The organism is Streptomyces botrytidirepellens, assembly GCF_003721215.1.
Lineage (GTDB): Bacteria > Actinomycetota > Actinomycetes > Streptomycetales > Streptomycetaceae > Streptomyces > Streptomyces himastatinicus.
Genome location: NZ_RIBZ01000167.1, coordinates 1 through 49,904, shown reverse-complemented (window position 1 = coordinate 49,904; position 49,904 = coordinate 1). Strand labels below are relative to the sequence as shown.

Below are 49,904 nucleotides of genomic sequence, written 5' to 3'. Positions count from 1 at the left end.
GGGCCCGCCCAGCGCCGCGCGGGCCCGTGCGACCAGTGCGGGCGCGCCGGCGGGCAGGGCCGCGTCGGCGCCGAGGCGGAGCGCTCGTTCCCGCTTGCCCTCCAGCGGGTCCGTGACGGCGATCCGGGCGGCGCCCGCGTGCCGGGCGGCGAGGAGGGTGAACAGGCCGATGGGGCCGGCGCCGAGGACAGCCACGCTGCGTCCGGTGAGGTCACCGGCCTTGGCCACGGCGTGCACCGGGGTGGCCAGCGGCTCGACGAGGGCGGCCTCGACGTCGGACATGCCCTCGGGGACACGGTGGACGCGGTCGGCGGGGATGGTGAACAGGTCCGTCATGGCACCGGGCGTCTGGCAGCCGAAGACCTTCAGTTCCCGGCAGATGTTGTAACGGCCGGAGCGGCACTGGGCGCACGTGCCGCAGTACAGGTTCGGTTCGACGATCACCCGGTCGCCTGGGGCGAAGGCCCCGGCTCCCTTTCCCGCCCGGGCCACGACGCCGACCGCCTCGTGGCCGGGACGGTAGGGCAGGTCGATGAACGGGTGGTGGCCGCCCGCGGCGTGGGTGTCGGAGCCGCAGATGCCGACGACCCTGGTGTGCACCAGGAGTTCGTGGTCCTCGGGAACGGGGGCGGGCACCCGCTCGATGGTGATGTCCTCGATCGACCGGACGAGCACGCGGCGGATCTGCTGGGTCATGGTGGCGGGGTTCCATTCGGCTCGGGTGGCCAGGTCGGCTCGGGCGGTCATTTCACGGCTCCCAGGGAGAGGCCGTGGACCAGCTTGTCCTGGGCGGCGATTCCCGCGATGAGAACGGGCAGCGACACCAGCGTGGCCGCCGCACACAGCCGGGCCAGGAACAGGCCCTCGTTGGTGATGAAGCCGACCAGGAACACGGGTGCGGTGGACGCCTTCGTGGCGGTGAGGTTCACGGCGAACATGAACTCGTTCCAGCTGAAGATGAAGCAGATCAGCGAGGTGGCGGCGAGCCCCGGCATGGCGACCGGCGCGACGATCCGCAGCAGTACGGTGGGCAGCCCGGCGCCGTCGACCTCGGCCGCTTCCAGGATCTCCTTGGGCACCTCGGCGAGGAACGACCGCATCATCCACACGGCGATCGGCAGGTTCATCCCGGTGTAGAGGACGACCAGTGTCCAGACGTTGTCCAGCATGCCGACGTCCTTGACGATCATGTACACCGGCAGCAGCGCCGCGATGAGCGGCAGGAACTTCGTGGACAGGAAGAAGAACATCACGTCGGTCCACTTCTCGACCGGCTTGATGGACAGCGCGTAGGCCGCGGGCACCGCCAGGACGAGGACCAGCAGGGTCGAGAAGACACTGGCCATGGCCGAGTTGAGGAGGTACGGGGTGATGTCCCGGCCCAGCAGCAGCGCGTACTGGTCCAGGGTGAGTGGCGCGAACAGGCTGGGCGGATTGGTCGCCGCGTCGGACTCCTGGTGGAACGACGTGAGCACCATCCAGGCCACCGGCGCGAAGAAGGCCAGGGTGGCCAGCCACGCGACGAAGGTCCACAGCGGCGACAGACGCGTGGGCTGACCCGGATCCTCCGGGCGCCCGCGGCGGCGGAGCTTCTGGATGATGGTGCCGGACGTTGCCGGGGCGGTGGTGACGTTCGTGGCCATCATCGGGACACCTCCTCACGGAACAGGGAGGCGACGACCCGCAGGGCGAACGTGGCGATGACGATCGAGCCGATCACCACGACGCCGCCGGCGGCCGCGGCCTGGCCGTACTCGAACTTGCGGAACATGGTCAGGTAGATCTCGTAGGGCAGGTTGGTGGTCTGGGAGCCGGGCCCGCCTTGCGTGATGGTGTAGACGGCGTCGAAGGTCTGCACCACGAAGATGGAGCCCAGCACGATGCCCAGCTCGATGTACTGCCGCAGGTGCGGCAGCGTGAGGTGGCGGAAGGTCTGGAGCGCGGAGGCCCCGTCGACCTCGGCGGCCTCCAGGACGTCACCGGACTGGGCCTGGAGACCGGCCAGCAGGATGAGCATCATGAACGGCGTCCACTGCCACACCAGCGCGATCACCAGAGCGGGCATGGGGTAGGACGACACCCAGTCGACCGCGGGGCCGTGCTCGGCGCCGAACAGCCGGGAGACGGCGTTCAGGACGCCGTTGAGGAGCCCGTAGTCGGGGTTGTAGAGGGCGTGCTTCCACAGCAGCGCGGCGGCGACCGGCATCACCAGGAACGGTGCGATGAGCAGGGTGCGGGCCAGGCCCCGGCCGAGGAAGCGGCGATCGAGCAGCAGGGCCAGGCCCAGCCCGAGGACCACACTGATGACGACCACGGAGGCGGTGAGGACGACGGTGTTGAGCACCGCGTGACGCAGCCGCTCGTCGGTGAAGACGAATTCGTAATTGGACAGGCCGGTGAAGTGGCGTTCGCCCGGCTCGAGGATGTTCCACTGGAACGTGGAGATCACGATCGTGGCCACGAAGGGCAACTGGGTCACGATGATCGTGAAGACGAGCGCCGGCAGCAGCGGGAAGCGCCGCCGCCACCTCCGGATGCCTGCGGCCCCGAGCGGGCGGCGGGCAGGTGGTCGCATGGTCTTCTTGGGGGCGTGGGTGAGCGTCGTCATGGGCTTTCCTCCGCCGTCGGCGGCCGGGGGTGGGGTGGCGAGGCCGGGGGAGTGGTTCACCTGTGCTTCTCGGCGACGTCCTCGGCGAGCTTCTGGCCGTCGTTCAGCGCGTTGTCCACGCTGGTCTTGCGGGCGATGGCGGCGGAGATCTCCTGCGTCACCTTGGTGCCGAGGTCCTGGAACTCGGGAACGGCGACGAACTGGATGCCCACCGTGGGCCGCGGCTGGACGCCGGGGTCGGACGGATCGGCCTGCTCGATGGACCGCAGCGTGATGTCGCCGAACGAGCCTGCCGCCTTCTTGTACTCGGGGATTTCATAGGTGCTGGCCCGCTTCCCCGCGGGCACCCTCGACCAGCCCAGCTTCTGGCCGACGAGCTTCTCGTACTTCTTGCTGGACGCCCAGAGCATGAACTTCGCGGCGAGATCGGCCTTCTTGGTGGTCTTCGGCATCGCCCACGCCCAGGACCACAGCCAGCCACTGGACTTGGTCCGCTCCACGGGCGCGTACGCGTAACCGATCTTGCCCGCGGCCTTGCTGGTGCTCGGGTCCTCCAGGGAACCGGCCGCGCTGGTGGCGTCGTACCACATGCCGACCTTGCCCTGGCTCATCGCGTTCAGGCACTCGGTGAACCCGGACTGCGCCGCGCCCGCCTCGCCGTGCTTGCGGACCAGATCGACGTAGAAATGGGTGGCCTTCTTGAAGCCCCCGCTGTTGACCTGTGCCTTCCAATCCTTGGTGAACCAGGTGCCGCCGAAGGTGTTGACCACGCTCGTCAGCGGCGCGCCGAGCTCGCCCCATCCGGGCAGGCCACGCAGGCAGATCCCCTTCATGCCCGGCTCCGCGCCGTCGACCTTGGCGGCGAGTTTGGCCACCTGCCGCCAGGTCGGGTGCTCGGGCATCTTCAGGCCCTTCGCGGCGAAGACGTCCTTGCGGTACATGAGGAAGGACGACTCGCCGTAGAACGGCAGGGCGTAGAGCTTGCCGTCCGAGCCGGACAGGGACTGCACCATCGGTTTCAGCAGGTCGGCCTTGTCGAAGCCGGTGTCCTTGTCGGCGTACGAGCCGAGCTCGTGCAACCAGCCGTTCTTCTCCCAGATGGGTACCTCGTAGGCCCCGATGGTGGCGACGTCGTACTGACCGGCCTGGGTGGCGATGTCCTGGGTGACCTTGTCGCGCAGTTCGTTCTCGGGGAGCACGGTGAAGTTGACCTTGATGCCGGTGTCCTTCGTGAACGTGTTCTTCGTGAGCTTCGCGACGTCCTCCATCTGCGGGTTGCCGACCATCAGCACGTTGATGCTCTTGCCTCCGCCCGAGGATCCGCCGGCTCCGGCTCCGGAACAGGAAGTGGCGAGAAGGGCGGTGGCTGCGGCGCCGGCGACGAGGGCGTATCTGGTCGATCGCATGACGGGGGACCTCTCGTGCGGGTGGGAGGGGAATCGGAGTAGGGGCTGCCCCGGGGTATCGGACGCGTCGTCGATGGCGGAATTATTAGCATGAGATCGCTCCGTTGTTAACACATCTTGCGAGAAGTTCTTTCCGGATCTATCGGTGATCCGCTACCTCGAGGCGACGTGGCGCTCGACGCGGCGCTCGTCACGCCGCCGAGGCCCAGGAGGGCGAATGCCGTTGCCCACCACATGCCGTGACCGGCGAACCAGGCTGCCGTTTCGGGCGTAGTCATGACAGGCTCTTCCAGCATTACCCCTACCGGGTATATTGGCGGGGTCGTTCACCGGGAGCAGGGATGGGAGCCATGACGACAGCCGAGTCCGGTCGGGACCGCGCCCGCGGTGGCGCCGTCCGCTGGGCGCGGGTCGCTGCTGTCGCACTGCTCGCCGCGCTCGCGGTGCTCCTCCACCACGAGACGAATACTGCTTTCCCGTCCTCGGTGCGTGCCACCGCCATGACCGGTATGGCGGGCATGGCCCATGCCTCCTCGGCGACGATGTCCACGGACGGGGGCGGGAGCGACGGTCCGACACGGGCTTCCGTTCCGGCCGCGCACAGTGACGGCGGTGGCGCCTGTTCCGGCATGGCCATGCAGCACTGCTCGAGTGCCGGCGTCGACGGCGTGACGTTCATGCCACCGAACGAGCCCTGGAGCGGCCGCGAGGGCCACGCGCACGCCACCCCGACGGGTCGCTTCGTTCCCGGCGCGGTGAGTCGGGCGCCGCCCGACCTTTCCGTTCTCTCTCGATTGCTCCTGTAGGCCGCGTCCACGGCAGCTCCGCGTCCGTGGACGCGATCAGCCGTGCCCGCGTGCGACCGAACAGAAGGCACATCGAGAAGAGGACACCACCATCGTGAACAGCATCAACCGACGCTCCGTCCTGCTGACCGGGCTCGGCATCGCGGGCGCGGGCGCGCTCGCCGCCTGCGGTGGCTCCGGCGGTGCAGCGGGCGGAGCCACCGCCCTGGTCAAGCCGTCCGACCCGGCCGTGGCCGCCGCCGAGAAGAAGCGCACCAGTACCGGCACGGTGCACAAGCTGACCCTGACCGCCGCGCCCGCCATGCTGGAGCTCGGCGGCGGCGTCATGGCCAAGAGCTGGGCCTTCGGCGGCCAGGCCCCCGGCAAGGAGGTTCGGGTGTCGGCCGGTGACACCGTGGCCGCCGAGCTCTCCAACCAACTGCCGAACAAGACGGCCACGTCCATCCACTGGCACGGCCTCGCGCTGCGCAACGACATGGACGGCGTTCCCCCGGCCACTCAGACTGCCGTTCGGGCCGGATCCAGCTTCACCTACCGCTTCATCGCCGAGACCCCCGGCACGTACTTCTTCCACCCACACGTCGGTGTCCAGCTCGACCGCGGGCTGCACGCGCCGCTGATCGTGGAGGACCCGAACGAGCCGCTGTCCTACGACGACGAATGGGTCGTCGTCCTGGACGACTGGGTCGACGGCGTCACCGGCACACCCGACGAGGTCTTCGCCGAACTGAAGCGGGGCATGGGTGGGATGGGCATGGGCGGCCACGACATGGGCGGCCATGACATGGGTGACATGGGCGGGATGGACATGAGCGGAGACAAGGGCGGGAAGAGCGCCTCACCGTCCGCGTCCGCGTCCGCCTCCGGTGACGGCATGTCGATGAAGTTCATGCTGATGGGCGCCGACAGCGATCTGCTCGGCGGGGACGCCGGCGACGTGAAGTACCCGTACCACCTGGTCAACGGCCGTGTCCCGGCCGACCCGGACGTTTACACCGGCAAGCCCGGCAAGCGGGTCCGCCTGCGGATCATCAACGCGGGCGGCGACACCGCCTACCGCGTCGCGCTCGGCGGCCACAAGATGACCATCACCCACACCGACGGCTTCCCCGTCGAGCACCGGCGGGCCGACGCCCTGCTGATCGGCATGGGCGAGCGCTACGACGTGCTGGTCACGCTCGCCGACGGCGTCTTCCCGCTCGTCGCACTCGCCGAGGGGAAGAACGCCGGCGGCATGGCCCTGGTCCGTACCGGCTCCGGCAGGGCCCCGAACGCCACCGCCCGCCCGAAGGAACTGAACGGCGCGATCGTGACTGCCTCCCGGCTTCGCGCGGCGGACAACGTCCGGCTGCCGTCGAAGAAGGTCGACCGGGTGCACCGCATCGACCTGACCGGCGGTATGACGAAGTACAACTGGGCCATCAACGGCAAGCCGTTCGACATGAGCGATCCGACGGCCGCCCCCCTCGTGATCGAGGAAGGGCAGCGGGTCCGGCTCGATTTCACGAACCGCACGGGCATGTGGCACCCGATGCACCTGCACGGCCACACGTACCAGCTCGGGAGCTCCGGACCCCGCAAGGACACCGCGATCGTGCTGCCGAAGAAGAAGCTGTCCGTGATCTTCGACGCCGACAACCCCGGCCGGTGGATGCTGCACTGCCACAACGCCTACCACGGGGAGGCCGGGATGATGGCGCTGGTGGCCTATCGGGCCTGATGGCTCCGGAACGCCAGTTGTGGATCGCACCTTCGATCGGTGCGGTGAACCGCCCCGGCGGGTAGCTCGCCCGCCGGGGCCACGGCCCCTGTGCGCGGGTGCGCGGGTGCGACTCCGTGGTGACTCAGTGGGCCATGATCGGTCCGGCGGAGGGGTCGGGCTTGCCCTTGGGCAACAGCGTCAGGCCGACCACGGCAGCCGTCGCCGCGATGGCCGCGCAGGCGAGGAACGCGCCGCCGAAGCCGTCGACCGACGCCGCCGTGCCACCCTCGAGGCTGGTGCCGGCGACGGCGGCGACCACCGCGATCCCCAGCGAAGCGCCCAGCTCATGACAGGTGTTCACCAGGCCGGAGCCCAGTCCGGCGTCGGCGTGCTCGACGCCGTGCATGGCGCTGGTGATGGCGCAGACGAAACCCGTGCCCAGTCCGAAGGCGAGCAGCAGGAAGCCGGGCAGTACCTGGGTCCATGCGTTGCCCTCCCGCTCCAGGTCGGTCAGCAGCAGCGCCCCGGCCACGGCGAGCGCCATGCCGGCGGCGGCCGTCACCCGCCAGCCCAGGCGCGCCACGGCCTGCGAAGCGAGGTGGGCGCCCAAGGTGGTGGCGATGGCGACCGGCAGGAACATCAGGCCCGTGCGCAGCGCACTGAACCGCAGGACGTGCTGGAGGTAGAACGAGCACAGGAAGAACGCCGAGATCAGCACGCCCGACGCGGCGAGCATCAGCAGGCTGCCGCCCACCATCGAGGGGCGTGCGAGGAAGGGCAGACGTACCAGGGGCGTTGCCGCGGATCGCTCCGCCAGCACGAAGAGCACGGCACCGACCACCGCGCCCAGCAGCGGGAGCCAGGCGGACGGGTCGCCGAAGCCGTGGTCGCGGGCCTGTACCAGCCCGTAGATGAGCAGGGCAGGGGTCGCCGTCATGGTCAGTGCGCCCGGTAGGTCGACCCCGGACGGTGCCTCGCCGTGGCCGTGTCCGTGCCCGTGAACGGCGACCGTCCGCTCCTTGAGCAGCGCGGGGACCGCCAGCAGCACCACGAGACCGATCGGCACGTTGACGAAGAAGATCCATTCCCAGCCGGGCCCGGACGCCAGCACCCCGCCGATCAGCACGCCGAAGGCCGCGCCGGTGCCGCCGATCGCCGCCCACACGCCCAGTGCGCGATTGCGCTCAGGGCCCTGGAACACGGTCATGACCAGGGCCATGGCCGCCGGCGACATGACGGCGGCGGCCACGCCCTGAACGGCGCGGGCGCCGATCAGCACGCCACCGCTTTCGGCCAGTCCGGAGACGAGTGAGGCGGTCGTGAAGAGCGCCAGGCCGACCAGGAACATCCGTCGTCGGCCGACGAGGTCGCCGATCCGCCCGCCGAGCAGCAGCAGGCTGCCGAAGAACAGCGTGTACGCGGTGACCACCCACGTCAACGAGCTCGGGTCGAGGGAGAGTTCGGCGCCGATCGTGGGGAGCGCGACGTTCACGACGGTCACGTCGACGATGAGCATGAACTGCGCCATGCACAGCAGCGCCAGGATCAGCCAGCGGCGCGGGTCCGGTGGGCCGTCCGCCGCCTCGCCGTGGTGGCCGTGCCCGTGGCCGTGCCCGTGGGTGCCGTGGCTTGTGGCCTCCGGCCGACTCTGCTGCGTGGTCGTCGCGTCGTGGTGTCCCGCCCCGACCGCATCGCCTTGGGTGTGACTCTCCGGGTTCACCGCAGACTCCTTAACTTGAACAATGCTGTCAGGGTTAACTTAGGGCAAGTCCAAGCGAATCTGAACACCATTGTTCAAGTTATTTGCCGGTGTGGACGACCCCTGGCCGACCCGGTGGCCGCAGGGCACGGCCCTGGCCAGGCGGCCGGGCGGGTCACCGACTGCGTGGTGCGGCGTGAAGGATGTGACATACGCTCCCACCATGTCCAGGTCGCAGAACCAAGTACGCCGAACCACCGGACCGGAACGGGGCGAACCGCGCCGACGCGCCGACGCGGAACGCAGCATCGCGGCCATCATCGCCGCCGCCATCGACTGTTTCCGCCAGGACCCGAACGTGAGCCTGACCGCGGTGGCGAAGGCGGCCGGAGTCAGCCGGGTCACGCTGTACGCGCACTTCCCGTCCCGTGAAGCACTCCTGGACGCCGTGCTGGAAGATTCCGTACAGCAGGCCGATACCGCGCTCGAGGCCCAGCGGCTGGACGAGGGCCCCGCGGACGAGGCGTTCTCGCGACTCGTCCGGTCCGGCTGGCACATCCTGGAGCGCCACGCCTTCCTGCTCCTGGCCTCCGAGGGTGTCATCGCCCCGGCTCGTCGCCGTAGCCACCACGAGAAGGTTCTCGCACGCGTGGAGCGGGTCCTGGTTCGCGGCCAGGAGGAAGGGGTCTTCCGCACCGACCTTCCGCTGACCTGGCTGGTGACCACGTTTTACAGCCTGCTGCACGCGGCGGCCGCCGAGGCCGACGCACGGCACCTCAAGACCAAGAGCGTCCCGGACATCCTCGACCGCACGCTGTCTTCCATCCTGCGGCCGGTCCCCACCAGCTGACGCTCCCGTGAGGGCATCTGGCCACGTTGGCCAGGGGAAAGAGCCGGTATCCCCGGGCAATACATCTTGACCCTGGGGTCAAGATACGTGTTATCGTCCGAAGGGTAAGTTGACCCATGGGTCAAAGCGACTCCACGTTCCACCCCGAGGCACTGACACCGCAGACCGCCGCGTAGCACTCCTCAGAAAGAGGTACGTCGAACATGGCATCAAGCCAGAGGAACGTCTCCGTGCACGCGGATGACACGCCTGACCGGGACGACTGGACTGAGGCGACCGAGGTGCGTCCCACATTCGTGACGCTCGCGTCGGGCGACACCGCGGGCGTGTGCACAGTGGACGGGGAGTGCTCCTGATGAGCGCGCCCGAGCGCCCCGAGGGCCGGCTCGTCGTCGATGTGTGGAGCGACATCATGTGCCCGTTCTGCTACATCGGCGACACGCTGCTCGCGCAGGCCCTGGAGAGGTTCCCCCACGGTTCCGACGTCGAGGTCCGCTACCACAGCTTCCAGCTGATGCCGCACCTGCCGACCGACCATGCCGTCGACCTCAACGAACTCCTGTCGAAGGAGCGCGGTTTCCCCAAGGCACAGGCCGAGGCGATGAACGCGCAGGTCGCCGCTCGCGCCGCGCAGATCGGGCTGGACTTCCGGCTCGACTCCGTGATCGCGACCAACACCCGCGCCGCCCACCGGCTGATCCACTTCGCCGAGAGCCAGGGCCGTCAGCACGACATGGTCCAGCGGCTCTTCCGCGCCTACTTCACCGACGGACTCAATGTCGGCGACCACGACGTCCTCGCCGGACTGGCCGCGGAGATCGGCCTCGACCGGAGTGCCGTCCACGAGGCGCTGGACAGCGGCGCGTTCGACGCCGACGTCGACGCCGATGTGCGGCAGGCCGGGCAACTCGGCATCGGCGGAGTCCCGTTCTTCGTCTTCGACGGTCAGTACGCCGTATCCGGTGCCCAGCCGGTCGAGGCGTTCCTGCGGGCACTCGACGTCGCCTGGAAGGGCAAATTCACCAAGAGCGCATGAGCAGCGGGCGTCCCTACCGCGCTGGTGTATCCGTTGCCCTTCGGTTGTTCGCCGACTGGGTGGCACGGGTGGGGGCTCGTTGTCGTGTCGTTCCTGCTGCGTGCGGCGAGCGTTGGTGAGTTGCCCGATGACGAGGACGGTCAGGCCGCATCCGGCGATGATCCACCAGGCTGGGCGTGCTGCGGCGGTGTAGGTGTCGGCGTACGCGGTGGGGTCGATGCGGGAGGCGAGGACGGCGCCGATCACGGCGACTCCGAGGACGCTGCCGGTCTGCCGGAAGGTGGAGGCGAGGGACGAGGCGACGCCGGCCTGGGAGACGGGCATGCCGGAGACGGCGGTGTTGGTGATGGGGGCGTTGACGAAGCCGAAGCCGCGTCCGAACAGTGCGCAGCCCAGGATCAGGGACCAGGTGTGGGTCTGCCCGTCGAAGGCGGCGAACAGGGTGCCGCTGGAGGTGATGGCGATGCCTGCCACGAGGAGAGGGCGTCGGGGTCCGTGCCGTGCGACGAGTCGGCCCGACACCATGCTCGCCCGGACCGGCAAAGCCTTCGCCGCGACCTCCGCGATCGAACTGACCGGCGCCACCGCCACCCTCGACCTCGCCCTCGTGTGGCACGTCGACGAAGCGACGCCTGCTGTGCGTGCGTTCCTGACCGCGGCCGCCGAGCAGCTCGCAAGGAACGAAGGGTGGATCTAGGGGGTGCCTCGCCGGGACCGTCGGCCGCAACACCTTCACGCGGTGCATAACACTTCCTCGGAAAGCGGCGCCGCCGCGGTGCCAGGAGACGAAGCCCGGCGCTGGAGGCGACTTTGGAGAGCCGTCCGCGTCGCAGAAGGGACCAGATCCCTTCGACGGGGTTGAGGTCGGGCGCGTGGCGGCGGCCAATACGAGGTCAACCTCGCTAATTGTTGGGATGGGACAATCTCTCGCTTTCGAATGGGTCGACTCCCGCCCTGATATCCCTTCTGAACACTGACATGATCTCCATGAGGCAAGTCAGGCACTATGTAGCATCTACACAATTCAAGGAGGCTCGCGTGACCCGTAACGGTCGTGTGCTGGTGACGGGCGTCGGTGCGATGACCCCGCTGGGAGCCGATGCGCCGTCCTCGTGGTCGGGGCTGCTGGACGGTAAGTCCGGGGTGCGTTTCCTGGAGGAGGAGTGGGCCGCGGACCTGCCCGTGCACGTTGCGGCCGGGCTCACGGTGGACCCTGCCTCCCTGCTTCCGAGGACCGAGGCCAGGAAGCTGGACCGCGGTGAGCAGGTCGCCATCCTCAGTGCGCGCGAAGCCTGGCAGGACGCCGATGCTCCGCAGGTCGAGCCGGAACGATTCGCCGTCGTCATTGGTACGGGGACCGGTGGCGTCCTCACCACGCTGGGGCAGGACGACGTCTTCGAACGCGCCGGGATTCGCCGGCTGTCGCCGTTCGCGGTCCCCATGCTGATGCCCAACGGGCCGGCTGCTCGGGTGAGCATGGACCTGGGTGCGAAGGGAGGCGCCAGGACTCCGGTGAGTGCCTGCGCGTCCGGGGCAGAGGCCCTCGCCCTGGGGCAGGATCTGATCCGCAGCGGGCGGGCGGACGTGGTCGTCGCAGGTGGGGTGGAGGCATGCCTGCACCCCTTCACCATCGCGGCATTCGCCCAGATGAAGGCCCTGTCGACGCAGTCCGTGGACCCGGAGACCGTGTCCCGCCCGTTCGACGTCAAGCGGTCCGGGTTCGTCATGGGCGAGGGCGCGGGGATGATGGTGCTCGAACGCGACGAGTTCGCCCGGGCCCGTGGAGCACATGCCTACGGCACGCTGGCCGGCAGTTCCGTGAGTTCGAGCGCGAACCACATCACGGCCTCCGACGCGGAAGGCCAGGCCTTCGCCATGGAGCTGGCGCTGCGCGACGCCGGCCTGGTCCCGGCGGACATTGGGGTCGTGCACGCCCACGCCACCTCCACGGAGTCCGGTGACCTGGCAGAGGCCGAGGCGATCGACCGAGTGATCGGCAGCCATGCCGCGGTGACGGCGACGAAGTCGATGACCGGTCACATGATGGGCGCGTCCGGAACGGTTGGCGCTATGGCCGCTCTGTTCGCGCTCAAGGACGGCACGGTGCCGGCCACGCGCAACCTCGACGACCTCGACCCGCGCGTGGGGCTGGACGTGGTGCGCGGTGAGCGGCGCACCGGTCAGTGGTCTGCTGCGCTGGCCAACTCGTTCGGGTTCGGCGGACACAACGTCAGTCTCATCTTCACCACGTGACGACCGGACTGCTCCGCGTCGTGCGTTGGACGGCTGCACGAGGTCGACTTCGTTGCGGTGGCATGACCTTTCCGGATTGACGGATTTCTGATGCGGTTCCGGCGCGCATGGGTAATCATCTGCTCACCTGACGTTCGATCACGGAGGCGTACATCCATGAGGCCGACGCGTGTCGCTCTGCTCGTCGTGGCCACCGCCCTGACACCAGCCCTCCTCTTCACCGCCCCGGCGTTTGCCGGCGGTTCGGCGGCGTCGGCCACCACCACTACTGTGGCGGCCGAGGACGATCGGGTCGCCAGCGCCCGTATCCTCCACGTAGCACGGCAGAACAATGACAAGCGGGTCATTGAGGAGGCCAACAAGCTCCTCGAGAGCGACTCTCCGGACGAGTTGCGCGCCTGGCTGGACACCGGCTATCGGCTGGCCCAGGCCGAGGACGACGCCGTCTACATCGTCCGCATGCTCACGAACCCGAACATCAGCGATGCCCTCCGCGCCGCTATCAACGCAACCCTCGACGACGGCTCCCCAGAGACCCTGCGCTACTTCCGTGAGGTGGGGCAGTACGAGGTGGACGGCTAGGCCCAGCGGCGGCGCTGCCGCCCGTCCCGTCCTGCGGTAATCGGGTCAATGACTCCGTGTTTGCTGCCTGCGCACCCGATGGCGATCAGCGAGGTCCGGCGGGGAGCAGAGTGCAGGCGGCGAGATCGACGCGCAGCGCCGGGGAGGATCCCGCCCGAAACGAAAGGGCTCACGAGAGTGGCGACCATGCCCGGCAACAACACCATCAAGAACCCGGTGCTGCCTGGATTCCACCCCGACCCCAGCATCTGCCAGGCAGGCGCGGACTACTACCTGGCGTGCTCCAGCTTCGAGTACTTCCCCGGCGTACCCATCTTCCACAGTCGTGATCTGGTGCACTGGACTCAGATCGGCAACGCCCTGGACCGGCCGAGCCAACTGCGACTACCTCCGGAAGCCACGTCCTCCGGCGGGATCTACGCACCCACCCTCCGCCACCACGACGGTCGGTTCTGGCTGATCACGACGAACGTGCACGACGGCGGCCACCTGCTGGTGACCGCCACCGACCCGGCCGGCCCCTGGTCCGACCCGGTCCGGCTGCCCGGCGTCCCCGGAATCGACCCGGACCTCGCCTGGGACGACGAGGGCAACTGCTGGTGCACCTATGCCGGAGTCGGCCAGGTCCGCATCGACCCCCGCACCGGGCAGTCCTTCGGCCCACCGCGTCGGCTGTGGTCCGGCACCCCCGGTGCCAAAGCCCCGGAGGCGCCGCACCTGTACCGCATCGACGACTACTGGTACCTGCTCATCGCAGAAGGTGGCACCGAGCGCTGCCACGGCGTCTCGATCGCCCGTGGACGCATGCCCACCGGCCCGTTCGAGCCGTGCCCGGACAACCCGGTCCTGACGCACCGCGGCACGGATCACCCCATCCAGAACACCGGCCACGCGGACCTCGTCCAGGGGCCCGACGGTTCGTGGTGGATGGTGTTGCTCGGGGTGCGTCCGGGCGGTGGCACTCCCGGCTGGCACGTACTCGGCCGCGAGACGTTCCTGGCGCCGGTGAGCTGGGTCGACGGTTGGCCGGTCGTCGGCGAACTGTCGCTCGACATGTCCGCTCCTCCGTGGCCGCTTCAGCCAGGGGCCGTCGTACCGGTGCGGGATGACTTCGACCTCGGTGAGCTGGTCCCGTGCTGGGTCTCGCCGCGTCAGCGGCCCGCGGAGAACTGCACCACGAAGGAGCGGGCCGGCTGGCTGACGCTCCACGCCCGTGGGAGATCCCTCGACGATCTCGATGTGATGTTCGTCGGTCGACGCCAGCAACATCTGTCCTGCCGGGTACGTGCCCTGATCGACCCGGCGGAAGGACGCGGTGGCCTGGCCGTCCGCCTGGACGAGCAGCATCACTACGACATCGAGATGGCATCCGGCGAGGCACGCGTACTCGCCCGCATCGGTCCGCTGCACACCGTGGTGGCGACCCAGCAGGTACCCGCCGGCCCCCTGACGCTGAGGATCGAGGTGGCCGCCGCAGGGGCCGTGAACGAGGCACGTACCGGCCCTGACACCGTCTCCCTCGGCTTCGAGGAACCGGACGGCACGTTCGTCGAGCTCACGACGCTCGACGGGCGGTACCTGTCGACCGAGGTGGCCGGCGGGTTCACCGGCCGGGTCATGGGAATGTACGCCTCGGCCGGCGTCGTGCACTTCGACTGGTTCGACTACGAACCGCTCGGGCGCTGAATGCCCGTCCGGCCCGGCGGGGCCGAGGTCCGGACTACTCCGGTGCCGCACCGGTGGTCCGGCGCGGCACCAGCGTGGGGGAGAGCTTGACCTGAACCGAGGGCCGGTGGCGGTCGGTGATCCGTTCCAGGAGGAGGCGGGCCGCGTTCGCGCCGATCTCGTGGCCCGCCTGGTCGACGCTCGTCAGTGAGATCGGGCCCAACGCAGCGAACGTCGTGTTGTCATATCCGGCCACCGATATGGCGCCGGGAACGGAGAGCCCGGCCTCGGCGACCGCCTCCAGCACACCCATGGCGACGATGTCCGCTCCGGCGAAAACGGCTGTGGGCCGGTGGCGGCGCCCGAGCAGCTCCTTGGCGCCCTGATACCCGCCCTGCTGGGTGTAGCTGGTGGAAACGACGTCGATCTCGTCCGTGAGGCCGAGGGACCGCATGGCGCGCCGATAACCGTCGGCGCGCTGGGCGTTGGGCATCTCCGCGATGCGCGTCGGGTCGGTTTCGTGGTGCTCGATGTGGGCGATTCGGCGGTGCCCGAGTCCGGCGAGGTGACTGACGATCAAGGACGCCCCCGCCACGTCGTCGTCCGTCACGGTGTCGTACACCGGGGAACGCCCATGACGGCCGATGACAACGGTCGGTACGACGGACGCGACGTGTTGCAGACGGGCGCTGGATGACACGGGCGCAACCAGGACGATGCCGTCCATGCCACGGTCGATCATGGCCTCGGTGACGCGCGCCTCCTCCTTCTCCCCGTTGCAGCCCGGCCCCAAGAAGACCTGGTAGTCGGTGCCCTGAAGGCGGCTGGTGATCCCGTCGAGGATCTCGGGGAAGAAGGGATTGCGGATGTCGGGCAGCATGACGCCGATGGTGTACGTCTGACCGCGCAGGCCCCTCGCCGCCGCGTACGGCCGGTAGCCCAGCTCGTCGATCGCCCGGCGGACTCTGGTGCGCATCTCGGGGCTGGCGCCGTAGGCGTTGCGGAGCACTTTCGAGACGGCGGTCGTGGATACCTGGGCGTGACGGGCGACGTCGACGATGGTGACGCGGCGAGGTGGTGCTGGCGGCTCCATCCCGCTCCCTCCGGCGGCGTGGGAAACGTTTCCGCGAAGTGTACGGAGAAGAGTACGGACGAATCCTGTCCCGCCGTCAGGTGCGTCGGGCGCCCCGGCGGCCCGAGGAAGGCGCGGCAGCACAACCACGCGCAGAGCAAGGCACCTTGACGTCACGAAGGAGGCTCTCTAAGGTCTGGCCACCACCTTTGGAAAACGTTACCCACGGCCTTGGCGGGATCACCCATTCCCGTGCCAGGCCGTCGAACGGCTCGCCTCATCCAAGCGACCCAACCCTGACCAGGCAGCAATTGAAACGTTCCAATAGCGGGGTCGGTCACAAGGCTCGACTCCTGACCGCTTGCCGAAAACCGAAGGGACGACGGCGTGAGCGACGAAGCACACATGTCGGATGGCGCGAACTCCGATACCCAGCAAGGCGGCCATCCCGAGAAGCACGTGACCGGAGTCGGCCGGCGTACCGTGCTCGTGGCGGGGGCGGCCGCGCTGCCCGTAGTGGCGGGCGGCGTGGGTGGGGGATCCACCGCGCAGGCGGCATCGACGCGTCGTACCGGCCGTACCGCGGTGTACGGGCTGACCGTGGAGCACCGCACGGATCCGCTCGGCGTGGACTCTGCCCGGCCGCGCTTCGGATGGCGCATGCGGTCCACCGCCCGCGGGCGGAGCCAAGGCTCCTACCGCGTCATCGTGGCGAGTTCACCGGACAAGCTGGCCGGTGGTCGTGCGGACGTCTGGGACAGCGGTCGCGTCCGTTCCTCCGAGTCGGTGGCCGTCCGCCATGCGGGCAGGGGGCTGATGGCCTCGACTCGCTACCACTGGACCGTCACTGTCTGGGACGCCGAAGGCCGTCTGGTCGGCAGCGCACCTCCGACCTCGTTCGAGACCGGTCTCATGAGCACCGACGGCGTCGCCGGATGGGACGGTGCCCAGTGGATCGGGATGAAGGGGAAGGCTCCCCATTCCCCTGGAGCGCCGATGCTGCGGAGAGAGACGCTCCTCGGAGCGGGAGGTTCAGGAAAGGGCCGGGCCCGGGTCCGTGAAGCGCGGCTGTATGTCTCCGCCCTCGGGGTGTACGACGCCTACGTCAACGGGCAGCACGTCACCGTCGCGCAGGACGGCGGCACCACGATCGAGCTGCTGCCCCCGGGCTGGACGAACTACGACGTACGTGTCAACTACATGACCTACGACGTCACGGGCCTCGTGGCGGACGAGCCGGTCGTGACCCTGGCGGCCGTCCTGGGCAATGGCTGGTACAACGGCCGTATCTCCGACGGCAGTACCTATTACGCCAAGGACGGCAACGCCCTGGCGCTCAAGGCCAAGCTGCTGATCCGGTACGCCGACGGGACATCGCAGTCCCTCGTCACCGGGCCGGACGACGGCTGGAAGGCGACCGACACCGGCCCGTACCGGGCCGACGACATCTACGACGGCCAGACCTACGACGCCCGCAAGGAGCTGGACGGCTGGACGACGGGCGGATTCGACGACACCACCTGGTCGGATGTGGAACGCATTGCGTTCGAGGCCGAGTACCCCAAGGCACGGCTGCTGGCCTATCCGGCCGAGACGGCACGCCTGATGCCACGGTGGGACCGTCGTCCGCAGTCCATCACGGTCGCCACCGGAGTGGCCGGACAGGACAGCAGCTCCAACGGCGAAGGGCGCATCGTCGTCGACCCCGACCGGACGGTGGCCGACCCGCGCGAAGCGGCCTCCGCTTCCGTCACGATCGGCGTCGGTGACACCGCCGTCTTCGACCTGGGCCAGAACATGGTGGGAGTGGCCCGATACGGTCTGCGCGGCCCGGCCGGAGCGCGGGTCGAGTTCGCGTTCGCCGAGATGCTCAACGACAGCAGCGCCGGTGCCGACGGGCCCGAGGGCTCGGTCTACCGGGCCAACCTGCGCACGGCCAAAGCCACCAGCACGTACATTCTCAAGGGCGATCCACGCGGGGAGACCCACCAGGACTCCCTGACCTTCTACGGTTTCCGGTACGTGTCCGTCACCGCGACCGACACCGTCACGATCACCGGCCTGACCGGCAAGGTGGCCACCTCCGCGGTCCGCGACATCGGCACCGTCACCACGAACGACCCGCAGGTCAACCAGCTGATCAGCAACATCCGCTGGGGGCAGCGCGGCAACTACCTGTGGGTGCCCACCGACTGCCCGCAACGTGACGAACGCCTGGGCTGGACCGGCGACACACAGGTGTTCGCCGCCACCGGCCTGTACAACGCGGACGCCGCCCCCTTCCTCAGCCACTTCCAGGGCACCGTCGTCGATTCCCAGACCGTCTACGGCGTGGACGAGGCTCAGTTCACGGGGGTCGCCCCCGGGGGCCGGTTCAACTTCCCCGACGGGGGCAGTGGGTGGGCGGACTGTGGTGTGATCCTCCCGTGGACCGTGTGGCAGATGACCGGCGACCCGGCCGTCGTCGAGCGCAGCTGGCCTGCGATGACCCGCTACCTGGACTGGATCCAGGAGCGGACCGGCGACACCTACGCAGGTCAGGGGTCGCTCACCGGGGACTGGCTGGCGCCGCAGAAGACCAGTGCCCAGCTCATGAGCGACGTTTACTACGGCTATGTCGCGCGGTTGATGGCACGGATGGCTCGCGCCATCAACCGGCCGGCCGAGGCCGCGACGTACGAGAGGCTCTTCGGCCGCATCAAGCGGGCCTTCATCGCCACATACCTCAAGGCCGAGGGCGGTCGGCTCACGGTGAAGTCCAGCCTCGGCGAGGCCTCCCCGATCGAACCGGGCGCGGACCCCGAGCAGAAGACCGAGGACAACAGCCAGACGGCACTGCTGTGGGTCCTCAAGCTCGGCTTCTACGACACGGAGTCCCAGCGCCGCACCCTCGTCGGGCTGTTGGCCGACAACATCGGCAACGACGCCGCCTACAAGGCGGCGCACCCGGACAGCAGCCGGGTCACGTACGCCGAGAACACGCTGTCCGTCGGCTTCCTCGGCGTCAACGTCCTCGCCCCCGTCCTCACCGATGAGGGCCGTTCGGACCTGGCGTACAAGCTGCTGCACCAGGACGCGCTGCCGTCCTGGCTGTTCTCGGTGAAGAACGGCGCCACCACCGTCTGGGAGCGCTGGAACTCGTACTCCGAGGACGCCGGCTTCGGCCCGGTCAGCATGAACTCCTTCAACCACTACGCGTACGGAGCGATCATGGAGTGGATGTACGCGTACATGGCCGGCATCGCACGCGACCCCGACAGCCCCGGCTTCAAACACTTCCTCCTACGGCCTCACCTCGATCCCACCGGCAGGATCACGCATGTGTCGGGCTCGCACGAGTCACCGTACGGCGAGATCAGCAGCGAGTGGAGGACCGGCGACGGAGGCAGGGCTCTGGTGTATGACGCGGTCGTGCCGGCCAACAGCGAGGCGACACTGCGCCTGCCGGCCATCTCCGCCACGTCCGTCCGTGAAGCGCGGACCCCGCTGGCACACGTGGAGGGAGTACGGTTTCTCGGTCACGCGGACGGCGTGGCGTCGTACCGGCTGCCGTCCGGTCGGTACCGCCTGACGAGTACGCTGCGCTGACGTCCGGCTCCCGTGCACCACCAGCGGGGACCGGTGCGGTGTTTTGGGCGGTTTTGGGGTACTCCCCATGTAGAGAGGGGTTCCTTGTGAGACGAGGCAACCGCCATGGAACAAGTGGTCACCGTGGGCCTCGACGGTTCGTCCGAGAGCCTGGCCGCCGCTCGCTGGGCTGCCGGCGAGGCGGAGCGGCGTGAACTGGAGTTGCGTCTGACGCATGCGTGGATCCTGCTGTCACCGCCCACTCCCGACAGTCCCGCGGCGGACGAGCAGAACTACTGGGCGCAGCGGATCGTGCACGAAGCGCACACAGAACTGTCCGGCCTCCATCCGCGACTGACCATCACGGAGGATTTGGTCGCGGACGACGCCGAGACGGCCCTGCTCGACGCGGCCGCGCGGTCGCGGATGCTGGTGCTCGGTTCCCGGGGGCTGGACCGGGTGGCGAGCTTCTTCCTGGGCGACATCGGATTGCAGGTCGTCGGCCGGGCGGAGCGGGCCGTGGTGCTGGTGCGCGGGGACCGGGCGGCGGAGGAACGCCAGCGGCATGTGGTCGTGGGCCTGAGCCTGCACGGTCCCCAGGACAACCTCCTCGAGTTCGCCTACGTCACCGCCTTCACCCGTGGTGTCCCGCTGCACGCCGTCCACGGAAGAAAGCCCGGCCAGGCGTACCCCGCCGCCCGCGGCGCGGAGGCCGACGTGGCCCGGGACCTCGCGGAGCAGGCGCGACAGGAACTCGACGAGGTGCTGCGGCCGTGGCGCGAGAAGTTTCCCCGGGTGAGGGTCATCGACGAAATCCGGCTGGAGAGCCCCGCCCAGGCTGTGGTACGGGCCGCGGCCGACAGTGATCTGCTGACGGTGGGACGGCGAAAACACCCACCCACCCTCGGCCCCCGCCTTGGCCCCGTCGTGCAGGCGGCCGTGCACCACGCCGCCTGTCCGGTCGCCGTGGTTCCTCATGAATGACGGTGGGGCAACCGCCCGTCCGCGGCGCCGCGCTGCGCCGTGTCGGCGACGCGCGAGCTGAGACGCCGGGTGGAACCGACGAGAGGAGGAGAGGTCCTGTGCCTGAGACTCCGCACATCGTGAGCGATGTGATGACGCGAACGGTCGTCGCGGTCGGACGGGACGCGCCGTTCAAGGAAATCGTGCAGACCCTGGGCCAGTGGCGTGTGAGCGCCATGCCGGTGCTGGAGGGCGAAGGGCGGGTGGTCGGAGTCGTCTCCGAGGCGGACCTACTGCCCAAGGAGGAGCTCCGGGACAGCGATCCGGATCGTTTCGAGCAGATGCGGCGTCTGCCCGACCTCGCGAAGGCGAGGGCGGTGACGGCGGAGGAGCTGATGAGCACCCCGGCGGTGACCGTGCACACCGACGCCACCCTGGCCGAGGCGGCACGGATCATGGCCGTCAGGCGGGTCAAGCGGCTGCCCGTGGTCGACGCCGAAGGGAAGTTGCAGGGCATCGTCAGCCGGGGCGATCTGCTGAAGGTCTTCCTCCGGCCGGACGAGGACATCGCGGAGGAGGTCCGCCGCACGGTGGTGTCCTGTCTCTTCCCCGGGCACGGACATGCCGTCCACGTGCGGGTGAACGAGGGCGTGGTCACCCTCAGCGGAGAGCTGCACGACACCGCTCTGATTCCGGTGGCCGCGCGCCTTGCCCGGACCGTGGAGGGTGTCGTGGATGTCGAATGCCACTTCAGGGCCCCTGGACACGCTGGGGCGGAGAGTCCGTCCTGAAAGCGCGGCTTTCGCGACCGCGCGAGCGGGCTACGGCGCGATGGCCGGCGTGGGTGCGGCTGTTGGCCTGGCCCGCCAGCAGGACCCGCGGCGCCCCCTGGCCCTGGAGCTGGTAGGCGATGCGGGTTCCGTCCGGTGTCATGGCGTACGTCATCGGTACCGGCCCGGCCCTCAGACACCTGCTGCCACCGCGGCGCCCAGTCCCAGCAGGACGACGCCGGTGGTCACGCTGATTCCCCGCAGGACGGTCGGCTGCGATACCAGGGCGCGCCCTCGGCCGACGGCCCAGGTGAGCAACATGTACCAGGAGGCGCTGACGAGCGCCCACAGGGCTCCCAGGGCGACGGTTGACAGGAACACCGGGCCTTTCGAGGTCACGAACTGGGGCAGCACGGAGACGGCGAACACGCCCGCCTTGGGGTTGCCGAGGTTGGTGATCAGGCCGGTGAGGTATCCGCCCGCGAAGCCGGTGCTGCGCCCGCCCTCGTGGGGCGGGCGGGTGGAGACGGTGGTGGTGAGCGCGGTCCGTAGCGTCTTCACCCCGAGGATCATCAGCACGATGCCGCCTGCGATCCGGAGCACCGCGTACGCGGTGGGGCTGGCCAGCAGGACGGCGGACAGCCCGGCCGCGGCGGCTGTGGACCACAGCAGGAAGCCGCTGGCATTGCCCGCGAGCGTGCCTCGGAGCGTACGTTGGCCGCCTTCCAGAACCTGCCGGATCATCAGGGCTTGACTCGCGCCTGGCAGCATCGCCAGCAGCAGGGTGGTGGCGATGAAAACGGGCACATGCGTGGGCATGGGAAAAGAACCCCTTCCGGGGATTGCGGCCGACGGGTGTACCACCAGGCTTCCTGTCTCGCGCCCCTAAGAGAAGTTAAAAGAGAAGGGTGCAGCGTTAGGATGAGTGAATGCTGGTGGATCCCGGACAGCTGCGGCTTCTCGCGTTGATCGAGCGCCACGGCTCCCTGACGGCGGCGGCTCACGCACTCCAACTCACGCCCGCGGCGGTCACCCAGCAGGTGGCCAAGGCCGAGCGCGACTGGCAGGTGCCCCTGGTCATCCGTGGTCCTCGCGGAGCAACGCTCACCGCGGCCGGTGCGCTGCTCGCCTCCCACGGTCGAACTGTGGAGGAGGCATCGGACAGGGCCGAGGCGGAACTGGCCGCACTGCTCGGCCACCTGTCGCTCCGTCTGCGGATCGGGACGTTCCAGGCGGCCGCCCTGCACCTGCTGCCGCCGGCCCTGACGACTCTGCGACACCGCCATCCGGACGCCGACGTCTCCGTCATTGACGTGGTGTCCGGACGCGGAGCGGACGAGATCAGCGCGGGGCGCCTGGACGTGGTCATCGTCGCGTCCTGGGGCACGCCGCTCGCGCCGCCCCCACACGTACGGGCCCACTCGCTCCTGTTGGACCCGATGGTCGTGGTTCTCCCTGATGACCATCCACTGGCCACCGGGCAGCCCGCGGACACCGAACTTCACCTGGAACAACTGCGCGACGAATCGTGGGTTTCCATCCTGGCCGGCCATGCCGCCCGCGAACAGTTCCACGACGCTGCCCGCGAGGCCGGCTTCACTCCCACCGTGCGGTTCGAGACCGAGTCCTACGACGTCGCCCAGGCCCTCGTCGGTACAGGCATCGCAGTGGCCCTGGTCTCGCGCCTGGCCCTGACCCATGCGCCTGGCACCACCCATCGCGAACTGGCCCACCCCAGGCCCTATCGCCACCTCTACGCCGTGACCAAAACCGACGCCAGCCTCACACCACTCGCAGACATGCTCATCGACCTGCTACGTGACGTCGCCCGCGACATCACCGCGACCTGGGAAGCTCCCCTGCAAGAAAAACAACGCTCATCGAACTCACCGCACGGAGCCTGAAAAGCCCCTGGTTCTGGATCGACACGCCTGGTCCGGAGCGGCCGGCCCCGCCGTAGCCGGAGCCCCGGGGTTGTCGAAGCGCAGGGTGTTGACGCGGGCAAGGGCGACGGCTGAGCCGTGAATCGGTCACCCAATGTACCCCGTGGGGGTTTTCTTCCCGTGTTGCTGAACGGTCGCCAGGCCCTCCACGTACTAAGGACGCTAGTAGTCGGCACGTGGCTGCGCCACGCCAACAGGACGTTGATTCGAGAGGGTGGCAGCGAGTGGCAATGGGAAATACGGCATTGAGTTCGGCCATAGCGCTGATTGCGGCGCTTGTGGCCGCCGTCAGCCTGGTCCGGCTGGCCACCGCCGGCGGTGGGACACGGTTCGCGGCATCCGGTGATCTGCTGATGGGGCTGTGCATGGCCTTCATGGCCCTTCCCGCGACGGCGGCTTGGTATGGGGCGCACGGCATCTGGTGGGCCTCTCTGTTCGCCGTCCTCGGCCTGGGGGGCATGGTGATGGCTGTCCACCACACGAGGACAGGCGGCTGGAAGCAGGGCCGCCAGTGGACGCATCTCATCATCGGCAGTGCCGGCATGGTGATCATGACCCTCGCCATGACGAGTACTCCTTCCGGCCCCGTGCTCGCCCTGGGTGGCTCCATGGCAGGCATGCCCGGCATGGAGAACACGCACGGCATGGAGGCGATGCCTGGGATGGAGGGAATGGAAGGAATGGAAGGAATGGAAGGGATGAGCATGCCGGGCATGACGGGTGCCTCAGCCGACGCCGCCTCCTCGGCGGAATCCTCTTCCCTGTGGCGGGGCGTTGTCATGGCGCTCGCCGTGTACTTCCTGCTGTCCATCGCCGCATCCGTGTGGACGCGAGTCCACGGCACCGAACGGTCGACACACGTGGCGGGCCGCGAAGCCGACTGGCATCGCTCCTGGGCCCGCTGGTTGCTGGCCATGCCGGACGCGATCGTCGTCTTCCTCGCCTCGCTGACCCTCTCCGTCTGGGACAAGGCTCGGCTCGCTCGCAAGACCGGCTCTGCCGCAGACGCTGAAGGCCGGCACCGGCCCCAGCGCCGACGCCGCCGTATCGGCGCCTCGCCGGATGCGGCGCTTGCCGCTCACCTCGGCATGGGAGCGACCATGTCGGCCATGCTGCTGATGATGGCCGTATAACGGGGCGCGCCGGCTTGGTCATGGACGCATGAGGCGCCCTTGGGGTGCGTTGGCGGGGTTGCGGATACTGGGCGTATGCGTATCGACTTTGATCCTGAGACCGTGGGCCGTAATCCCTTCTACAAGCTGCTGACCTCGGTCGTCGTGCCCCGGCCCATCGCTTGGGTGTCCACCATCAACCCGGACAGTCTCACAGCGAACCTGGCGCCTGCGAAGTTCTGAGGAGCGGTATCGAGGACCTGGACGTTAGTCCAGGTCAGAGGCGTGAGGCGACAGTTCCCGGCGATGGCCACTCCATATGCGCATCGATCCCGCGGGTGCGCAGCAGGCGAGCAGGTGCGGGTATACGGGCGAAGACTTGGGGGCCGGCGGCCCCTCCCGGGCCGCGTCCTGCCCGTCCAGGAGTAACCTCCGCGGACGCGAGGCCGGCCTCGGCCACCCAGGACGGGGGCTGGCCGAACCCAGTAGCCGCCGCGGTGGCGGACGGTGGGCCGACCACCGCCGGACCCAGACGAGGTGGGCTGGGACGGTGTCGGTGGACTCCACCGTCTGCCGGGCTCACCACCATGCAACCGGAGCCAGGAAAAAGGGGTGCCGGAGCCCGGCGCTGACCCGGTGCGGTCAGAGGCTGAAGATCCGTCGTGCGTTGCCGGACAGAAACAGCTCGGTGGCCTCCTCGTCCAAGCCCAATTCACCGAGATGTTCCAGCGCCTTCACAGGGGTGATCATCGGGTAGTTCGTGCCGAACAACACCTTGCTACGGCCCCGCCCGCGCAGGTAGTCGACCAGCTCGTGCGGGTAGCGGCGAGCGGTGTAGGCGCTGGTGTCGATGTAGACGTTGGCGTGCTTGTCGGCCACCGCGATCATCTCCGTGGTCCACGGGTAGCCGATGTGTCCGCACACGATGGTCAGCTCGGGGAAGTCGAGAGCGATCTGGTCGATGTAGGGGATGGGGCGACCGGTCTCGGACGGGCGCAGCGGGCCGGTGTGCCCGACCTGGGTGCAGAAGGGGATGCCGAGGTCGACGCAGGCGGCGTACAACGGGTAGTACAGCCGGTCGGTAGGCGGGAGCTGCCACAGCCAGGGCACGATCCGAAGGGCCACGAAGCCGAGTTCCTGTACGGCACGGCGCAATTCCCCCACGGCCTGGACTGGCCGGGTGATATCCGCACCGGCCACTCCGCGCAGCCGTCCCTCGGACTGTGCGACGAACCCAGCCACTTCGTCATTGCTGATCAGGGGCCCTTGGGGTCCGTACCAGGACGCCGACAGCCCGAGCTCGACATTGGCCGCGGCCATCGCGGCCACCGTGGCCTTGACCGGCAACGGCTCCTCCAGCAGCCCCCGCCCCGTCCACCGGCGCAACGACTCGAACATCTCGTGGTTGGAGTGACGGAGCGTGGGGTGCTGCATCCACGCATCGATGACCGGCACAGGCTCCCTGCCTCTCTCCTGGCGCTGCCGGTTGGACTGCACCGGAAGCAGCTAAGCGATCGCTCACCGCGACCCTAGCCACTACGAGTCGTCGACGGACACCCTCGAGTACCACTGCCTCGGCCATCGGGGAGAGAGGCTCCAGGGGCGCCGAGTTCTGTGCCGCTTGCTCACCCGCAGTCCTTCTCCAGCTCTTCGAGGATGCGGTTGGAGATCTGGGCGAGCATGGCGAGCTCTGCCGGGCTGAGCGGGTCGATGAACAGGCGGCGGACTGAAAAACTCGGCCGCGCGGTGCGCACGATCTTCGCCTGCGGCCACCTTGCCGGCCCCGCCCTGCGCCGCGAGATCCACAGCGGCCACCGAAGCCCTGGCCGGACCCGGCGCCCTACCGAACACCGCTACGACGCCGGGTCCGGCCGAGCAGCGTGTCTTCCCGGGGTCACGACAAGGCGAGTTCTCCGGTTCGGTCGACGAAGCGTCCGGAGCCGGAGCCGGGCTTTTCGGTGGCGAGGCCGACGATCGCGTCCGTACCTTCGGTGACGGTCTGGGGGCCGCTGTGGCCGTTGAGGTCGGTCGCCGTGTAGCCGGGATCGGCGGCGTTGATGCGGATATCCGTCAGCGCTTTGGCGTATTGGGTGGTCAGCATCGTGAGCGCCGCCTTCGAGGCGCTGTAGAGCGGTGCGATGGCGGAAGACTCGACCCGCGACGGGTCGTGGGTGATGGCGAGTGAGCCCATCCCGCTGCTGACATTGACGATGACCGGGTCTGATGACCTGCGCAGCAGCGGCAGGAACGCGGTGGTCGTCCGGACCACACCGGCGAGGTTGACGTCGAAGACACCGAGGGCGTCGGTACCGGTCAGGGTGCTGGGATCACCGGCGGGGCCGTGGATGCCGGCGTTGTTGATCAGAACGTCGATCGAGCCCTCGTGCCCGGCGACATCCGCGGCCGCGGCGGTGACGGACGCGTCGTCGGTCACGTCGATGGGGACGAACCGCGCGCCGAGGGTGGCGGCTGCCTCCGCGCCCTGTTCAGGGTTGCGGGCTCCGACCAGCACGGTGTGACCGAGTTCGATGAGGCGGCGGGCGGTCTCGCGGCCAAGCCCCTTGTTGGCTCCGGTGATGAAGATGATCGTCATGCCGTCATCGTTCGTCAACCGTGGCACCCCTGCCAGGGACGCCTCAACGGTAGGAGCAGCAGTACCACCCTCGACACCACCCTCGATGACCGAGGTGCAGGAAGATGGGCATCATGACGACGACACCCGGGGCCGGGCTAGGGGCGATGATCCGTACGTGGCGGAATCGGCTGCCCCCGTCGGCCGCGGCGCTGCCGGTGGGCCGGGCACGCCGCGCGGTCGGGCTGCGCCGCGAGGAGCTCGCCGACCTCGCCGGTGTGTCGGTCGACTATGTCGTGCGCCTGGAGCAAGGGCGGGCCACGACGCCCTCGGCGCCGGTGGTGGCGTCGTTGGCGCGCGCCCTACAGCTGTCCACCGCCGAGCGGGATCATCTGTACCGGCTGGCCCACCTCGTCCCGCCGGCGGACGGCGCGATCTCCGACCACATCCCACCCGGCGTTCACCGGGTGCTCACCCGGCTCGGGGACGCCGCGGTCGCCGTGTTCGCGGCGGACTGGCAGCTGATCTGGTGGAACCGCAGTTGGGCCGGGCTGCTGGGCGATGCCTCACCGGTGCCACCGCAACTGCGCAATTTCGCCCGCGAGAGGTTCCCGGTGGGGGGTGCAGGTCCTGTTCGCCTCGGGCTATGGCCCGTGACCGAACTGGACAGGGACGCCACTGACGCCGCCGTCGTGTCCGACCTGCGCCGCGCCACCGGCCGCTTCCCTCACGACACGCGCCTGGCAGAGCTGATCCGCGTATTGCGCGCGGGCAACCGGCGGTTCGCCGAACTGTGGGCGATCGGTACGGTGGCCGCTCACCGTGAGGACCATAAAACGATCGAGCACCCCTCGGTGGGGCCGGTCACAGTGGACTGCGATGTGCTGACCGACGGTGACTCCGAACTCAAGATTGTGATCATGACTGCCGTGCCCGGCAGCGCGGACGAGACCAAGGTGCAGCTCGCCGCGATCGCTGGTTCACCGGACACCACGAACAGCCCGCACACACGCCGGTAGGCGGGGTCAGACGGTCACAGTTGCCCCTTGGAGACGTCCCCGGAGGGCAACGGCGTCATGGTCACAACGGCCGGTGCATCCTCCAGGAGACCTTCGATCGCGCGGTTGAGCCGTGCGACCGGTTCTCCGGAGGCATGGGCGTCGAGGTGTTCTCGCGAAGCCCACTTCTCAATGAGGACCAACGACCCGTCCGCTGCGTCGTGCAACGCGTAGAGCAGGCACCCCTCCTCTGCGTGGACGTCGGGCAGGGCGGCTCGAAGAGCGGCTCGCGCCGTGTCCCGGGAACCGGGCAGAGGGGTGAAGACGGCGGTGACGACGACTGCTTGTTCCATGAGGGCTCCGAGGTCTCGTTCATGGCTGACGGAGGGCTTCGACGAGTCACCCGTCGTCCGGATCAACTCGCGAAGTGCTGGCACGCTCCTCGAACTCGGCGGCGACGCGCACGTGACGGGGCGTTGGGGGAAGCTTCTGCCGCATCCGCGCATGGATCAACTCCACGGAGTGGAGAGCGAGCATGTCGATCGGCTGGCGGACGGCGGTCAGGGGAGGCTGGATCAGTTCCGTCCACGGATTGTCGTCGAAGACCACGACCGACAGATCATCGGGGATGGACACCCGGGCCTGGGAGAGCATGCGCAGCGTCACCCGGACCTGAGCGGTATTGGCGACGATGACCCCGGTGGGCGGGTCGGCGAGTGAGAGCATCTGTGCCATCGCGGTGGCGCCGCGGTCGCCCCGGAAGGGGGCCGGACACACCAATCTGTCGTCGCGCGCCAAGCCGTATTCCTGCAAGGCCTGTTCGTACCCTCGCACTCGGTCGAGCCCGGTGGTGGTGTCCAGTGGTCCGGAGATGATGCCGATGCGCCGGTGCCCGCGCGCGAGCAGGTGCCTGGTCGCGGTGGCGGCGGATTCGATGTTCTCGATGCTCACCACGTCCATGTGCTGGAACTGGCTGATGGACCGGTCGACGAAGACCACGGGGATGTCGAGCGACGCGAGCTTCTCCCACCGTTCGATGTTGTGGCCGGTCGGTGTTCCGATCATGCCGCCCACGGAACGGTCCAGGAGGGTTTCGAGTGCTTGCGCTTCCAGATGAGGGTCTTCCTGCGTGGTCATGAGCAAGATCTGAAGCTCGCGCGATCGCGCTTCGGCGACGACCCGGTCGGCAAGCCGGGCGAAGAACGGGTTGGTCAGGTCTGCGAGCAGGAGACCGATGGTGTCGCTTTGGCCGTGGCTCAGCTGTTGCGCTGCCCTGCGGGGGCGGTAGTTGAGAGCTTCGATCGCCTCGAGGACCTGGGCACGCTTCGCAGGCGCGACCGGGCCCGTGTCGTTGAGGACGCGCGACACCACGGAGACGGACACACCCGCCTGGGCAGCGACATCTCGAATGGTGGCCGCCTTCTTCATGGTTCTCCTCTCTGAACGGCGACGAACAGTAAAGCACCGGTGCCGCCCTGCGTGCCGGGCGTGTGCGTGCTGCCGGTCGGCCTGTCATGGGCGGGCAACCGAGACCTCCGAGACCTCTGAACGCGACCGTTGACCCTCCTGAAACACGCGTGGTACAAAACTGGAACCGGTACCACATGCTACCAGTCACAGGGAGACTCCGGTGAACTTGCATGACTTGCTGCTGGCCCGCGAGCGCGACGGCAACCTGATCCGGGTCGGTGTCATCGGCGCCGGTCGTTTCGGCACGATGTTCCTCGCCCAGGTACGCGCCACGCCCGGCATCCACGTGGCAGCCATAGCGGACATCAATCTCGACCGGGCGCATCAAGCGCTCAAGCTGGTCGACTGGCCCGAGGGAGCCGCCTCGGACGATCTCGGCGACGCGCTGGCGCACGGGCGGACAGCGGTCCTGTCCGACGCCGGCCCCCTGTTCACAGAGGGCATCGACGTGATCGTGGAGGCCACGGGGAACCCCATCGTCGGTGTGTCCCACGCGATCAGGGCCATCGACACCGGCCAGCACATCGTCATGGTGACCGTCGAGGCGGACGCGCTGGTCGGGCCGGCGCTTGCCCGGCGAGCAGCGGCGCGGGGAGTTGTTTACTCGCTCGCCTACGGGGACCAGCCCGCGCTGGTCATGGAGCTTGTCGACTGGGCGAGGACGTCCGGCTTCCAGGTGGTGTGTGCCGGAAAGGGCGCCAAATACCTGGAGCACTACCACGAGATGAACCCCGACAACGTATGGGAGAACTGGGAGTTTTCCAAGGAACTCACCGACTCCGGTCAGCTCAATCCCTACATGCACACCTCGTTCCGTGACGGCACGAAAGCGGCCATCGAAATGGCTGCCGTCTCGAATGCCGCCGGCCTGATCCCGTCCGACGACGGTCTCACTTTCACGCCGGGTGATGTCGAGGAAATCGCAACCATTTGCCGGCCGAAGGGGGTGGGCGGCGTTCTGGCGCATGAGGGTTCGGTGGACGTCATGTCGAGCGTCACCCGCGATGGCGCCTGGATACCCCACAACACCCAGGAGGGTGTCTTCGTCGTCGTCAAGGCCACCAATGACTACGTCTCCGGCTGCTTCGGGGAATACCCCTGGCATCCGGACCCGACAAAGCAGTATGCCGCGCTGTACCGGCCCTACCATTACGTGGGCCTGGAGCTCGGCATCACCATAGCGAACGCCGCTCTCCGTGGCGTTGCCACCGGTGCACCCAAGGGTTTTTTCGGTGATGTGGTGGCGACAGCGAAGGAAGATCTTGCCGCGGGCGAAGTGCTTGACGGTGAAGGCGGCTATACCGTTTGGGGGAAGCTGATATCCGCCCGGGCGTCGGTCGCGCGAAGGGCGCTTCCCGTCGCATTGGCACACCACATCGAACTGCGACGGGACATCGCGAAGGGCTCGATCCTCACCTGGGACGACGTGGACCTCGACGGGGCGTTCCGCCAGGTGCTCGAACTCAGAACGGAAACGGAAGAGCTTCTGGTTCAGGAGATTCCGGGGGGACCTCGATTCGATTCGCTCCACATCGGAAAGGCAGACAGATGACGGTACAACGACGGAGGTGGGCGGCGGCGTTCGCCGTTCCGGCTGCCATAGTGCTGGTCTCCTGCTCCGCGACACCGGACGGTGGTGACTCCTCGTCCTCGTCCATCACGAAACTGGTTGACGCCACGGCGAAGAAGCCGGTGCGGGATGTGAAGTCCAGTCTCGGGGCGCCCAAGGTGAAAAAGGGGACGAAGCTCTGCTACGTGACCAGGACCCTGTCGAACGAGTTCTGGAGTTACGAGCGAAACGGTTTCGAGAAGGAAGCCAAGGAAATGGGGCTCGAGTACAAGACCTATGCCGTGAACGACGAATCGTCCATCACCGAGCAATTGGACAAAGCGCAGACAGCGATGAAACAGGAATGTGACGCGCTGCTTGCCTCGCCGATATCCGCCACCGGTCTGGACAGCGTCTACAAGGCCGCCCTCTCGTCGGGCAAGCCGGCGATCGTGCTCAACGACGCGAAGGGAACCGTGCCGGGTGTCGTCTACGTCGGCCCGGACGCCAAGGTCATCGGTCAGACCGCGGCCGACTACATCGCAAAAAAACTGCCGGACGGAGGCGCGGTGGCGATGATCGAGGGTGATCCCGGATCCTCCAACGCACTCAACCGCGGTGCCGGTTTCAAAAAGGGGCTGAAAGCCCACCCCAACCTGCGGCTGGTCGCTTCCCAGACCGCCAAATGGGACCAGAGAGCCGCACAGGACATCGCCACCGCGATGTTGACCGCGCATCCGAGCATCAAGGCCTTCTACGCCCAGAACGACGTGATGGCCCTGGGCGCGGCGGCCGCCATCAAGGAGAAGGGTCTTACGGGAAAGGTTCTCCTCCTGGGCACCGACGGCATCCCCCAGGGGAAGAAGGAGATCGCCGCCGGCAACATGACCGCCACGGTCAGCGAGCGGCCGGCGACCGAGGGAGCGACAGGCGTGGACACAGCGCTGTGGCTGCTGGCCGGGAGAAAGGTGCCGGGCTGGGTCGATGTCCCCGCTTTCATCATCGACAAGCAGAACGTCGACACGTACGCCTCCGGCATGCCGTAGGTCACATGAGCAAGGAACGACCAGGAGGTTCGACGACGATGGCAACCCATCTCCTCGAAGTCCACGATGTCGCCAAGTCCTTTCCGGGCGTCCGTGCCCTTGACCGTGTGACCTTCCACCTCAGCCGGGGAGAGGTCTGCTCGATCGCCGGGGAGAACGGCGCCGGCAAGAGCACACTTCTGGCTGTCCTCGGGGGAGCACTGACACCCGACAGCGGGTCCGTGGTCCTCGACGGCGTCGCGCGCCACGAGTACAGCCCGGGTGCCGCACTGGCCGACGGCGTGGTGATCGCCCACCAGGAGCCCGCGGTGGTGCCCCAGCTCACGGTCGCGCAGAACTTGATGCTCGGCCGTCCACGGGCACAGCGGACCCACATGACCGACATCGTCGGCCGGGCGCTCGACGACGTCCGCCTGATGGGCTTCCCCATGAGCCCGAAGAAACGGTTGTCCACGCTGAGCCCGGCGCAGCGGCACGCCCTGACGATCGCCCGTGCCTTCGCGTTCGACCCCAAGGTCGTCGCACTGGACGAGCCGACCACCAGCATGCTCGAGCACAACGTCGAACACGTGCTGACCCGGATCCGGGCCCTCGCGCGGGAACGGGGAGTGGGCATCCTCTACGTGTCGCACAAACTGCCCGAGGTCATGGCCGTCTCCGACTCGGTCCTGGTGCTGCGGGATGGCAAGGTGGCCTTCCGGAGCCCCATAACGGAGACGGACCAGGACGAGATCGTGCGGCGTATGGTCGGCCGCCAACTCCTCCAGTTCACCCGCAAGCACCCTGTCCCGGCGGACAGTCCGGTGATCTTCTCCGCAACCGACGTGACCCATCCGCACGGCGTCGGCCCGCTCTCCATGGACGTCAGGCGGGGCGAGGTACTGGGCATCGCGGGCCTCGTGGGCTCGGGACGAACCGAGTTCCTGCGGGCCGTCATCCGTGCGGATGCCGGCTGCTCCGGGACCGTTGCCCTCCAGGGCCGTCGCACGCACATCTCCAGCCCGCGGGACAGCCGGCGCGCGGGAATCGCGTTCATCCCGGAGGACCGCAAGGGGCAGGGGCTCGTGCTCGGGCTCCCCGCCTTCACCAACGTGGCCATGACGGCCACGCGAGAGCTGGGCGGCGGGGCCGGCCCCTTCACCAGCCGGAAGAAGCAACTGTCCGTCGCTCGTGACGCCGCTCGTGCGCTGGCTCTACGGCCGGACAATGTCCAGCTGAAGGCACGCCAGTTCTCGGGTGGCAACCAGCAGAAGCTCGTCATCGCCAAATGGATGTGGCGGGACTCGGCGGTGTATCTGTTCGACGAGCCCACCAAGGGCGTCGATGTCGGCGGGCGCTACGAGATCTACAAGTTCATCGACGAGCTGGCCGGTGCGGGCAAGGCGGTCGTGGTCGTTTCCTCGGACCTTCCGGAGCTCATCACCCTGTGCGACCGCGTCCTGGTGATGCGTGCCGGCCGGTTCAACTCCGTGCATACGGGAGCCGAGATCACAGAACACAGGCTCGTGGCGAGCGCCATGGGCCAAACGGAGGCGTTCCATGACTGAGCCGAACCACACGTCCACGTGGGGACGCGTCAAACTTCCGGCCGTCAGCGCGCAAGCGCTCGGGATCTACGCCGCCGCGGTGGCGATCTTCGTCCTCCTCGGCGCGCTGAACTCCGATTTCCTGGCCTTGAGCAACCTGCGCGACGTCGCGGTCTCCGCGTGCATCAACGCGATCATCGGCCTGGGCGTCACGTTCGTCATCATCACCGGAGGCATCGATCTCTCCGTTGGCTCCATCGCCAGCTTCGTCGGCATCGTCAGCGCCTACCTGATGGTCAACCACGGCGTCACGCCGCTCCTGGGACTCCTCATCGGCCTCGTGGTGGGCGGGGCCTGCGGACTGGTCAACGGCGTACTGGTCACAGCTCTGAAGCTCCCACCGTTCATCGCGACGCTGGGCACCATGAGTGTGTTCCAGGGGTGCGCCTACGTCGTGACGAACGGCAACCCCGTCTACAACGTCCCCTCGTCCTTCGTCTATCTGCTGAACAGCTACGTCGGCGGCGTCCCCATCGCGGTTGTCCTGGTGCTGATCCTGGGCATCGTGGCATGGCTCCTGCTGCGGCGGACGCTCTTCGGCGAGAACGTGATCGCCGTTGGCGGCAGCCAGGAAACCGCATGGCTGTCGGGCATCCATGTCAACCGGATCAAGCTCGGCGTCTACGGCCTGTCCGGCGCGCTGGCAGGCGTGGCCGGACTCGTTCTGGTCGCGCGCATCAACGCCGCACAACCCGAGGGCGGCAGCCCCTACCTGCTGACCGCGATCGCCGCGGCAGTGATCGGCGGGGCGAACCTGATGGGCGGCGAAGGCCGCATCGCGGGCACCCTCGTCGGCGCCCTGATCCTCGGTGCCCTCACCAACGGCCTGGTGCTGCTGAACGTGCCGAGCTTCTACGAACAGATCGTCACCGGTGCCGTGGTCCTCGTCGCCGTCGCCCTCGACCAGGGCGCCAAGGGATGGCCCGTGCTGCGCGGAAGGCGAACGGAACCTCCGGTCGACGCGAAGCCACAGAAGACGGCGGGCGAGACCGTGGGAGCGGACGCCCCATGACCTTCGAGCGCATCCTCGTGACGGGCGGATCCGGTCTCATCGGTCGCTCCACGGTGCGGGAACTGGTGGATTCGGGCGCGAGCGTCACCGTACTGGACCGGGACCGCGGGGACGGAGCCTTCGACGCCCGGGTGCACGTCATCGAGGGGGACGTGACCGACCCCGGGACGATTCGCCGAGCGGTGAGGGATCAGGACGCGGTGGTGCACCTCGCCGGAATTCCCGGCCCCCGCATCGCCGACGACGTGACGACGTATGCCGTCAACACCGTGGGCACGTACGCCGTGCTCTCCATCGCCGCGGAGTGCGGCGTCGACAAGGCGGTCTACGCGTCGAGCATCAACGCGACCGGACTTCCCCTCAACGACCGGCCGTTGCTTCCCGAGCGGTACCCCTTCAGCGAGTCGACGATCGAGGACTTCACCGACGCCTATTCGCTGTCCAAGAAGGCCAACGAGCACGCCGCCGCGCAGATCGGCAGCCGCACAGCCATGAACATCACCGGAATCCGCTTCCCACTCGTACGCGACATCACTCTCGACGGGGGGCGGCGGTTCGCCGAACACCTGGACCTGCTGATGAGAGACGATCCCCGGCGGGCCGCGTGCGAAGGCTGGACCTATCTGGACGTGGCCGACGCCGCCCGCGCGGTGGCCGCGGCGCTGGCGCGCGACACACCGGCAGCGCCGGGCATCCTCGTGACCGCCCCTCGTACCTATCTGCGTGACGACACCGAGCGCGCGCTCGCCCGTTACGCCCCCGGCGTGGAGAGAAGCCTTGTTCCCGGCCGGAACGTGCCGGTGGACCTGCGCCGCTGTCGCGACCTGCTCCGTTTCGAAGCGAGCACGTTGCTCGATGACGTGGCTCCCGAAGCCCTCATCACGATCGATGACTACGAGGACCTTCAGCAATGGTGATGACATCGCACGGACCCCGCCGCTCGGTGTCTCTTCTCGGCCTGGGACCCATGGGGGCGCCGATGGCGGCGAATCTCGTCCGCCGGCTGGAAACGCTCACCGTCTGGAACCGCACGCCGGCACGCGCCGCACAGGCGGTGGAACTGGGAGCCCGACAAGCCGCATCGCCCGCCGAAGCAGCCCGGGACGTGGTGCTCACCGTGCTGCCCGACCTCCCACAGGTCGAGGCGTTGCTCCCCGGTGCTGACGGCCTCCTGGAAGGATGGCGCGGCAACGGCGTCGGGGAACCGATCCTGGTCGTCCACGGAACCGTCTCGCCCGTCGCCGTGCGGACACTCGCCGAGGACCTGTGGAGAGAACACCGGATCCGGCTCGTCGACGCCCCCATGAGCGGGGGCGTCCCCGGGGCGGAACGCGGAACCCTGAGCCTGATGGTGGGAGGCCACCAGCAGACCGTCGAGTCGCTCGCGCCGGTATTCGCCGCTGTCGCAGAGACGGTGGTGTACATGGGGGCCGGCGGCTCGGGCCAGTTGGCCAAGGCGTGCAACCAAGTCGTGGTGGCGGGAACCATCGCGGCTCTGTGCGAGGCGCTCTGCCTGGCCGAGCACTACGGTCTGCCGCGAGCCGATCTGTTGGCCGCCCTCACCGGTGGCCTGGCCGCGTCCGAGGTGCTGAAGCAGAAGAGCGGCTCCTGGCTGCGCGGGGACTTCACCGGCGGCGGCAGCGCACGTAATCAGCTCAAGGACCTCATGTTCGCGCGCGAGGCCGAGGAGAGTGCCGGCGCGCCGTCCGAGGTGACCGAGTTGCTGCTCCGCCAGTTCAGCAGGATGGTGGCCGGGGGCGATGGCGACCTCGACCACTCGGGCCTCATACGAACCATCGCGAGCGCCCGGGCCGGGGAACCGTCATGAGCGGTGGCCCGCACCGGGAAGCGGAACAGCGACTGCCGGACTTCCCGGTCGTCGACGCCCACCACCACCTGTGCAACCTCTCCCAGCACTCCTACCCGTGGCTGGAACGACCAGTCGAGCAGGGCTTTCCTTACCATGGCGACGACAGGCCGATACGCCGGGACTACCTCGTGGCGGACTACCTGGACGACGTCGGTGGCATCGACCTGATCGGGTCAGTGCACATCGAGAACGGCGCGGCGGACCCCCGCCGCGAGACCGCGTGGCTTGCCGATGTGATGCGGGCCGCGCCGATCCCCTCCGCACTGGTGGCCAAGGTCGACCTGCTCGCCGACTCCGCCGCGGAAGACCTGGAGTGGCAGGCTGCCCAGCCGGGGGTGCGGGGGATCCGGCAGATCCTCAGCTGGCACCCCGACCCCGTGTACACCCACACGTCCCGCCCCGACATCATCGAAGACCCCTCGTGGCTGACCAACTTCAGCCGCCTGGCCGCACTCGGCCTCTCCTTCGACCTCCAGATCTACCCGCACCAGATGGAGCAGGCAGTCGTCCTCGCCCGCACCTTTCCGGATGTACGCATCATCCTCGATCACGCCGGGATGCCGATCAGCCGGACCGAACCGGGCCTTGACCACTGGCGGGAGCAGATGCGCCGCCTCGCACGGTGCGAGAACGTCGTCTGCAAGATCTCCGGCATCGGAACACAGGACCACGACTGGACCGTCGATTCCATCCGGCCCATCGTCCTGGGGGCGGTCGAGGCCTTCGGCCCCGACCGCACCATGTTCGCCAGCAACTTTCCGGTGGACCGCCTGTACTCGAGCTTCACCCGGCTCTACGCCGCCTTCAGCGAACTGACAGCGGCCTTCAGCGCCGAGGAGAGGGACCAGCTCTTCGCCAGTACGGCGACGGAGGTATACCGGCTGGGCCCTGTTACGGGGTTACCGCTTTGCCGCCGAAGGACACGACGAGGCGGCCATCCGCGGCGTAGGACCATGTGAGAGTGCCGGTGTACGAGGAGCACCGGGACCCGTTCGAGCCGGACCAGAACTGGTTCGAGCTGTCGGTGTCACCCACGGTCTTGTCCTTCGACCCGCTGCCGCTGCGGCACGAGGTGTTGTTACGGAACACCGAAGTCCCCGCATCCCAGGAGTAGTTGCGCTGGGTGTTGTCGACGCTGACGTTGCCGGACACCGACATCGTGCCGGGGTTGCTGTTGTACGTGAAGCCGTGCTTGCCGTTGCGGTATGCGATGCTGCGCCGGACGACGTGGTTGACCGCGATGTCGTCGCCGCCGAGCTTGTAGCCGTTGCGGTCACCGTTGGAGTTCACGGTGCCGTCGCTGAGGGTGCCGTTGCCGTAGGAGAGGGAGTCCTCGATGGTCACCGGGCCGATGGGTCCCGTATCGGTCTTGGTGTAGAGGTCCCAGCCGTCGTCGATGTTGTGGTGGGACACGGCGTAGCGGAAGACGTTTCCGCTGCCGACGGTGAGCTTCGCGGCGAAGCCGTCGGCGTCCTCGCCGTCGGAGTCGGCGTTGTCGTGCGACTCCGCGCTCAGGACGAGGTTGTTCGACGGCCACTGGTCCTTGGGGGTGCTGGAGGCGATCCGTGAGAGTTGCAGCCCCGTGTCACGGTTGAAGCGCGTCACTGTGTGTTCAACGATGTTGTTGCTGCCGCCGACGAAGATTCCGTTGTCCCCCGCATGTTCGACGACGATGCCATTGACGTGCCAGAACGCCCCGTTGACGGCAAGCCCGCGGTTCGCCGGGTCCTCGCTCATCGCCGAGAAGTCCAGCACCGGGGTCTCGCCCGGGTAGGCGGACAACGTGGTGCGGGCACTCGATGTGCCGTTGTTGCCCGGAGCGATGGTGACCGTCCGCGAGAAGCGGTAGGTCCCGCCACGCACGTAGATCGTCCCTCCGGGGGTGATGCGGGTGATCGCCGAAGCGAGCGTCGTCGGGTCCGACTGTGTCCCGGTCGCGCTCTCGCTGCCGTTCGGCGCCACGTACAGCGGGGAGCTCGACACTGTCGCGGTGGCGACGGGCGGTGCCCCGAACGCGCCGACCACCAAGGCTGCGAATGCCAGTAATGACAGGGGGGATCTCGGTCTCATGGGGGTCCTCGTCCTTCTCCGTGGTCGCCTGCGTGACAGGGATGCGAGTGCCGCTCTCAGCACGAGAGATGGAAAGCGCTTGCTACGCTAAGAGGACGCCATGGACGCGTCAATAGCCCCCTTTCCTGGCCGCGCTCGTCGAAGAACGTCCCTCGACTGGTACACCCTCATCTGCGGCACGGACCCCGAGCAGATCAGGATTCTCGGCGCACGGGCCACATCCTGATGGGGCGGCCACGTCACCCGCGCCGTGCCTCGGGAAAGCCGACCGTTGTCGCATCCGAGCCGTCCGGCGCCGAGGCGACGACCATCGCGTCCTCCCCGGCCGCCGCAAGTCGGCCCGGCCGGATGTCGAACGCACAAGCTTCCCCCGCGACCAGCGTGCCGCACCGGACCGGCTCGCCGCCTCCCCGGGACGGACGTGCCGTCAGGAACCCGTCGCGGAACGGCACGAATACCCCGACCAGCCGCCCGCCCTCCAGCCGGGGGAGCCGTGACCAGAAGCCCCAGGAGGTCGCCGCCTCGACCGGGCCTGCGCCGGCGCCCACACCGATCTCCATGCTCAGCCGCGTCGACTGCCCGGGAGCAAGCTCCCGAAGGGGGCCCAACGCCTCGCACTCCACGACCCGGTCCAGAGGATGCAAGCCCCCCAGGTGCTCCAGGGGCGCGTGCAGCGGATGCTCCAGCCACACTTCGGCCCGCGAGTCAGCATCGGGGTAACGGGCGGCAGGGGAGACCTCGAACCGCTGGGTCAGCGTGCCCTGCGGAGCGACGTGGGCCAGCCACCCGGCAGCGTCAGGGAAGCCGACCTTGCCGACCACGTCCTGGTGTGGGACGTGCAGCACGCCAGGGCCGGTGCGGTACACCTGCGGGCGGCCTGTGCCCGCGATCAGGCCGACTGTCTCCGGACGTCCGGAACCGGCGGTTCCCACGTAGACGCCCCCCGTGGGGTAGGAGCCCGGGGCCGTGCCGGCCAGCTGGGTCACATTCCACACCGCCCACCGGCGGGGCCGGTCCGACTCGTTGGTCAGGGTGTTCTCCAGCGTGAAGGCCGTCCGCCCCGCGGTGACCGTGACGCTGCGCTCGATGCGCAGACCCGTCCGTGGCTCGACGCCACTGGTCATGACCGCCTGGGCGGTTCGCCCCTGGACCGTGAGCCGCAGCCCGTACGGCCCCGAGTCCAGGACCGGGTCCGGCGGGCCCGCCCACTGCCCGGGACCGTCCCAGCCCTGTGGTGCGGGCCAGGTCTTGTCGCCGCCCCAGTTCAGCCAGGCCGACATCGGACCGTCCTGCGGGACCGGCCGGACGCCGGGGCGCGGGCGCAGGCGGCCGTCCAGCAACCGCGCGTTGCGGTACAGGAATTCCCGGCCGTGCAGCGTCAACGACAGGAGCCGGCCGCCGAGCGCGGGCACGGCGGTGAGCTGTACCGCCCCCGCGTCGAGGCGGACCAGTTCGTAGGGGCCGACCGGGGTGCGGACCACCTCTACCCCGTCTCCGCGCAGCGCCTGGTCGTTCGTCCGCTCAGTCATCGAGATCCGGCACCAGGACGACCTTGCCGCGGCCGGCCCCGGCCGCGAGCCGGAACGCCGTGTCCGCATCGGAGAGGGCGAACCGGTCGCTGACCACGCTCTCCGGTCGCATCCCCCAACGCACCAGGCTGCGGGCCAGCTCCGACATGGCGGGCAGGGAGGTCACCCAGGACGCGTAGATCGTCACCTGCTTGTGCAGCAACGGATCCGACACCTCCGTCTCCAGCGTGCCGCCTTCTCCTACCAGCGACAGCCGGCCCCACTCGGCGATGTGCTCGATGGCTGTGGAACGCCCCCGGCGGCTCCCCGAGCAGTCGATCGCGGTACTCGTGCCCCGGCCGCCCGTCAGCTCCGCGACGACCGGACCGGTCTCCTCGGGCGGCACGGTGGCGTCGAACACTCCGAGCCCGTCGGCCCACGCACGTCGTTCCTCGGACAGTTCCACCCCGATGACGCGCCGGGCGCCGCGGCCGCGGCCGATCATGCCGGCGGCCAGCCCGACCGGCCCCAGGCCCACGACCAGCAGGTCGTCGTCGCCGCTGACGTCTATCCGGCGGATCCCCTCGTAGGCGGTGCCGAAGCCGCAGGCGATCAGCGCGCCGTCGACGAAGCTCAGCTCATCGGGCAGCGGGATCAGCGTCGACTCGTCGGCGACGAGGTAGTCGGCGGCGGCGCCGTCGCGCTGCCAGCCGTAGGCGGCCCGCTCCGGGGAGGCGCAGTTGATGAAGTAGCCGCGGCGGCAGGCGTCGCACCGGCCGCAGCCGGCGATGTGGTACACCACCACCCGGTCGCCGACACCGAACGCGCGCACTCCGGGTCCGGCGGCCACCACGGTGCCCGACGGTTCATGACTGGCGATCACACCGCGGTAGGCGGGACCTTCGATACCTCGGTGCGTCTTGTGCTCCCGGTAGATGTAGCCGATGTCGCTGCCGCAGATACCGGCCGCGCCGACCCGTAGCAGGACCTGACCGGGGCCGGGCTCCGGCACCGCGACGGAGCGCACCGAGGCGGTGCTGTCCCCGGGGAGGTAGACGCCGCGCATCGTGGCGGGCAGAGAGGAGGAGGCGGTGGTACTCATGACGGTCCCTGGAGGTGTGTCGGGGAAGTACGGGAGAACGGAGGGGGGTTCACGACACCCGCGTGGCGTTCCCTCGCCTGCCGATGATCACGTTGGCGAGGACGGCGGCGACGATGATCACGCCGCGTACGACGTTCTGGAGAAAGGGGTTGACACCCAGCAGCACCAGGCCGTTGGCGATCACGCTGATGAAGATGACGCCGAGCATCGTCCCGATCAGGCTCCCGCGCCCGCCGGCCAGGGCCGTGCCGCCGATGACCACTGCGGCGATCACGTCGAACTCCAGCCCGGCGGCGGCGCCGCCGTTGCCCGACCCCAGCCGGGCGGCCAGAAGGATGCCGGTCAGCGCGGCCAGCACGCCGGTCGTGGCGAACAGCATGACCCGGATGCGCCGGATCGGGATGCCGGCCAGCTGAGCCGCCGCGGCGTTGCCGCCGGTGGCGTAAACGGAACGACCGTAGGCGGTGCGGCGGGCTATGTACCAGAAGACGAAGAAGAGCACGATGAAGACGACTGCCGGAGTGGGCACTCCCAGGAACTTGCCACCGAGGCTGTCGACGAAGGAGGAGGCGGGCAGCGGGACGGGCAGCGCGTCCGTCGCATACAGGGCGAGGCCGCCGAGCGCGCTCCACAACCCGAGCGTGGCGATGAAGGAGGGGACCGCGAACCGGGCCCGCAGCCACCCGGCGAACGCCCCCCACACGATGCCCGCCACCAGGGTGAGCACCAGGGCTCCGGCGATACCCAGATCCCAGTCCGACGCTCCCTTGGCAAAGATGACCGAGGCGAAGGCCACCGCCGGGCCGATGCTGATGTCGATCTCTCCGGCGATGATCACCAGGGTCACTCCGAGCGCGGGAATGCCCACGCTCGCGGCATCGCGGAGAATACCCAGCTGGTTTTCGGTGTCGAGGAACCCTCCGGCGCCGGCGCTCAACGCGATGTACAGCACGACGATGGCGGCGAGCAGCCCCAGCTCGTTGAGATGGAGCAGGTGCCGGGAGGTCGCGGCGCTTTTGGCGGAGGACCCACCGGGCTTGTGAGTCAGGATCGTCGAAGAAGACATGGGTGCCTCACACTTCCACCGCCATGGTGGCGGCCATGATGTTGTCCAGGGTGATGTCGGGGGCGGTGAACTCGCGGTGTATCCGGCCCTGCTGAAGCGTCACGACCCGGTCGCACACCAGGGGCAGCTCCTCCAGCTCGCCGGAGACGAAGACCACGGCTGCCCCGTTGCCGGCCAGTTCGCGGACCAACCGATAGATCTGCTGCTTCGCCTCGACGTCGACGCCGCGGGTCGGCTCGTCGAGCAGGAGGATGCGGCTGCGGGCATGCAGCCACCGTCCGATGACGGCTTTCTGCTGGTTTCCGCCGCTGAGGTTGACGATCGGTGTGGAGAGCCGGGGTGTCTTCACCGACAGCCGCTCCACCAGGTCATATCCGGCGCGCTCGGCCAGGGCGGGTGAGATGCTGCCGCGCCGGCTGACGCCGCCGAACCACGACATCGTCATGTTCTCGCCCACGCCCAGCATCGGGACGATACCCGCGCCCTTGCGGTCCTCCGGGGTCATGCCCAGGCCGAGTTTCTTCATCGCCGCTGCCGTGGGCCGGGCGACTCGGACCCCGTCCACCTCGATCACCCGCTCCGCCCGGGGCTCGAATCCGGCGATGGCGCGCAGCAGCTCGCTGCGCCCGGAGCCGAGGAGGCCGCCGATGCCGAGCACTTCGCCGGCGTAGAGGTCGACGTCGACCCCGTGCAGCTTCGGCGGCAGTGTCAGCCCGCGCACGGACAGCAGCGGGGTGCGGGTCCGTTCCACCGTCCGGGGTTCCAGCGCCGCGGCCTCCTGGACGGTGGTGCCCAGCATCAGGGCGACGATCTGTGCGGTCGTCGCGTCGTGCACGTCGACGGTGTCGATGACCTGTCCGTCGCGCACAACGGTGACACTCCCGGCGACCTGGCGGATCTCGTCCAGCCGGTGGCTGACGTAGATGACTGCTACACCCGAGTCGGCGATCCTGCGCACGGCCGACAGCACCGTGTGCGCCTCCTCGGCCGCCAGCGCACTGGTGGGTTCGTCCAGGATGAGCAGCCGGGGGCGGCGGCGCACCGCCCGGGCGATCTCGAGCAGTTGTTGCTCCGCCAGCGGCAGCGTGCCCACCAGCGCGTCGGGATCGACGGGGACCTCCAACTCGCCGAGCACCTCGGCAGCCTCGCGTCGCATGCGCGGATAGTCGATCCCGGCAGCGCCGCGCCTGGGCCATGCGTTGAGGAAGAGGTTCTCGGCCACGGTCATCTCGGGCACCAGGCTGAGTTCCTGGTACACCGTGGCCACGCCGAGTTCGGCTGCGCGGCGTACTCCGCCGTCGCCCAGTGGCTCTCCGCCGATGACCACCTCACCCGCGTCGGGCGTCTCGACGCCGGACAGCAGGCGGATGAGCGTGGACTTGCCCGCGCCGTTACGGCCGAGCAGGGCCCGGACCTCGCCCCTGTGGATGGTGAAGTCGACGGAGTCGAGGGCGCGGACGCCGGGGTATTGCTTGCACAACCCGGTCGCCGTCGCCACCGGGGGGCCGGCCGGGCGGCCCGGCGCGGGGTCAGCTGATGTCATGGAGTCTCCACGGGTGCGGTGGGGAAGGCGGATTCGGCCCTGGTCCCGGCGCGCTGCCGACCACGGCCTCCGTGCCGGTTACGGCAGGCCGTCGGGGTGCGTGGCGAGCCACTTCCGTGCCTGGTGGGGGGTGGAGTACAGCTCGACCGGCGCCGCGACGATCTGGGAGCCGAGTTTGTCGCCGCTGATCACCTGTGCCGTCGTGCGGGCGGCCAGCTTGCCCACGACCCGCCCGGAGATGTCGACGTCGGCCTTCAGGATCCGGTTGTCGATCAGTTCGCGGGCCAGATCGGTGGTCATGTCGCTGCCGAAGACCACGGTCTTTCCGATGAGGCCGTGCTGGCGGACGGCTTTGACGGCCCCCATCGTCGCGCCGCCGGACTCGCCGTAGAAGGCGTCGAGGCCGTGGTGCGCGGTCAGCACCCGCTCGGCGACCTGGACCGCGGAGTCGATGGTCGTGCCCTGCTGGTTGGCGACGATGCGGGCCTTGGGGAGCCGGGCGAACAGCGCCTTCTCGAAGCCGGCCCGGCGCTGGCGGCAGACCTCGACCGTTTCGCAGTTGATGACGCCGATCCGCGGGGCGGTGATGTGGCGAGAGACGAAGTACTCCGCGGCCTTCGCCCCGGCCAGCTCCCCGAACTTGACCGGGTCGCCCAGGATCCAAGCGCTGACGTACTTGCGGGTTGCCTCATCGGTGAGGCAGGTGTTGTAGCAGATCACCTTGACGCCGCTGTTGCGGGCGAGCCTGACCGCGGGGATCGATGCGGTGGTGGAAACCGGTGACATGACCAGCGCCTTCACACCCGCCGAGCTCACCGTGTCGACGAACCTGCTCTCCTTCGAGGCATCGCCCTGGGCGTTGATTTCGAGTATCTGCACGTCCTCGCCCAGCTTCCGCGAGGAGTCCAGCATGCCTTTGCGTACGCCGGCGTAATAACCCTGGGCATCCATGTAGACCAGCCCCACACGCCCGCCCTCACCCACGCGGCCCCCGCATCCGGTCGCGGCGAGCCCTGTCAGTGCCAGGGCGAGGACCCCGATGACGGCGTTGCGCACACGATGTCTGGACAACCTCATAGCAACACTCCAGAGCGAAGAGTAAGCACCGCAAAGAGTGCAGATCGGGACACTGCGGTGCGTGCTCCGAGTATGAGCAGCGGTTTTCAGTCACGTCAAGATTAAATAATAATTAATGCCCAGAGCTGGCTTGTCGAGCAGCTCGGCACGGGTCCGCGCGGCCGCCGCCCGGGAGGGGAAGCAGCCGCGGTCGACGGCCCGGCGACGGCACGTCAGGGCTGGTAGGGCCAGGAGCTGGCGTTGTTCCGCTCGACGTGCACCTCGGTGGAACTCAGGGGCTGGGGGAGACCGCAGAACGCCGTTAGGCTGCGCCGCAGCGGCCAGCGGATACTGGGCCGTATGCGTATCGACTTCGATCCTGAGACCGTGGGCCGCAATCCCTTCTACAAGCTGCTGACCTCGGTCATCGTGCCCCGGCCGATCGCCTGGGTGTCCACCATCAACCCGGACACCCGGACGGCGAATCTGGCGCCGCACTCCTTCTTCACCGTGTCCTGCGTGTCCCCGCCCGTCGTGCAGTTCACCTCCGTCGGGCGGAAGGACTCGCTGCGGAATGTGGAGGAGACCGGGGAGTTCGTGGTGAACCTGGCGCCGGAGCGGATGTTCGAGACGATCAATGGGACGGCTACGGACTTTCCGCGCGGGGTGAGCGAGTTCGAGGCGGTGGGGGTGGCGCGGGAGGACAGTGTGCGGGTGAGGCCGCCGCGGGTGGCGGAGTCGCCGGTGGCGTTGGAGTGCGAGTTGCACAGCACCGTGCTGTTGGGGGACTCGACCGTGGTGTTCGGGCGGGTGGTGCATGCCGCGGTCGATGACGGGGTCATGGTCGACGGGCATCCGGAGGTGGGCAGACTGCGGCCGCTGGCGCGGCTGGGGAAGAACGAGTGGGGGACGGTCGGCGAGGTGCTGGAGATCGAGCGGGTCCGGTACGCGGACTGGCCGGGGGAGCGGGGAGGCGGGGAAGAGGTAGTGCGGTGATCGACGTGGTGGCGTTCGACGTCGGGTCCACGCTGGTGCGGGAGGACCGCTACTGGGCCGCGTGGGCCGACTGGCTCGGCGTGCCCGCGCATACGCTGTCCGCCCTGGTGGGGGCCGTGGTCGCGCAGGGGCGGGATGACGGGGAGGCGATCCGGCTGGCCAAGCCGGGGGTCGATGTCGCCGCGGAGCGGCGGGCATGGGACGCGGCGGGGCGCGGGGAGTGGCTGGGGGAGCGTGATCTGTATCCGGACGCGCGGCCCGCGCTCGGGGAGCTGCGTGCGCTGGGGGTACGGATCGTGGTGGCCGGGAACCAGCCGGTGCGCACGGGAGAGCTGCTGCGTGCGCTGGAGCTGCCGGTGGATGCCGTCGCGACGTCCGAGGAGTGGGGGGTGGCCAAGCCCGATCCGGGGTTCTTCGAGCGGGTCGTCGCACTGGGCGGGGCCGCGCCGCACCGGACGCTGTACGTGGGCGACCATCCGGCGTTCGACATCCGGGCGGCGCGGGCCGCCGGGCTGCGGGCCGCGCACATCCGCCGGGGGCCCTGGGGGCATCTGTGGGCCGCCGGGGACGACGTGGCGCGGGCGGACTGGCGGATCGCCGGGTTGGGGGAGCTGGTCGAGCTGGTGCGGGGAGGATGAGCCGCAGCTCAGGGGAGAGGTCGTACGGAGTGTGATGCTTTCACGCCCCGTGTGATCAGAGTGCTTGCATATATCTATCGCACACCCTCCCGCCGCGCGCCGCGTGGCGGTTGACTCGTCGCATACCGCTCAGGGGGCGCCAGACCTGAGCGAAGGGGCCGCCGGACCTCCTCCCTCCTCGGCCGGCGGCCCATCCCTCCCACGTCATGCTGTGAAGGTCAGCCCGCCGACTCGGCCGCGTGCGCGCTCAGCACGTCGAAGGCGACCAGGGCGAAGAGTGCCAGGCCCAGCAGGACCCGGTAGATCACGAACGGCATGAAGCTCTTGCTGGAGATGAACTTCATGAACCAGGCGATGACGGCATAGCCGACGACGAAGGCGATGACGGTCGCGAAGAGCGTCGGGCCCCACGCGGTGTGGCCCTGGGACGCGTCCTTGAGCTCGAAGATCCCGGAGGCCAGTACGGCCGGGACGGCGAGGAGGAAGGAGTAGCGGGCCGCGGCCTCGCGGGTGTAGCCCATGAGCAGACCACCGCTGATGGTCGCGCCGGACCGGGAGACACCGGGAACGAGCGCCATCGCCTGGCATATACCGAAGATCAGTCCGTCCCGGACGCTCAGCTCCTGGAGCGACTTGCGCTGCTTGGCGACGCGGTGCTTGCCGCCCGTCTCGTCGCGTGCGGCCCGCCGGTCCGCGTAGCCGAGGACGACGCCCATCACGACGAGGGTGGTGGCGATGAGCCGCAGATCGCGGAACGGGCCCTCGATCGCGTCCTGAAGTGTGAGGCCGAGCACACCGATCGGGATCGAGCCGACGATCACCAGCCAGCCCATCTGGGCATCGTGGTCGCCGCGCCACTCCTTGTCGAACAGGGAGCGGAACCAGGCGCTCACGATCCGGGCTATGTCCTTGCGGAAGTAGATGAGCACCGCCAGCTCGGTGCCTATCTGGGTAATGGCCGTGAAGGCGGGACCAGGGTCGTTCCAGCCCGCGAAGGCGGCGGTGAGGCGCAGATGGGCGCTGGAGGAGATCGGAAGAAACTCGGTCAGCCCCTGGACCAGCCCGAGGATGAATGATTCAAACCACGACATTGCGTCTACGCTATCCAAAGGCTGATCATGCGCTGCTCCGGGGCATGCCGGAACAGGCGGGGCGGCCGAGGGGAAGGCCGATGGCCGGGGACCGGCAACCGGTTGTGGTGGCAGCGTAGCGTCCCCGGGTGGACGGCCCGCCAAGGGCCCGGTCCGAGGGCCACTTCAGCCGTGCGGGCCATCAACTCACGCGCCCCGCAGGCGGCCGCGCTTGCGCCAGGCCACGATCAGCCCGCCGAGGGCCGGTACGGCGATGCAGGCCAGCGCGATGAGGAAGACGGGCGAGGTGGGCGTGGCCGCATGGCCGCCCGCCACCACGTACGCCGCCGTGTTCGGCACACAGCCGAGCCCGGTCGCCAGCAGGAACGCGGGCCAGCCCATCCGCGAGATCGCCGCGCAGTAGTTCGCGGCGGCGAACGGGATGCCCGGGAGGAGCCGGATCGCCAGCATCGAGCGAAAGCCGTGCCGACTCAGCTGCCGGTCGGCCGCGCCCAGCCAGCGGCCCCGCAGCAGCGGGCGCAGCGCGTCCTGCCCGAGCAGTCTGCCCAGGCCGAACGAGATCCCGGCGCCGAGCACCGTACCGGCGACGGCCGCCGCGAGACCGACCTGGGCGCCGAGGAGCACGCCCGCCGCCAGGTTCAGCAGCGGCCTGGGCACCAGCGCGGCGGTGCACAGCCCGTACGCGGCCGCGAACAGCACCACGGCCGCCGCCCCCGACGGCTGCGCCGGCCAGCCGTCGGCCAGCAGCCGGTGCGGCTGCCACACCCACACCGCGGTCGCGGCACCGACCAGCAGCGCGGCGAGCAGTCCCAGCCGTGACCACGGCGAGAACAGCACGGCGCGGGCGCGGCGCACGGCCGGTTTCGGGGCGGGTACGGCGACATCGAGCATCGGGGGAGCGTAACCGACCGGACCGCGGGCACGCTGTGATGTCGCCCGCTCGTCGGCTGGTTGTCGACGGGCCGATACATGGGACGGCCGCACAACAACCTCCCGGACACCAGGGGTTCGCCTGCGCCGCACCGGCCCCGTGCGCCGCGAAAACCATTCGACGGGGACCGAACGGTGCGCAATGATCACGGCATGTTCCGGTATGCCTTCCTCATGACGACGTCCGCGGTCGCGGACGCGCCGAAGGCTGCCCTCACCTCGTCCGGCGCCGCCGCAGCGGTATTCGCTGCCGCCGCGGCCGTGACAGCCGACCACCTCGACGGCGCTCGAAGCTGACCCTCCTCGGACGACTCCGACGGACCCCACCGGGGGAGGGTCGGCCAGGCCCCGGGGTCCGCGTTTCCCATGTCGTTCCGAGGAGGAACACCCCATGTCCGCCCTGCCCAAGACGGTCAAGCAGACCTACGTGCGCACCAAGCCGCATCTGAACATCGGCACCATGGGCCACGTCGACCACGGCAAGACCACCCTCACCGCCGCCATCACCAAGGTGCTCAGCGAGCGCGGCTCCGGCGGCACCTATGTGCCGTTCGACCGCATCGACCGGGCGCCGGAGGAGGCCGCGCGCGGCATCACCATCAACATCGCGCACGTCGAGTACGAGACCGACACCCGGCACTACGCGCACGTCGACATGCCCGGCCACGCCGACTTCATCAAGAACATGGTGACCGGCGCGGCCCAGCTCGACGGCGCCATCCTCGTCGTCTCGGCGCTCGACGGCGTCATGCCGCAGACCGCCGAACACGTGCTGCTCGCCCGCCAGGTGGGGGTCGACCACATCGTCGTCGCCCTCAACAAGGCCGACGCGGGCGACCCCGAGCTCACCGACCTGGTCGAACTGGAGGTGCGCGAGCTGCTGTCCGCGCACGGCTACCCCGGCGAGGCCACGCCCGTCGTACGGGTCTCCGGGCTGCGCGCGCTGGACGGCGACCCGCGCNCGTCGTACGGGTCTCCGGGCTGCGCGCGCTGGACGGCGACCCGCGCTGGACCGGCGCGATCGAGGCGCTGCTCGACGCCGTCGACATCTACGTGCCGACGCCGGTGCGCTACACCGACGCCCCGTTCCTCCTACCGGTGGAGAACGTGCTGACCATCACCGGCCGCGGCACGGTGGTCACCGGCGCCGTCGAGCGCGGCACGGTGCGCGTCGGCGACCGCGTCGAGGTGCTCGGCGCGGACGTGACGACGGTCGTCACGGGCGTCGAGACGTTCGGCAAACCCATGGAGTCCGCCGAGGCCGGGGACAACGTGGCGCTGCTGCTGCGCGGGGTGCCGCGGGACGCGGTGCGCCGCGGCCAGGTGGTCGCCGCGCCCGGCAGCGTCGTACCCCGGCGGCGCTTCACCGCGAGCGTGTACGTGCTGTCGGCGGCCGAGGGCGGCCGCCGCACCCCGGTGGTCACCGGCTACCGGCCGCAGTTCTACCTGCGTACGGCCGATGTGGTCGGCGAGGTGGGCCTCGGGGCCGCCGGGGTGGCCCGCCCCGGTGACACCGTCACCCTGACGGTAGAGCTGGGCCGCGCGGTGCCGCTGGAGCCGGGGCTCGGCTTCGCGATCCGCGAGGGCGGCCGCACGGTGGGCGCGGGCACGGTGCTCACCGTCCAGCCGTAGGGGGTGTCTTGTCGATCGGGCCGGATCAGCGAGCGGCGTCTGGTGCGGTGCATCGCAACCCGCGTGAGGAGAGCGCAGCGGCGCTGCGTGCGACGAGCGCGGGGCCGCGAGGTGCCGTGCCAGGCGTCGGGAGCC

43 protein-coding genes and 3 pseudogenes are annotated in these 49,904 nt (G+C 69.0%); 25 read left to right on the top strand and 21 right to left on the bottom strand.

Annotation, left to right across the window (positions count from 1 at the left end; all coding sequences use genetic code 11):
• From EEJ42_RS12745 to EEJ42_RS12730, 4 genes are all read right to left on the bottom strand, one after another.
• Positions 1-747 (bottom strand): zinc-dependent alcohol dehydrogenase (locus EEJ42_RS12745; RefSeq protein ID WP_246096415.1); only part of this gene is annotated, 747 nt, incomplete at its 3' end.
• Positions 744-1,646: a carbohydrate ABC transporter permease gene (locus tag EEJ42_RS12740; RefSeq protein WP_246096413.1), complete on the bottom strand. Its 903-nt coding sequence runs from the start codon at positions 1,644-1,646 to the stop codon at positions 744-746. The genes EEJ42_RS12740 and EEJ42_RS12745, both read right to left, overlap by 4 nt.
• Positions 1,643-2,608, bottom strand: coding sequence for a carbohydrate ABC transporter permease (locus tag EEJ42_RS12735; protein ID WP_123100054.1), 966 nt, complete (start codon positions 2,606-2,608; stop codon positions 1,643-1,645). The genes EEJ42_RS12740 and EEJ42_RS12735 overlap by 4 nt, the downstream gene beginning before the upstream one ends.
• A 56-nt stretch (positions 2,609-2,664) precedes the next feature.
• Positions 2,665-4,014, bottom strand: a complete 1,350-nt coding sequence (locus tag EEJ42_RS12730; protein WP_123100053.1) for an ABC transporter substrate-binding protein — start codon at positions 4,012-4,014, stop codon at positions 2,665-2,667.
• A gap of 350 nt (positions 4,015-4,364) precedes the next feature.
• Here EEJ42_RS12730 and EEJ42_RS12720 point away from each other — a divergent pair, with 350 nt between their 5' ends.
• Together EEJ42_RS12720 and EEJ42_RS12715 are read left to right on the top strand one after the other, a co-directional pair.
• A complete protein-coding gene (locus EEJ42_RS12720; protein ID WP_148081930.1) occupies positions 4,365-4,820 on the top strand; it encodes a hypothetical protein in 456 nt (151 codons plus the stop codon).
• Between the two features lie 94 nt (positions 4,821-4,914).
• Positions 4,915-6,540 (top strand): multicopper oxidase family protein, encoded by a 1,626-nt coding sequence (locus tag EEJ42_RS12715; protein WP_123100051.1) that lies wholly within the window; start codon positions 4,915-4,917, stop codon positions 6,538-6,540.
• Between the two features lie 124 nt (positions 6,541-6,664).
• Here the strand turns inward: EEJ42_RS12715 and EEJ42_RS12710 are convergent, their stop codons facing one another.
• Positions 6,665-8,242: an MFS transporter gene (locus tag EEJ42_RS12710; RefSeq protein WP_342778280.1), complete on the bottom strand. Its 1,578-nt coding sequence runs from the start codon at positions 8,240-8,242 to the stop codon at positions 6,665-6,667.
• A 202-nt stretch (positions 8,243-8,444) separates the two neighbouring features.
• On the opposite strand from EEJ42_RS12710, the gene EEJ42_RS12705 reads away from it, so the two are divergent.
• Both EEJ42_RS12705 and EEJ42_RS12700 read left to right on the top strand, forming a co-directional pair.
• Positions 8,445-9,071, top strand: a complete 627-nt coding sequence (locus EEJ42_RS12705) for a TetR/AcrR family transcriptional regulator (RefSeq protein WP_246096411.1) — start codon at positions 8,445-8,447, stop codon at positions 9,069-9,071.
• A gap of 355 nt (positions 9,072-9,426) precedes the next feature.
• Positions 9,427-10,107, top strand: a complete 681-nt coding sequence (locus EEJ42_RS12700) for a DsbA family oxidoreductase (RefSeq protein ID WP_123100049.1) — start codon at positions 9,427-9,429, stop codon at positions 10,105-10,107.
• Positions 10,108-10,212: 105 nt separating this feature from the next.
• On the opposite strand, the pseudogene EEJ42_RS12695 reads toward EEJ42_RS12700, so the two are convergent.
• A pseudogene (locus EEJ42_RS12695) lies at positions 10,213-10,629 on the bottom strand (MFS transporter); the annotation flags it as partial.
• A 465-nt stretch (positions 10,630-11,094) separates the two neighbouring features.
• On the opposite strand from EEJ42_RS12695, the gene EEJ42_RS12685 reads away from it, so the two are divergent.
• The 3 genes from EEJ42_RS12685 (at position 11,095) to EEJ42_RS12675 (ending at position 14,628) form a co-directional block, all read left to right on the top strand.
• Positions 11,095-12,360 carry a beta-ketoacyl-[acyl-carrier-protein] synthase family protein gene (locus EEJ42_RS12685; RefSeq protein ID WP_123100058.1) on the top strand — a complete coding sequence of 422 codons (1,266 nt, stop codon included), beginning with the start codon at positions 11,095-11,097 and terminating at the stop codon, positions 12,358-12,360.
• Positions 12,361-12,516: 156 nt separating this feature from the next.
• Positions 12,517-12,942, top strand: a complete 426-nt coding sequence (locus EEJ42_RS12680; RefSeq protein ID WP_123100048.1) for a hypothetical protein — start codon at positions 12,517-12,519, stop codon at positions 12,940-12,942.
• A gap of 186 nt (positions 12,943-13,128) precedes the next feature.
• Positions 13,129-14,628: a glycoside hydrolase family 43 protein gene (locus EEJ42_RS12675; protein ID WP_123100057.1), complete on the top strand. Its 1,500-nt coding sequence runs from the start codon at positions 13,129-13,131 to the stop codon at positions 14,626-14,628.
• 34 nt (positions 14,629-14,662) lie between these two features.
• Here the strand turns inward: EEJ42_RS12675 and EEJ42_RS12670 are convergent, their stop codons facing one another.
• Positions 14,663-15,700: a LacI family DNA-binding transcriptional regulator gene (locus tag EEJ42_RS12670; RefSeq protein ID WP_123100047.1), complete on the bottom strand. Its 1,038-nt coding sequence runs from the start codon at positions 15,698-15,700 to the stop codon at positions 14,663-14,665.
• A 384-nt stretch (positions 15,701-16,084) separates the two neighbouring features.
• Between EEJ42_RS12670 and EEJ42_RS12665 the strand changes: the two genes are divergently transcribed.
• From EEJ42_RS12665 to EEJ42_RS12655, 3 genes are all read left to right on the top strand, one after another.
• A complete protein-coding gene (locus EEJ42_RS12665) occupies positions 16,085-19,267 on the top strand; it encodes an alpha-L-rhamnosidase (RefSeq protein WP_246096417.1) in 3,183 nt (1,060 codons plus the stop codon).
• Positions 19,268-19,372: 105 nt separating this feature from the next.
• Positions 19,373-20,230, top strand: coding sequence for a universal stress protein (locus EEJ42_RS12660; RefSeq protein WP_123100046.1), 858 nt, complete (start codon positions 19,373-19,375; stop codon positions 20,228-20,230).
• A gap of 98 nt (positions 20,231-20,328) precedes the next feature.
• Positions 20,329-21,000, top strand: coding sequence for a CBS domain-containing protein (locus EEJ42_RS12655; RefSeq protein WP_123100045.1), 672 nt, complete (start codon positions 20,329-20,331; stop codon positions 20,998-21,000).
• Positions 21,001-21,171: 171 nt separating this feature from the next.
• Here the strand turns inward: EEJ42_RS12655 and EEJ42_RS12645 are convergent, their stop codons facing one another.
• Positions 21,172-21,798 carry a LysE family translocator gene (locus EEJ42_RS12645; protein WP_123100044.1) on the bottom strand — a complete coding sequence of 209 codons (627 nt, stop codon included), beginning with the start codon at positions 21,796-21,798 and terminating at the stop codon, positions 21,172-21,174.
• A gap of 110 nt (positions 21,799-21,908) precedes the next feature.
• On the opposite strand from EEJ42_RS12645, the gene EEJ42_RS12640 reads away from it, so the two are divergent.
• The 3 genes and pseudogenes from EEJ42_RS12640 to EEJ42_RS12630 all read left to right on the top strand — a co-directional run.
• A complete protein-coding gene (locus EEJ42_RS12640; RefSeq protein WP_123100043.1) occupies positions 21,909-22,883 on the top strand; it encodes a LysR family transcriptional regulator in 975 nt (324 codons plus the stop codon).
• A gap of 269 nt (positions 22,884-23,152) precedes the next feature.
• The gene (locus EEJ42_RS12635) at positions 23,153-24,055 is read left to right on the top strand and encodes a DUF5134 domain-containing protein (RefSeq protein WP_123100042.1); all 903 of its coding nucleotides are present in this window, start codon (positions 23,153-23,155) and stop codon (positions 24,053-24,055) included.
• A 75-nt stretch (positions 24,056-24,130) separates the two neighbouring features.
• Positions 24,131-24,274 (top strand): annotated as a pseudogene (locus EEJ42_RS12630) (flavin reductase family protein); the annotation flags it as partial.
• A gap of 402 nt (positions 24,275-24,676) precedes the next feature.
• On the opposite strand, the gene EEJ42_RS12620 reads toward EEJ42_RS12630, so the two are convergent.
• From EEJ42_RS12620 to EEJ42_RS12615, 3 genes are all read right to left on the bottom strand, one after another.
• The gene (locus EEJ42_RS12620; RefSeq protein ID WP_246096409.1) at positions 24,677-25,468 is read right to left on the bottom strand and encodes an amidohydrolase family protein; all 792 of its coding nucleotides are present in this window, start codon (positions 25,466-25,468) and stop codon (positions 24,677-24,679) included.
• Positions 25,469-25,659: 191 nt separating this feature from the next.
• Positions 25,660-25,788 (bottom strand): hypothetical protein, encoded by a 129-nt coding sequence (locus EEJ42_RS53825; protein WP_281291443.1) that lies wholly within the window; start codon positions 25,786-25,788, stop codon positions 25,660-25,662.
• Between the two features lie 140 nt (positions 25,789-25,928).
• A complete protein-coding gene (locus EEJ42_RS12615; protein ID WP_123100039.1) occupies positions 25,929-26,627 on the bottom strand; it encodes an SDR family NAD(P)-dependent oxidoreductase in 699 nt (232 codons plus the stop codon).
• A 104-nt stretch (positions 26,628-26,731) separates the two neighbouring features.
• Here EEJ42_RS12615 and EEJ42_RS12610 point away from each other — a divergent pair, with 104 nt between their 5' ends.
• Positions 26,732-27,625, top strand: a complete 894-nt coding sequence (locus EEJ42_RS12610) for a helix-turn-helix transcriptional regulator (RefSeq protein ID WP_184503056.1) — start codon at positions 26,732-26,734, stop codon at positions 27,623-27,625.
• Between the two features lie 14 nt (positions 27,626-27,639).
• Here EEJ42_RS12610 and EEJ42_RS12605 read toward each other — a convergent pair whose 3' ends face one another.
• Both EEJ42_RS12605 and EEJ42_RS12600 read right to left on the bottom strand, forming a co-directional pair.
• Positions 27,640-27,957: a putative quinol monooxygenase gene (locus EEJ42_RS12605; protein ID WP_123100038.1), complete on the bottom strand. Its 318-nt coding sequence runs from the start codon at positions 27,955-27,957 to the stop codon at positions 27,640-27,642.
• 46 nt (positions 27,958-28,003) lie between these two features.
• Entirely contained in the window at positions 28,004-29,032 is a 1,029-nt protein-coding gene (locus tag EEJ42_RS12600) for a LacI family DNA-binding transcriptional regulator (RefSeq protein WP_123100037.1), read from the bottom strand.
• Positions 29,033-29,234: 202 nt separating this feature from the next.
• On the opposite strand from EEJ42_RS12600, the gene EEJ42_RS12595 reads away from it, so the two are divergent.
• From EEJ42_RS12595 to EEJ42_RS12565, 7 genes are read left to right on the top strand one after another with little or no spacing between them, the layout of a single operon-like run.
• Positions 29,235-30,626: an NAD(P)H-dependent oxidoreductase gene (locus EEJ42_RS12595; RefSeq protein WP_123100036.1), complete on the top strand. Its 1,392-nt coding sequence runs from the start codon at positions 29,235-29,237 to the stop codon at positions 30,624-30,626.
• Complete coding sequence (locus tag EEJ42_RS12590; protein ID WP_123100035.1) at positions 30,623-31,669, top strand: sugar ABC transporter substrate-binding protein; 1,047 nt, start codon at positions 30,623-30,625, stop codon at positions 31,667-31,669. Before EEJ42_RS12595 ends, EEJ42_RS12590 begins: the two co-directional genes overlap by 4 nt.
• 38 nt (positions 31,670-31,707) lie before the next feature.
• On the top strand, positions 31,708-33,216 hold the full coding sequence (locus EEJ42_RS12585) for a sugar ABC transporter ATP-binding protein (RefSeq protein WP_184503055.1): 1,509 nt from the start codon (positions 31,708-31,710) through the stop codon (positions 33,214-33,216).
• Entirely contained in the window at positions 33,209-34,267 is a 1,059-nt protein-coding gene (locus tag EEJ42_RS12580) for an ABC transporter permease (protein ID WP_123100033.1), read from the top strand. The genes EEJ42_RS12585 and EEJ42_RS12580 overlap by 8 nt, the downstream gene beginning before the upstream one ends.
• Positions 34,264-35,184, top strand: a complete 921-nt coding sequence (locus EEJ42_RS12575) for an NAD-dependent epimerase/dehydratase family protein (protein ID WP_184503054.1) — start codon at positions 34,264-34,266, stop codon at positions 35,182-35,184. Before EEJ42_RS12580 ends, EEJ42_RS12575 begins: the two co-directional genes overlap by 4 nt.
• Positions 35,178-36,095 (top strand): NAD(P)-dependent oxidoreductase, encoded by a 918-nt coding sequence (locus EEJ42_RS12570; RefSeq protein ID WP_123100031.1) that lies wholly within the window; start codon positions 35,178-35,180, stop codon positions 36,093-36,095. The genes EEJ42_RS12575 and EEJ42_RS12570 overlap by 7 nt, the downstream gene beginning before the upstream one ends.
• Complete coding sequence (locus EEJ42_RS12565; protein WP_123100030.1) at positions 36,092-37,096, top strand: amidohydrolase family protein; 1,005 nt, start codon at positions 36,092-36,094, stop codon at positions 37,094-37,096. The genes EEJ42_RS12570 and EEJ42_RS12565 overlap by 4 nt, the downstream gene beginning before the upstream one ends.
• Here EEJ42_RS12565 and EEJ42_RS12560 read toward each other — a convergent pair.
• From EEJ42_RS12560 to EEJ42_RS12535, 6 genes are all read right to left on the bottom strand, one after another.
• Positions 37,029-38,207, bottom strand: a complete 1,179-nt coding sequence (locus tag EEJ42_RS12560; RefSeq protein ID WP_123100029.1) for a right-handed parallel beta-helix repeat-containing protein — start codon at positions 38,205-38,207, stop codon at positions 37,029-37,031. The two genes, EEJ42_RS12565 and EEJ42_RS12560, sit on opposite strands and share 68 nt — an antisense overlap.
• Before the next feature lie 239 nt (positions 38,208-38,446).
• Positions 38,447-39,736: a DUF4380 domain-containing protein gene (locus tag EEJ42_RS12555; RefSeq protein ID WP_123100028.1), complete on the bottom strand. Its 1,290-nt coding sequence runs from the start codon at positions 39,734-39,736 to the stop codon at positions 38,447-38,449.
• Positions 39,729-40,817 carry a zinc-dependent alcohol dehydrogenase family protein gene (locus EEJ42_RS12550; RefSeq protein ID WP_123100027.1) on the bottom strand — a complete coding sequence of 363 codons (1,089 nt, stop codon included), beginning with the start codon at positions 40,815-40,817 and terminating at the stop codon, positions 39,729-39,731. The genes EEJ42_RS12555 and EEJ42_RS12550 overlap by 8 nt, the downstream gene beginning before the upstream one ends.
• Before the next feature lie 49 nt (positions 40,818-40,866).
• Positions 40,867-41,883, bottom strand: coding sequence for an ABC transporter permease (locus EEJ42_RS12545; protein WP_123100026.1), 1,017 nt, complete (start codon positions 41,881-41,883; stop codon positions 40,867-40,869).
• A gap of 7 nt (positions 41,884-41,890) precedes the next feature.
• Positions 41,891-43,426: a sugar ABC transporter ATP-binding protein gene (locus tag EEJ42_RS12540; RefSeq protein ID WP_123100025.1), complete on the bottom strand. Its 1,536-nt coding sequence runs from the start codon at positions 43,424-43,426 to the stop codon at positions 41,891-41,893.
• Positions 43,427-43,504: 78 nt separating this feature from the next.
• On the bottom strand, positions 43,505-44,503 hold the full coding sequence (locus tag EEJ42_RS12535; protein WP_123100024.1) for a substrate-binding domain-containing protein: 999 nt from the start codon (positions 44,501-44,503) through the stop codon (positions 43,505-43,507).
• Between the two features lie 339 nt (positions 44,504-44,842).
• On the opposite strand from EEJ42_RS12535, the gene EEJ42_RS12530 reads away from it, so the two are divergent.
• Together EEJ42_RS12530 and EEJ42_RS12525 are read left to right on the top strand one after the other, a co-directional pair.
• Positions 44,843-45,478, top strand: a complete 636-nt coding sequence (locus EEJ42_RS12530; RefSeq protein ID WP_123100023.1) for a flavin reductase family protein — start codon at positions 44,843-44,845, stop codon at positions 45,476-45,478.
• A complete protein-coding gene (locus EEJ42_RS12525) occupies positions 45,475-46,116 on the top strand; it encodes an HAD family hydrolase (protein WP_123100022.1) in 642 nt (213 codons plus the stop codon). Before EEJ42_RS12530 ends, EEJ42_RS12525 begins: the two co-directional genes overlap by 4 nt.
• A 218-nt stretch (positions 46,117-46,334) precedes the next feature.
• Here EEJ42_RS12525 and EEJ42_RS12520 read toward each other — a convergent pair whose 3' ends face one another.
• The gene (locus tag EEJ42_RS12520) at positions 46,335-47,207 is read right to left on the bottom strand and encodes an undecaprenyl-diphosphate phosphatase (protein ID WP_123100021.1); all 873 of its coding nucleotides are present in this window, start codon (positions 47,205-47,207) and stop codon (positions 46,335-46,337) included.
• 186 nt (positions 47,208-47,393) lie between these two features.
• Positions 47,394-48,098 (bottom strand): TVP38/TMEM64 family protein, encoded by a 705-nt coding sequence (locus tag EEJ42_RS12515; RefSeq protein WP_123100020.1) that lies wholly within the window; start codon positions 48,096-48,098, stop codon positions 47,394-47,396.
• A 192-nt stretch (positions 48,099-48,290) separates the two neighbouring features.
• Here EEJ42_RS12515 and EEJ42_RS50815 point away from each other — a divergent pair, with 192 nt between their 5' ends.
• Complete coding sequence (locus EEJ42_RS50815; protein ID WP_184503053.1) at positions 48,291-48,434, top strand: hypothetical protein; 144 nt, start codon at positions 48,291-48,293, stop codon at positions 48,432-48,434.
• A 103-nt stretch (positions 48,435-48,537) separates the two neighbouring features.
• Positions 48,538-49,769 (top strand): annotated as a pseudogene (gene tuf / locus EEJ42_RS12510) (elongation factor Tu).
• Positions 49,770-49,904: the final 135 nt, after the last annotated feature.

Bases quoted from the DNA above. Each gene is read 5' to 3' on its own strand.
- EEJ42_RS12585 (WP_184503055.1), top strand. From the start codon at position 31,708: ATGGCAACCCATCTCCTCGAAGTCCACGATGTCGCCAAGTCCTTTCCG.
- EEJ42_RS12600 (WP_123100037.1), bottom strand. From the start codon at position 29,032: ATGAAGAAGGCGGCCACCATTCGAGATGTCGCTGCCCAGGCGGGTGTG.
- EEJ42_RS12575 (WP_184503054.1), top strand. From the start codon at position 34,264: ATGACCTTCGAGCGCATCCTCGTGACGGGCGGATCCGGTCTCATCGGT.
- EEJ42_RS12535 (WP_123100024.1), bottom strand. From the start codon at position 44,503: ATGAGGTTGTCCAGACATCGTGTGCGCAACGCCGTCATCGGGGTCCTC.
- EEJ42_RS12580 (WP_123100033.1), top strand. From the start codon at position 33,209: ATGACTGAGCCGAACCACACGTCCACGTGGGGACGCGTCAAACTTCCG.
- EEJ42_RS12515 (WP_123100020.1), bottom strand. From the start codon at position 48,098: ATGCTCGATGTCGCCGTACCCGCCCCGAAACCGGCCGTGCGCCGCGCC.
- EEJ42_RS12560 (WP_123100029.1), bottom strand. From the start codon at position 38,207: ATGAGACCGAGATCCCCCCTGTCATTACTGGCATTCGCAGCCTTGGTG.
- EEJ42_RS12620 (WP_246096409.1), bottom strand. From the start codon at position 25,468: ATGCAGCACCCCACGCTCCGTCACTCCAACCACGAGATGTTCGAGTCG.
- EEJ42_RS12670 (WP_123100047.1), bottom strand. From the start codon at position 15,700: ATGGAGCCGCCAGCACCACCTCGCCGCGTCACCATCGTCGACGTCGCC.
- EEJ42_RS12645 (WP_123100044.1), bottom strand. From the start codon at position 21,798: ATGCCCACGCATGTGCCCGTTTTCATCGCCACCACCCTGCTGCTGGCG.
- EEJ42_RS12540 (WP_123100025.1), bottom strand. From the start codon at position 43,426: ATGACATCAGCTGACCCCGCGCCGGGCCGCCCGGCCGGCCCCCCGGTG.
- EEJ42_RS12565 (WP_123100030.1), top strand. From the start codon at position 36,092: ATGAGCGGTGGCCCGCACCGGGAAGCGGAACAGCGACTGCCGGACTTC.
- EEJ42_RS12545 (WP_123100026.1), bottom strand. From the start codon at position 41,883: ATGTCTTCTTCGACGATCCTGACTCACAAGCCCGGTGGGTCCTCCGCC.
- EEJ42_RS12615 (WP_123100039.1), bottom strand. From the start codon at position 26,627: ATGACGATCATCTTCATCACCGGAGCCAACAAGGGGCTTGGCCGCGAG.
- EEJ42_RS12740 (WP_246096413.1), bottom strand. From the start codon at position 1,646: ATGATGGCCACGAACGTCACCACCGCCCCGGCAACGTCCGGCACCATC.
- EEJ42_RS12730 (WP_123100053.1), bottom strand. From the start codon at position 4,014: ATGCGATCGACCAGATACGCCCTCGTCGCCGGCGCCGCAGCCACCGCC.
- EEJ42_RS12735 (WP_123100054.1), bottom strand. From the start codon at position 2,608: ATGACGACGCTCACCCACGCCCCCAAGAAGACCATGCGACCACCTGCC.
- EEJ42_RS12530 (WP_123100023.1), top strand. From the start codon at position 44,843: ATGCGTATCGACTTCGATCCTGAGACCGTGGGCCGCAATCCCTTCTAC.
- EEJ42_RS12590 (WP_123100035.1), top strand. From the start codon at position 30,623: ATGACGGTACAACGACGGAGGTGGGCGGCGGCGTTCGCCGTTCCGGCT.
- EEJ42_RS12570 (WP_123100031.1), top strand. From the start codon at position 35,178: ATGGTGATGACATCGCACGGACCCCGCCGCTCGGTGTCTCTTCTCGGC.
- EEJ42_RS12685 (WP_123100058.1), top strand. From the start codon at position 11,095: ATGAGGCAAGTCAGGCACTATGTAGCATCTACACAATTCAAGGAGGCT.
- EEJ42_RS12605 (WP_123100038.1), bottom strand. From the start codon at position 27,957: ATGGAACAAGCAGTCGTCGTCACCGCCGTCTTCACCCCTCTGCCCGGT.
- EEJ42_RS12550 (WP_123100027.1), bottom strand. From the start codon at position 40,817: ATGAGTACCACCGCCTCCTCCTCTCTGCCCGCCACGATGCGCGGCGTC.
- EEJ42_RS50815 (WP_184503053.1), top strand. From the start codon at position 48,291: ATGTTCCGGTATGCCTTCCTCATGACGACGTCCGCGGTCGCGGACGCG.
- EEJ42_RS12635 (WP_123100042.1), top strand. From the start codon at position 23,153: ATGGGAAATACGGCATTGAGTTCGGCCATAGCGCTGATTGCGGCGCTT.
- EEJ42_RS12720 (WP_148081930.1), top strand. From the start codon at position 4,365: ATGACGACAGCCGAGTCCGGTCGGGACCGCGCCCGCGGTGGCGCCGTC.
- EEJ42_RS12700 (WP_123100049.1), top strand. From the start codon at position 9,427: ATGAGCGCGCCCGAGCGCCCCGAGGGCCGGCTCGTCGTCGATGTGTGG.
- EEJ42_RS12680 (WP_123100048.1), top strand. From the start codon at position 12,517: ATGAGGCCGACGCGTGTCGCTCTGCTCGTCGTGGCCACCGCCCTGACA.
- EEJ42_RS12660 (WP_123100046.1), top strand. From the start codon at position 19,373: ATGGAACAAGTGGTCACCGTGGGCCTCGACGGTTCGTCCGAGAGCCTG.
- EEJ42_RS12640 (WP_123100043.1), top strand. From the start codon at position 21,909: ATGCTGGTGGATCCCGGACAGCTGCGGCTTCTCGCGTTGATCGAGCGC.
- EEJ42_RS12520 (WP_123100021.1), bottom strand. From the start codon at position 47,207: ATGTCGTGGTTTGAATCATTCATCCTCGGGCTGGTCCAGGGGCTGACC.
- EEJ42_RS12665 (WP_246096417.1), top strand. From the start codon at position 16,085: ATGTCGGATGGCGCGAACTCCGATACCCAGCAAGGCGGCCATCCCGAG.
- EEJ42_RS12705 (WP_246096411.1), top strand. From the start codon at position 8,445: ATGTCCAGGTCGCAGAACCAAGTACGCCGAACCACCGGACCGGAACGG.
- EEJ42_RS12555 (WP_123100028.1), bottom strand. From the start codon at position 39,736: ATGACTGAGCGGACGAACGACCAGGCGCTGCGCGGAGACGGGGTAGAG.
- EEJ42_RS12610 (WP_184503056.1), top strand. From the start codon at position 26,732: ATGGGCATCATGACGACGACACCCGGGGCCGGGCTAGGGGCGATGATC.
- EEJ42_RS12675 (WP_123100057.1), top strand. From the start codon at position 13,129: ATGCCCGGCAACAACACCATCAAGAACCCGGTGCTGCCTGGATTCCAC.